The sequence below is a fragment of the Nocardioides koreensis genome, assembly GCF_039531775.1.
Classification (GTDB): domain Bacteria; phylum Actinomycetota; class Actinomycetes; order Propionibacteriales; family Nocardioidaceae; genus Nocardioides; species Nocardioides koreensis.
Genome location: NZ_BAAAQR010000001.1, coordinates 617,474 through 671,961 on the forward strand (window position 1 = coordinate 617,474; position 54,488 = coordinate 671,961).

Sequence of the window (54,488 nt, forward strand, 5' to 3'; positions counted from 1 at the left end):
TTGCCCTCGTCTTCGACTACACCAACGGATTCCACGACGCGGCCAACGCCATCGCCACGTCGGTCTCGACCCGGGCGCTGACCCCGCGCATCGCGCTGCTGCTGGCCGCGGTGATGAACTTCGTCGGCGCCTTCCTCGGCCAGGAGGTCGCCAACACGGTGGGCAGCGTCATCTCGCCCCCGTCTGGGACCCAGGGCCTGATCGTGGTGATGGGCGGGCTGCTGGGCGCGATCGCCTGGAACCTGATCACCTGGTACTTCGGGCTCCCGTCGTCCTCCTCGCACGCGCTCATCGGCGGCCTGGTCGGCGCGGCGATCGCCTCCGGGAGCACCGTCGAGTGGTCGACCGTGCTCGACAAGGTCGTCATCCCGATGATCGTCTCGCCGATCTTCGCCTTCGTCGTCGCGTTCCTGCTGATGCTGGCGATCATGTGGATCTTCCACCGCCGCAACCCGCACAGGGTCAACCGCGGCTTCCGGTTCATGCAGACCATCTCGGCGGCCGGCATGGCGCTGGGCCACGGGCTCCAGGACGCCCAGAAGACGATGGGCGTGATCTTCCTGGCCCTGCTCACCGGCGGGTACGTCGGCGCCAACGACGGGCTGCCGCCGTGGGTCATCGTCACCTCCGCCGCGGCGATCTCGCTGGGCACCTGGTCCGGCGGCTGGCGGATCATGCGCACCCTCGGGCGCCGGATCATCCACCTCGACCCGGCCCGCGGCTTCGCCGCCGAGTCGGTCGCGGCCACCACGCTGTACCTCACCGCGTTCGTCTACGAGGCGCCGATCTCCACCACGCACACCATCACCTCCGCGGTCATGGGCGTGGGCGCCACCAAGCGCTTCTCGGCCGTCCGCTGGGGCGTGGCCCGCTCGATCGTGACCGCCTGGGTGCTCACCTTCCCGATGGCCGGTCTCGCCGCCGCCGCCTGCTACGAGCTGCTGCACCTGGTCGTGCCGGTCTGAGGGTCTGAAGACTTTTGATAGTCCGTCACGTTCTGGCTGTCATTTGCCTGTTGGAGACAGCCAGAACGTGACGGACTATCGCCCTGCGGGGCTCATCCCGCTCGGTTCCTGAGCAGGCGCAACCGCTGCGCCTCCGTGAGCTCGCGACGAGCCAGCACGGTGGTGGTGTCCACCCACCAAGGAGGCGGGGTCAGCGTCCACCTCTTCCGGGACGCGGGGATGGCGCTCGCCCGGTCGAACGTCGCCAGCAGCCGTGCCACCAACCCGGCGGGGTCGGCCTGGTCTCCGGCCAACATCGTCACGTACTCCAGCCCGTGGTTGCGGAACTTCTCCTCGCGCCGGAGGTCCCGGGCTCGCTGGGCCCCGAGCAGGTGGAGGGCCCCGTCGTACTCACCCGCCACGCCGGCCTGCGGGTCGAAGAGGTCGGGGGTCCCGATGTGGCGACCGCTCTCGTCGAAGATCGGGACGTTGCAGAGCGGGCGGCGCAGGCCGGCGTCCAGCTCCCACACCAGCCGCAGCAGCGTCTCGCGTGGCGACCAGCTGTTCTCGTCCGCAAGGCCGGCCGCTCGGCGGCACCGCGGGATCCCGGTCCAGGCCGCGTGGGCGAGCGCGTAGGCCCAGAGCTCGTCGATCGAGACCAGGTCGGAAAACGTCGCCATGTCCAATGCGACCACTGCAAGCCGGTCGCTAGCGGCGTACCTCATCTCGTAGCAGACGCTGCGTACCGCTGTGGTGATGCGCAGACCGTCCAGCTCGCACAGGTCCTTCGGGTTGAGCCCCTCCTCGCAGATGCGTACGCCGGGACGCTCGCGGATGTTGCCGCCGGCGGCCAGCGTCACCGGCAGCAGCGTGCGTCCGCCGTCCGTCAGGCCGTCGAACCAGTGCCCGCCGGACCATCGGAGCGCTCCCCAGCCGGTCACCCCGCCGTACGACGGCAGCAGCGCCGCGGCCTCCACGATCCGCTGCTCGGGCAGGAGCGGATCGACGTGGGCGGGGACAAAGAGCCCTTGGGACGACGTGCGCCAGCCCGAGCCCCGGGCCTGGGCGCGCGAAGGGCCTGACTTTCCCTGGGGGTCGACTCGGACCGGGGCCACGAGCCCCGGGCGACCCGGGTGGAACGGACTTGGCTGGTAAGGCGCACTGGACACCGCACGAGCGTGCAGGCCCGCCGGATCCGGCGTGCTCGTCTCTCCACAGGCCGGCCGTCAGGCGGGATACTCCGGCACGTTGTGGTCGGTAAGTGGCCCGAAAGTCAGCCAGAACGTGACGGACTATCCCGCCTGGATCCCAGCCTCAGCCGAACCGACCCGAGATGTACGCCTCGGTCGACTCGTTGTCGGGGTTGGTGAACATCTTCTTGGTGGGGTTGAACTCCACCAGGTGGCCGGGCTCGCCGGTGGCCTTGAGGTTGAAGAAGCCGGTGTCGTCGGAGACGCGGGCGGCCTGCTGCATGTTGTGGGTGACGATCACGATCGTGTAGTCGGACTTCAGCTCGTGGATGAGGTCCTCGATCGCGGAGGTCGAGATCGGGTCGAGCGCCGAGCAGGGCTCGTCCATCAGCAGCACCTGCGGCTCGACCGCGATCGCGCGGGCGATGCAGAGCCGCTGCTGCTGGCCGCCGGAGAGGCCCATGCCGGGCTTGCCGAGGCGGTCCTTGACCTCGTTCCACAGGTTCGCGGCGCGCAGCGACTTCTCGACGACGTCGTCGGCCTCGGCCTTCTTCAGCTTCTTGGCGTTCAGCCGGTTGCCCGCGAGCACGTTGTCGTAGATCGACATCGTGGGGAACGGATTCGGGCGCTGGAAGACCATGCCGATCTGGCGGCGTACGGCGACCGGGTCGATCGAGGGGTCGTAGAGCGACTGCCCGTCGACCATGATCTTGCCCTCGACCCGCGCCCCCGGGATCACCTCGTGCATCCGGTTCAGCGAGCGCAGCATGGTCGACTTGCCGCAGCCCGACGGACCGATGAACGCGGTCACCGAGCGCGCCTTGATCGTCATGTTGACACCCTCGACGGCGAGGAAGTCGCCGTAGTAGATGTTCAGGTCGGAGACGTCGATGCTCTTGGCCATGTGAGTTTCCTTGTTGTCTGAAGGTTTGAGCCCGGGGTCGCCGGGTCAGCCCTTCTTGGGAGCGAAGAACTTGCCGATGACCCGCGCGAGCAGGTTCAGCACCATCACGATCACGATCAGCACCAGCGCCGCACCCCAGGCCCGGGCGATGCCCGGTGCCTCGGTGGCGCCGGGCGGGGTGATGCCCGGCTGGGTGAACGAGTAGTAGATGTAGACCGGCAGCGTGCTCATCCGCTCGTTGAAGAGGTTGGCGTTCACCGAGTCGGTCTTGCCGGCGATCACCAGCAGCGGCGCGGTCTCGCCGATCACACGTGCGATGGCCAGGGTCACACCGGTGATGATGCCCCCCATCGCGGTCGGAAGCACCACCCTGGTGATGGTGCGCCACTTCGGCACGCCCAGGGCGTACGACGCCTCGCGCAGGTCGCCGGGCACCAGCCGCAGCATCTCCTCGGCCGAGCGCACCACGATCGGGATCATCAGCAGCGACAGCGCGACCGAGCCACCGAAGCCCATCCGGACCTCGGGCCCGAAGAGCAGCACGAACAGCGACAGCGCGAAGAGGCCGGCCACGATCGAGGGGATGCCGGTCATCACGTCCACCAGGAAGGTGATCCACCGGCCCAGGACCGTGCCCTTGCCGTACTCGACCAGGTAGATCGCGGCGAAGATCCCCACCGGGATCGAGATCGCCGCCGCGGCCGCCGTCACCAGCAAGGTGCCTATCAGCGCGTGGTAGATGCCGCCGCCCTCACCGACGACGTTGCGCATCGAGTAGGTGAGGAACTCCATGTTGATCACCGACGCGCCCTTCGACACGACGGTCCAGATCAACCAGAGCAGCGGGATCACCGCGATGCCGAACGCCGCCCAGATCAGCGTCGTCATCAGCCGGTCGAGCGCGGCCCGGTTGTTCTCCACGGCCATCGACCAGCCCGGCAGCGCGACCAGGAACAGGACCAGCGCCAGCGCCAGCCAGCCCACGACGCTCCAGCCGAGCAGCATCGCCGGGAGACCGGCGGCGGCCACGGCGAGCACCGCCACCAGGACCGGCGCCCAGCGGGGCAGGCGGGGGTGCGAGAGCCGCATCGACGCGGCCAGGTCGGGGGCGACCTCGGACGTCGTCATCGCGCCATCCTCCGTTCGTTGCGGCCCACGACCCACCGGGCGGCGAAGTTGACCGCGAAGGTCACCGCGAAGAGCACCAGGCCGGTGGCGATGAGCACGTGCAGCTTGGCGGGCGTGGCCTCCGCGAAGCTCGAGGCGATGTTGGACGCCACGGTCGCGGGGTTGGTGTTGGAGATCAGGTTCAGGGTGTAGACCGGCGAGGCGGACAGCACCATCGCGACCGCCATCGTCTCGCCGAGCGCGCGGCCGAGCCCGAGCATCACGGCCGAGACCATGCCGGACTTCGCGTACGGGAAGACCGACAGCCGGACCATCTCCCAGCGGGTCGCCCCGAGCGCCAGCGCCGCCTCCTGGTCCAGCCGCGGAGTCTGCGCGAACACCTCCCGCGAGATCGCGGTGATGATCGGCAGGATCATGATCGCCAGCACGATGCCGGCGGTGAAGATCGTGCGACCGGTCACCGAGGGCGGGCCGGCGAAGAACGGCAGGAACGACAGGTGCCCGTAGAGCCAGTCGTGGACCGGGACCAGGTACGTCGCCAGCGAGCGGGCGCCCCACAGGCCGAAGACCACCGAGGGGACCGCGGCGAGCAGGTCGATCACGTAGGCGACCGGCACGGCCAGCTTGCGCGGCGCGTAGTGCGAGATGAACAGCGCGATGCCGAACGCGAACGGCACCGCCAGCAGAAGCGCCAGGACCGCGGCGAGGATCGTGCCGTAGATCAGCGGCCCGACGTACGACAGGAAGTCGTGGTTCGGCGCGTAGGTGGCCTCCGTCTGGCTGAGCCCGGGCACTCCCTCGATGGTGAGGAAGATGAACACGCCCGCGAGCGCCGCCAGGATCGCCAGGCCGGCGCCCTTGGCCGTGCCGGCGAACAGGCGGTCGCCGCGGCTCCGGGGTGGCTTCGCCGGCGCCTTCTCCGGGGAGGAGGTGATGACGGACACGGTGCTCCTAGGTGCTTCTGGGGGACTCAGCAGAACGCCAGTGTGCGGCGGACCGGAAATCCGGTCCGCCGCACCCCGACGAGCGATGATTCAGTGATTATTACTTGGCCGAGATCTGGTCGACGACCTTGGCCGCCTCCTGCTGGAGGCTGGACTCCAGCGGCGCCGAGCCGGCCTGGTCCGCGGCGGCCTGCTGGCCGTCCTCGGACACGATGTAGGACAGGTAGCCCTTGACCATGTCGGCGTCGTTGGCGTCGTCGTAGGTCGGGCAGGCGATGAGGTACGACGTGAGCGAGATCGGGTAGGTCCCCGACTCGGTCGTGGTGCGGTCCACCTCGATGGCCATGTCGTTGTCGCCACGACCCTCGACCCGCGGCGAGGCCGCCAGCGCCTTGGCGGCACCCTCGGCGGTCGGCGCGTTGTAGTCCGACCCGACCTTGATCGAGGCGACGCCGAGGTCACCGACCTGGCTTTCATCGGCGTAGCCGATGGTGCCGTCGCCGGCCTTCACCGCGGCGACCAGGCCCGAGGTGCCGTCGCCGGCCTCGCCACCCTTGATCGGCCACACGCCGTCGGCCTCGTACTTCCACGAGCCCTCGGAGGCCTGGGAGAGGTAGTCGGTGAAGTTCTCGGTCGTGCCCGAGTCGTCCGAGCGGTGCACGGGCGTGATCGTGGTGGACGGAAGGTCGGCGTCCGGGTTGTCGGCCGCGATCTTCGGGTCGTTCCACTTGGTGATCTTGCCGGAGAAGATGTCGCCGATGACCGGGGCGGACAGCTGCAGGTTGTCCACGCCCTCGAGGTTGTAGACGACCGCGATCGGGCTCACGTAGGCCGGGACCTCGATCACGTCGCCCCCGCAACGCTCCTTGGCCTTGTCCAGCTCGCCGCCGTCCTCGCTCAGCGCGGCGTCGGAGCCGGCGAACATGTAGGCGCCCGAGATGAAGTTCTCGCGCCCGGTGCCGGACCCGACCGGGTCGTAGTTGACGGTGACGCCGCTGTTGTCGGTCTGGAAGCCGGCGCGCCACGCGCCCTGCGCGGCCTCCTGCGCCGACGAGCCGCCGCCGTTGAGCGTGCCGCTCAGGCCGCCGCCGCTGTCGCCGGAGGCCTCGTTACCCGCGGCGCAACCGGTGAGGGCCAGGGTCAGGACCGCGATACCGGGCAGGGCCGCCCGGCGGATGGAAGTGCGATTCACTTCGTACTCCTGAAGTCTGTTGATGTGTCTCTCTCGGGGATGACATCAAGGAACGTAGGGAGCGCAGGTGTCCGGCTGCGGCGGCGTCGGTGAACGAGGGGTGAACTCGAATCGCCCACTCGTCGACACCGGGACGCAGGTGAGACGGCCATCACGTGAACAGGCCCCGGGGGCCTTGACTCAGCGCACCTGGTGGGCCTCGGTGGCCACGACCTTCCCCTTGCGCAGGTGCACCACGAACAGGCCCGCCGGCTCGAGCTGCGGGTCCTCGAGGCCGAGCGCGTCGAAGACCGACGGCAGCACCGGCCGGTGGCTGCACAGCACCGCGCCCTCGTCGTCGTGGACCAGCCCGTCGACCACCCGCAGCACCGACTCCGCGGTGGCGTCCTCCTCGCTCAGCCCGTCCTCGAGCTCGAGCTTCCAGCCGGTGGTGTCGACGTACGGGCGCACGGTCTCGGCGCACCGGGTGCTGCTCGAGCTGACCACGCGGGTCACGTCGTACGCCGCCAGCAGCGGGACGAGCGCCTCCGCCTGGGCCTGGCCGGCCCGCACCAGGGGCCGCAGCCGGTCGTCGTGCGCCCAAGCCTTGCGCGAGCGGGCGTTGCCGTGCCGCAGCACCACCAGCGCCCGGGTCTTGCGGCGCACCGCCAGCGCCTCGCGCAGCGTGTCCCCGTCGTGGGGGTAGGTGAGCCGCTCGAAGGCCTCGTCGCGGTCGACCCAGGCCACCTCGTCGATCTCGTCGTTGACGGCGTAGCCGCTCACGTCGTCGTCGCCGACGACCCGGCCGGTCCAGTAGAAGACCGTCTTCATCCGGCCGCCGCCGTTGGCGTACCGCTGGGAGGCCAGCGGCGGGCCGAGCCGCACGTGCAGCCCGGTCTCCTCGGCCACCTCGCGGACCGCGGCCGCGGTCGGGTGCTCGCCGGGGTCGAGCTTGCCCTTGGGGAACGACCAGTCGTCGTACCGCGGGCGGTGGACGAGCAGGACCTTGCGCCCCGGACGGAAGACCACGACACCGGCAGCGAGGACGTCCTTCGGGGCCATGCCGCTAGTCTCACACCACCCCGCCCCCAGACAGGAGTTCCCGTGCGCAAGCGCCTCACGATCGTGGTCGTCGTGGTGCTCGTGGTGGGGGTCGTGGCGGGCGCGCTGCTCTGGTGGCGCGAGCACGAGCGGACCGACCTCGAGCGCGCGGCGTCGATGGCGCCGGAGGGCGCCGAGCGGCTCTCCTGGACCGACTGGGCGGCCGTACGCCGCGAGGTCGGCGCCGACCTGTCGGCGGACTCCTCGGACGCCGAGCTGGGCCGGTTCCTGGACAAGGGCTACTCGGCCGACCTGACCTCGACCTCGGCGCTCGTGCAGTCGGCGCCGGTACTGCAGGCGAAGTACGGCTTCTCCCCCGCCACGGCCGACTGGGAGCTGTTCAGCCAGTCCTCGCAGGGCGCGGTGGTGATGATCCACCTCCCCGAGGACACCGACTTCGACGACCTGGCGAACGGGTTGGAGGACCTCGGCTACGCGCGGCCCTCCTCCTCGACCGGTGTCTGGCGGGGCGGCGACGACCTGCTGAACGCGATCGGGGCGGACCTGACGCCCGAGCTGCAGTACGTCGCCCTCGACGAGGACGACGGGCTGGTGCTCACCAGCGACAACGCGGACTACCTCGAGGAGGCGGCCTCGGGCCTGGACGACGGCGACGGCGCCTCCGACGAGCTCGACGAGGTGATCGACGGCAGCGGGGCGCCGCTGTCCGCGTCGGTCTACGCCGGCGACTACACCTGCTCGGCGCTGGCGATGAGCCAGGCCGACCGGGCCGACCAGGCCACCGCCGACCAGCTGCTCGCCGACGCCGGCGAGGTGAACCCGATCAGCAGCTTCGCGATGTCCGTCCAGCCCGACCGGCACGTGCAGGTCGTGATGGCCTTCGAGACCGACGACCAGGCCCGGACGAACGCCGACACCCGCAACACCCTGGCCCGCGGGCCCGCCCCGGGGCAGGGCGGCGACTTCGGCGACCGGTTCGCGGTCAAGTCGGTCACCGCAGACGGCAAGCTGGTGACGATGGACCTGGTGCCGCGCCGGGGCGAGTACGTGCTCTCCGACCTCAGCACCGGCCCCGTCCTCTTCGCCACCTGCTGACGCGCGTTGGCGGGATAGTCCGTCACGTTTTGGTTGTGGATGACGCGTTGTCCACAACCAAAACGTGACGGACTATCCCGGCGAAGCCCCTACCGGAAGCGGCGCAGGCGGAGGCTGTTGGAGACCACGAAGACCGAGGAGAACGCCATGGCGGCGCCGGCGAGCATCGGGTTCAGCAGGCCGGCGGCGGCCAGGGGCAGGGCGGCGACGTTGTAGGCGAACGCCCAGAACAGGTTGCCCTTGATCGTGGCGAGGGTACGCCGGGCCAGCCGCACCGCGTCGGCGGCGACCCGCAGGTCGCCCCGGACCAGGGTCAGGTCGCTGGCCTCGATCGCGACGTCGGTGCCGGTACCCATCGCCAGGCCGAGGTCGGCCTGCGCCAGCGCGGCAGCGTCGTTCACGCCGTCGCCGACCATCGCCACCACCCGGCCCTGGTCCTGCAGCCGCTTGACCACGTCGACCTTGTCGGCGGGCAGCACGTCGGCAATCACCTCGTCGATGCCCACCTCGGCCGCGACCGCCCGGGCCGCGCGCTCGTTGTCGCCGGTCAGCAGCACCGGCGAGAGCCCGAGGTCCCGCAGCCGCCGGACCGCCTCCGCGGAGGTCGGCTTCACGGTGTCCGAGACGACCACGATCCCGCGCGCCCGGCCGTCCCAGCCGACCGCGACGGGGGTGCGGCCGGCGGCCTGGGCCGCCTCGACGGCGGCCTCCAGCTCCGGCGGCAGGTGCTGCGACCACTCGGCCAGCAGCCGGGGCCGCCCGACCAGCGCCGCGTGGCCCTCGACGATGCCCTGCACGCCGAGCCCCTCGACGTTCGCGAAGTCCTCGGCCTCGGGCAGCTCGCCGGCCCCGTCGACCACGGCCCGGGCCACCGGGTGCTCCGACCCGGTCTCCAGCGCGGCCGCGAGCCGGCGTACCTCCGCGGCGGACTCCCCGGCCGCGGGCACCACGTCGACCAGGGCCATCCGGCCGGTGGTGACCGTGCCGGTCTTGTCCAGGACGACGGTGTCGACACGGCGGGTCGACTCCAGCACCTCGGGCCCCCGGATCAGGATGCCGAGCTGGGCGCCGCGCCCGGTGCCGACCATCAGCGCGGTCGGCGTGGCCAGACCCAGCGCGCAGGGGCAGGCGATGATCAGCACCGACACCGCCGCGGTGAACGCCGCCGAGGCGCCGACCCCCGCGCCGAGCCAGAAGCCGAGGGTCCCGGCGGCCAGCGCGATGACCACCGGCACGAAGAACCCCGAGATCCGGTCGGCGAGGCGCTGCACCTCCGCCTTGCCGTTCTGGGCCTCCTCGACCAGCCGGGCCATCTGCGCCAGCTGGGTGTCGCCGCCGACCCGGGTGGCGCGTACGACGAGCCGCCCGCCGGCGTTGACGGTCGCCCCCGCGACCTCGTCGCCGGGGCCCACCTCGACCGGCACCGGCTCGCCGGTGAGCATCGAGGCGTCGACCGCGGAGGTGCCGCGCTCGACAACCCCGTCGGTCGCGACCTTCTCCCCGGGACGGACCACGAAGAGCATCCCCACCGCCAGCTGCTCGGCGGGCACCAGCCGCTCGCGGCCGTCCTCGAGCAGGGTGACCTCCTTGGCCCCCATCTCGAGCAGCGCGGCGAGGGCGGCCCCGGCGCGCCGCTTGGAGCGCTTCTCGAACCAGCGCCCGGCGAGCAGGAACGTCGTCACGCCGGTGGCAGCCTCGAGGTAGATGTTGTCCAGGCCGTCGGTCCGCTCGACGGTCAGCTCGAAGGCGTGGGTCATGCCGGGCGTGCCCGCCGAGCCCCAGAACAGCGCGACCAGCGACCAGCCGAACGCCGCCAGCACGCCCATCGACACCAGCGTGTCCATGGTCGAGGTGCCGTGCCGCAGGTTGGTCCAGGCGGCGCGGTGGAAGGGCCAGGCCCCCCAGACCACCACCGGGGCCGCCAGCGTGAGCGACGCCCACTGCCAGTACTCGAACTGGAGCGCCGGCACCATCGCGAGCAGCACGACCGGGACGGTCAGCACCGCGGAGAGCAGCAGCCGCTGCCGCAGCGAGTCGAGCTCCACGTCCGCCTCGTCCCGCGGCTCCCCCGCGTCCGGCCCGCGCTCGGGCAGCCTCGCGTGGTAGCCGGCCGCCTCCACGGTGGCCAGCAGGTCCTCGGGCGCCACCGTCTCGGGGTAGCTGACCCTGGCCTTCTCGGTGGCGTAGTTGACGGTGGCGATGACCCCGTCCAGCTTGTTGAGCTTGCGCTCGATCCGGTTGGCGCAGGAGGCGCAGGTCATGCCGGTGATGGCGAGCTCGACGTCAGTGGCCATGGCCGGCCTCCTCTCCTGCGGATCCCGCGGATCCCGCGGATCCCGCGGATCCCGCGGATCCCGCGGATCCCGCGGATCCGTCGCTGACGTGGACGGTGAACGGGGCGGTGTGGACGGCGCCGCCGTGGCGGAAGTCCAGGAACAGCCGGTAGCTGCCGGTGCCGGGCACCTCAGCGTGGAACACCACGTCCGGACCGGCGGGCACCTCGCCGGACTCCCCGTCGGGATGGACGTGCAGGTAGCCGAGGTCACCGGCCCGCAGCGCCACCAGGTGCCCGTAGGCGCCGAGGTAGGGCTGCAGGTCGGTCACCGGACGGCCGCCGCGCGTCACGGTGAGCACCAGCCGGGCCTCGGTGCCTGCGGCGAGGTCGCCGGCGAGGGTGACGGTGTAGCCGTCAACCGTCGCGGTGCGGCGCTCGGGCCCCAGGCCCTGCGGCGCGAAGTCGCCGGCGACGGACAGGTCCTGGCCCAGGGTCAGCGGCTCGCCACCGGTCGGCGTGAAGTCCGCGATCACCCGCCACACGCCGGGGCTCAGCCGCACGTCGGTCGTCCACTCGCCGGTGGCCGGGTCGAGCCTGGGGTGCACGTGCTGGAAGCCGGTGAGGTCGCGGCGTACGACGACCAGGTGCAGGCGCTTGTCGTGCACCACGTCGTACGACGTCACCGGCTCGCCGTCCGGGCCGGTCACGGTCAGGCCGAGCCGCTGCCGGCCCGGCGACAGGGTGGGCTCGGCCAGGGTGAGGGAGTAGCCGCCCTCCTCGGCCTGCAGCGCCCCGGCCGGGTGTGCCGCGCCCGTGTCGGCCATCGCGTCGCCGGCCATGTCGTGGCCCGGCTCCGCGGTGGCGACGTCGAGGGGACCGACCAGCCGGCCGACCCCGAGGGCCAGCCCGAACACCGCCAGCAGGCCGGCCACGAAGCCGGCCACCCGCAGCGGTGTGCCGGGGGCTTTCATGTCAGGGCGTACCCCGCCTCTTCCACCGCGATCCGGACGGAGGCGGGGTCGAGCGGGGCGGTGCTGGTGACGGTGACGGCACCGGTCTCGAGGACCACGTCGACGTGCTCCACGCCGTCGAGCTCGGTGATCTCCTCCGAGACGGAGGCGACGCAGTGCCCGCAGGTCATGCCGGCGACGGTCCAGGTGCTGGTGGTGCTCACGGGGATCTCCTCACGTCCGGGGTGTCAGGAGCGGACCAGTCGCGCGATCGCGTCGACGGCCTCGCTGACCTTCTCGCGGGCCTCGTCGTCGCCCGCGCGCGCCGCATCGACGACGCAGTGGTTCATGTGCTCCTCCAACAGGCCGATCGAGACCGCGTGGAGCGCCTTCGTCATCGCCGAGATCTGGGTGAGGATGTCGATGCAGTACTTCTCCTCCTCGACCATCCGCTGGATGCCGCGCGCCTGACCCTCGATGCGGCGCAGCCGCTTGAGGTAGTCGTCCTTGCGGTGGATGTAGCCGTGCTGCTCTGCCATGCCCGGAACCTTACCCCCCTAGGGTATTCCGGACAAGTGCCGAGAGCAGCCTCTTCGGCGAGCGGTCAGCTGGCCTGGCGAGGCTCCTGGTCGACGCCGAGGATCTCGTCGATCTGGTCGGAGGAGAGGTGGTCGTCGGACTCACTGGCGGCGATGATCAGGCTGGTGGTCAGCTCCACCTCGCCGAGCAGGTCGGCGTCCTCGAGGGTGACGTCGAACTGGTCGTGCACTGGTGACTCCCTCGGTCGGCGTGGTCGGACAGTCGGCCCCCTCGCTCAAGCGTGCCCGAGGGGACGGCCAATCAAACCCGGGGTGGAAAATCTGATCTGTTTGGGGGATCCCGATGGCTCGGACGGGCTCCGGAGACGGCACGAGGCCCCACCCGATCGGGTGAGGCCTCGCAGAAGACGTGTCGGACAGGTGCTGCCCAGTCTTCGGGCGCGATCAGATCGCGCGGACGTTCTCCGCCTGGGGGCCCTTGGGACCCTGGGTGACGTCGAACTCAACCTTCTGGTTCTCGTCGAGGGACTTGTAGCCCTGCGACTGGATCGCCGAGTAGTGCACGAAGACGTCGTCGCCGCCGTCCTCCTGCGCAATGAAGCCGAAACCCTTCTCGGCGTTGAACCACTTCACGGTGCCCTGAGCCATTTGCTCGTTACTCCTTCATCGGGGCGAGAATCGTCACTTCGACGATCCACATCAGATGCGGTGACACGTCGCTCCGACTTACGTGAGTGGCACACACGAAGAAGAAACGCCGTTGGATCACAAACTCCGCGGGCGTCAGACCTGCTGGAACTTGCACCTGTTGCGTGGTCGACACTACCAAGCCCGGGGCCCGGATCCAGTTTCCGGACCACGATTTTCCGCGGTACGCCGTGAAGGTTGCGCGTCGGACGCGTGTCGAGCCGGAAAACCGGCGGTTCCTGTGGTCAGCCGAGCAGGCCCTGCATCCGCTCGATCTGGTCCTGCTGGGAGCGCTCGATCGCCTTCGCCAGCCGCGTAGCGGCGGGGAAATGGCCGTCCGCCAGCTCGGTCCTCGCCATCTCGACGGCACCCCGGTGGTGCTCGATCATCATCTCCAGCCACCTCCGCTGGAAGTCGGCCCCGGAGGCGGCGTCCAGGTGGTCCAGCTCGTCGGCGGACATCATCCCCGGCATGTCCTCGGTGCCCTCCATGCCCTGCATGTGGTGACCGTCGGCCTCGGCGTTGGCGTGGTCGAGCGAGGTCGCGGGCACATCGACGTCCCACGCGGTGAGCCAGTCGGTCATCTGCTCCACCTCGGGGACCTGGGCGGTCCGGATCTCGTCGGCCAGCAGCGCCACCTCGGGGTCGAGGTGACGACCCCGGGTCATCTCGACCATCTGCACCGCCTGGGCGTGGTGCGGGATCATGTCGGTCGCGAAGGTCACGTCCGCCGCGTCGTACACGTCGCCGTTCGCCGCCGTGCTCGTGACGGCGGCCGGCTCGGAGTCCGAGTCACCGCCGCACCCCGCCAGGCCGGTCGTCAGGGCGGCCGCGGCCAGCAGCGCCGCCACCCGGGTCGTCGTCGCAGTCCTCATGGGCACGACCGTACGGGCGCCTCGTTCAGGCATTCCCCCGGCGCAGGTCGATCACCGCGTCGCGCAGCGCGATGGCGATGTCGTCGAGCCGGGCGATGGCCGCCATCACCTGCCGGTCGGCAGCGTCGTTCCCGGTGCCCGCGGCGCTGGCCAGGATGTAGCTGACCTTCATCACCTCGTCGAGCATGAGCCGCTGGAGCGCCTGCGCGACCTGGTGCACGTCGCGGCCGCGGCCGGGCCGGCCCGGGTCGCCGGCCTCCTCCGGCTCGGGGTCGATCGCCAGCATGACGACGGGGACCGCCCGCAGGGCCGGGTCGCGGCGTACGGCGATCAGCGCGTCGAGGGGGTCGGCCCCGGGGTCGCCGGCCACCAGGATCACGGCCGGCCGCAGCTCGCGCGCCGCGGCCAGGCCGGCCTCGAGGTCCTTCGCGGGGACCACGTCGCCCAGGTCGCCCAGCAGGTCGAGCACGGCCTCCTGGTGACCCGGCGCGAAACCGATCGCCACCGCGGTCCTCGCGCCCGCGGGCCCCGGACCGGCTCGATCTCCCTCAGGCGGCACGACGTGAACCCACTGCCTGGGCCGGGCCCGGGACGACGGGCGGAGCGTGCTCTGCACGGGAAGTACGCATGACGGACACTCCTCTAGTCGCCCTGCGCCGGCTCGACCGGCACCAGGTTCTCGGTCTTGGTCTGGAAGGGCCTCTCGCCGGGGCAGGCGATCAGGGCCACGTCGATGCCCTCGCCCACCCAGGAGCGGAAGCGGCACGCAGTCATGTTGTAGACGACCCGGTCCCCCGGCCGGAGCTGCGCGAGCGGCTGGGTCATCAGGGCCCACTGCTGCGGCCCGCCGCCCGTCGGCGCCGCGGATGACGGTGGCGCCGGCTTCGGCTCGTGGCCCGCCCTCGGGCTCGGGGTGCTGGTGTGGGCGACGTTCGTCGCCCGGGTCCCGGAGCCGCCCGACCCGTCCCCCACGATGGCCACGACGAGACCGCTCACGAGCGCGCCGAGCAGGAACGCGGCCACCAGGAGCAGCCGCGGGTCGACGCGCGACCCCGCGCCACGCCGGTGCTCAGGCGCGCTCATCGGAGTCCCTCACCGGACCGGGTCCAGCACACATGGCGGCCTCCCTTCCGGCCACGTGCCTCCCATGGTCCTACACCAGCGGGCGGTCGCGGGCAATCCACCCGGATCCGCGTGGAACACCTCACAACTTCCCGGATCGCCGTACAGGGCGGTTGGTACGCCGTACATTGCGGCGCCGGCCCGCCCGCTGCCCCGGGGCGGCCCCTCCCCCACAGAAGGAACACCTCCATGACCGACACCGCCCTGGCGACCCCGGCCGAAGCGCGGTCCGCCGTCGCGGCCGCCCGCGTCCGCGACGCACGCAAGGCCTACGGCACCGGCGACGCCACCGTGACGGCGCTCGACGGGGTGTCCGTCGACTTCCTGAGCGGTGAGTTCACCGCGATCATGGGGCCGTCCGGCTCCGGCAAGTCCACGCTGATGCACTGCGTCGCTGGTCTGGACACCCTGACCTCCGGCCACGCGTTCGTCGGCGACACCGACCTGGCGACGCTCTCGGACAGGCAGCGGACGCTGCTGCGCCGCGACCGGCTCGGGTTCATCTTCCAGTCCTTCAACCTGCTCCCGACGCTGACGGCGAAGGAGAACATCTGCCTGCCCGCCGACCTCGCGGGCCGCACGCTGGACCCGGCGTGGTTCGACACGGTGATCTCGACGCTCGAGCTCGGCGACCGGCTCGGGCACCGGCCCTCCCAGCTCTCCGGCGGCCAGCAGCAGCGGGTCGCCGTGGCCCGCGCACTGGTCTCGCGGCCCGAGGTCGTCTTCGGCGACGAGCCGACCGGTGCCCTGGACTCCCGGACCAGCACCGAGCTGCTGCGCTTCCTGCGCGCCGCCGTCGACGACCTCGGCCAGACGGTCGTGATGGTCACCCACGACCCGGTCGCGGCGTCGTACGCCGACCGCGTGGTGTTCCTCGCCGACGGCGCCGTCGTCGACGAGCTGGCCCGGCCGACCCGCGACACGGTGCTGGAGACCATGAAGCGGCTCGGTGACTGAGCGATGGTCAAGCACTCGCTGCGGTCCCTGCTCGCCCACAAGCTCCGGCTGCTGCTGACCGTCACCGCGGTGACCGTCGGCGTCGCGTTCGTGTCCGGCACGTTCGTGCTCTCGGACACCATGGGCAAGGCGTTCGACGAGCTGTACGCGGGCCTGACCAAGGGCACCGACGTCACGGTGCGCGCCGAGGCGGCGTACACCGACATCAGCACCCAGGGCCAGCAGCGCCCGCTCGAGGAGTCGCTGGTCGGCCAGGTCCGCCAGATGCCCGGCGTGGCGGTCGCCGAGGGCGGCGTCACCGGGTTCGCGCTGATCCTCGACGCGCACGGCGACCCGATCCAGCCCGGTGGCGCGCCCACCCTCGGCTCGAGCGTGGCCCAGGACCGGCGGCTGGCCGGCGACTTCTCGTTCCGCGACGGGCGGGCCCCGGCCGGCCCCGACGAGGTCGCGCTCGACGCGGCGTCGGCCCGCAAGGCCGGCTACCGGGTCGGCGACACGGCGCGGATCGTCTTCCAGAACGGGACCGGGTCGTTCACGGTCGTGGGCCTGGTCGGCTTCGGCGAGACCGACAGCCTGGCCGGGGCGACGCTCGCCGCCTTCGACCTGCGGACCGCGCAGCAGCGCCTGGACAAGGTCGGAGAGGTCGACCAGATCGATGTCGTCGGGGACTCCTCGGTGACCCCCACCGAGCTCCGCGACGCGATCGCCCAGCGGCTGCCCGCGGGCGTCGAGGCGCTGACCGGGGCCGAGGTCGCCGACCAGGGCTCGGCGGCGATCCGCGACGGGCTCGGCATCTTCACCAACATCCTGCTGGTCTTCGCGGCCGTCTCCCTGCTGGTCGGCTCGTTCGTCATCTGGAACACCTTCAACGTCCTGGTCGCCCAGCGCCGGCGGGAGACGGCGCTGCTCCGCGCGGTCGGGGCCACCCGTCGCCAGGTGCTCGGCGGGATCGTCCTCGAGGCGCTGCTCGTCGGGGTCGTCTCGTCCGCGCTCGGCCTGCTCGCGGGGGTCGGCCTCGCGGTCGGGATCCGCGAGCTGCTGGCCGCGGTCGGCATCGAGGTGCCCACCACGTCCGCCGCCGTCGAGCCGCGCACCGTCGTGGCCGGGGTGCTGGTCGGCGTCGTGGTGACCGTGGTTGCTGCGGTGGCCCCGGCGTACGGCGCCACCCGCGTCGCGCCGGTGGAGGCCCTGCGCGAGGCCACGCCGACCTCGCAGAGCCTGGGCCGGGTCCGCCGGCTCGGGGGCTGGGCGCTGCTCGGGCTCGGCCTGGCCGGGCTGGTCGGCTGCGCGGTCGTGGGACGCGCCCCGGTCCTCACCGGCGTGAGCACGCTGGTCGCCTTCGCCGGCCTGGTGATGGCCGGTCCGCTGCTCGCCCGGGCGGTGGCGAGCGTCGCCAACCGGGGGCGGCGTGGCAACGGCTGGCGGCTCGCGGCGCGCAACGTGCGCCGCTCCCCGCAGCGGGCCGCGGCCACCGCGCTGGCGCTGACCATCGGCCTGACCGTGGTCTGCGCCGTGGCCGTGACCGCCTCCTCGACCAAGGCGTCGGTGGCCGACCTGGTCCGCGGCGGCAACCGCGCCGACCTGATCATCAAGCCGCTCGCGCAGTCGGGCGGCGCCAGCCCGGCCGTCGCCGACATCCTGCGCGAGCGGGACGACGTGGCGACCGTGGTGGAGATGCGCTACACCGGCGCCCGGGTCGACGGCGGCTCCACGGCCCTGGCCGGTGTCTCGACCGGCGGCGTCGCCGACGTCGCCGACCTCGGCGTCGCGTCCGGCAGCCTCGACGACTTCACCGGCGGCACCATGCTGCTCGGGACCAGGGCGGCCGACCGGCTCGGCCTCGCCCCCGGCGACGAGGTCACGGTGACCTTCCCGGAGACCGGGGACGTCACGCTGAGGGTGGCCGCGACGTTCGAGCGGGACGCGCTGATCGGCTCCCAGTACGTCGTCGCGCTGTCCGACTACGCCGCCAACGTCACCTCGCAGCTCGACACCGCGATCATGGTCCGCGACGCCGCGGGCGCCGACACCGCCGAGGTCCGCTCGGCGGTCACGGCGGCGCTGACGGACTACCCCAACCTCGACATCCAGGACGGCGACGACCTGATCCGCGACACCCAGGCCGACGTGGACCAGATGCTCGGCCTGGTCACCGCGCTGCTCGCGCTCGCGGTGGTCGTCGCGGTGCTCGGCATCGTCAACACCCTGGCCCTGTCGGTGGTCGAGCGGACCCGCGAGCTCGGCCTGATGCGGGCCGTCGGGGCGACCCGCCGCCAGGTGCGCAGCGTCGTACGCCGGGAGTCGGTGCTGATCTCGCTCCTCGGCGCGCTCACCGGGGTCGGGCTCGGCACGGTCGCCGGTGTGGCGCTGAGCCGGGCGATGGTCGACGAGGGCATCAGCCGGGTCAGCGTGCCGGTGCCGACGCTGCTGGTCTACGTGCTCGTGGCCGCGCTGGTCGGGGTGCTCGCCGCGATCGGGCCCGCCCGCCGCGCCAGCAGGGTCGACGTGCTGCGCGCGATCACGGTCGAGTAGCCGGGTTTCCACGAGCGCGGTTGGCCACGCCGCGTTCGCGGGCTCGCGCCATCATGGGGCGGGTGACCACCACCGAGCTCCCGGCCTCCGTCCTCGACGCGCTCCGCGCGCTGCCCGACGACCTCGTGATCAGCGACCCCGACCTGGTCGCCGGCTACGTCCGGGACCAGTCCCGGTTCACCGAGGCCGGCGCGCCGCTCGCGGTCCTCGCGCCGCGGCGTACCGAGGAGGTGGCGGCGTGCCTGGCCGCCTGTCACGAGGCCGGCGTACCGGTGGTGACCCGCGGCGCGGGCAGCGGCCTGAGCGGCGGCGCGAACGCGGTCGGGGGCGGCGTCGTGCTCTCGCTGCACCGGATGGACCGGATCCTCGAGGTCGACCCGGTCGAGCGGCTGGCGGTGGTGCAGCCCGGCGTCGTCACCGGCGAGCTGCGTGCGGCGGCGGCCGAGCAGGGGCTGCTCTACCCGCCGGACCCCGGGTCGGTGGGCTTCTGCTCGATCGGCGGGAACGTGGCGACCAACGCCGGGGGCATGTGCTGCGTGAAGTACGGCGTGACCCGCGACTTCGTCGAGGCGCTCGAGGTGGTGCTCGCGGACGGCCGGGTGATGCGCACGGGCACCCGGACCGTGAAGGGGGTGGCGGGCTACGACCTGACCGGGCTCTTCGTCGGCTCGGAGGGCACGCTCGGCGTGGTCACCGAGGTGACCGTGCGCCTGGTGCCCGCGGCCCGGCCGCCGATGACGCTGGTGGCCTCCTTCGACGAGCTCGCCGCGGCCGGCGCCGCCGTCGCGGGCGTCGTCGCCTCCGGTCTCGCCCCGTCGGCGGTCGAGATCCTGGACCGCACCACCCTGCGCGCGGTCGACGCGACCGCCCGGATGGGGCTGGGCGAGGCGGCCGCGATGCTGCTGGTGCAGGCCGACTCCGAGGACGCCGACGGGCTGCTCGCTGAGGTGGAGAGCATCTGCCTGGCGGCGGGCGCCGCCGACGTCGGGCGCAGCGACGACCCCGAGGAGTCCGCGATGCTCATGGAGGCCCGGCGGCTGGCGCTCCCCGCGCTGGAGGGCCTGGGCGACTGGCTGCTCGACGACGTGTGCGTGCCGCGGGCCCGGGTGGTCGACCTGATCACCGCCGTCGAGGCGGTGGCGGCCGAGACGGGCCTCACCATCGGCGTGTTCGGGCACGCCGGCGACGGCAACCTGCACCCGACGGTGATCTTCGACCAGCACGACGGGGCCTCGCGGGCCGCCGCGCTGGGTGCCTTCGACCGGATCACCGAGGCGACCCTCGCCCTCGGCGGCACCATCACCGGCGAGCACGGCGTGGGCCGGCTCAAGGCCGGCTGGCTGACCCGGGAGCTCGACCCCGTCAACGCCGAGGTCCAGCGCGCGCTCCGGCGCACCCTCGACCCGCGCGGCATCCTGAACCCCGGCGTGGTGCTCTGAGCCCGGCGGGCCCGGTCCCGGGGCTGGCCGGCCCCACCACGCTGGCCCTGGGTGCCGGCCCCAGCGAGGCGGCGGCGCACACCTGCGGCGGGCGCGCCGCGACCATCGTCGGCAACTCGCACACCAACGAGATCGACGGCACCCGCGGGTCCGACGTCATCGTCGGGCTGGGCGGCAACGACGACATCGAGGGCCACGGCGGCGACGACGTCATCTGCGGCAACCGGGGCAACGACGAGCTCGAGGGCGACGCCGGGAACGACCGCCTGTACGGAGGCCTCGGCTTCGACGAGGCCGAGGGCGGACGGGGTGCCGACCACTGCGTCGCGGAGGAGAAGGAGAGCTGCTGACCGCAGCCACCACCCCACGGGCTGCTCCGAGCCGGCAAACCGCTGGAGGATCGGCCCGGGTCGGGTCATCATGACTGGCATGCCTGCTCCGAGCGCTGCCGATCTCTGATCACGCGGCTCCCCGCCTGACCGCGCCCCTCGTCGCGGCGACGGGCGACCCCGCGCGCAGTCCTTCGGAGCCCGTCTCGATGACCAGCACGTCGGCGTGGGTCGAGATCGCGTGTGACGAGTCCGGGTTCTCCGGGTCCAACCTCCTCGACCCCGCGTCGCCCGTGATCACCCACGCCAGCGTCGACGTCGCCCTCGCGGAGGCCGCCGAGGTGGTGGCCGTGCTGCGCTCGCGTCATCTCCACCGGTCCGAGTACAAGTCCAACCAGCTGCTGCGATCCGCGCAGCGGCCCGCGCTCGAGTGGTTTCTCACCGCGCTGTGCGGGCGCGCGCACGTCCACGTCATCGACAAGACCGGGTACGTCGCCGCGCGGGTGCTCGAGCTGTTCACCGAGGAGCCGTCGTACGCCGCGGGCACCAGCCTGGGCCGGGACCACTCCGACGCCGTGCTCGCGCTCCGGCGGCACACCGACTTCCTCGCGGCGTTCGTGGACCTGACCCGGACGAAGCGGGTGCGGCGGATCGATCTCGACGCGGTCGACCGGTTCCTCGCGACGCTGCCGGCCGGCCTGCTCGCGCTGGAGGACGTGACCCGGGCGCGGGTCGAGGAGGTGATGGTGCGGCTGATCGAGGAGGATCCCGCGTTCCCGCCGCCGCTGGAGCCGCTGGTGCCGGCACTCGCCGAGACGCTGCTGTTCTGGAGCGCCGGCGAGCGGTCGGTCGCCGTGGTGCACGACGAGCAGAGCGCGCTGACCCAGAGCCGGGTGGCGCGGCTGGGGACGTTCCTGGCCGACGCCGTGGCCCCCGCGCCGCCGCCGTTGCGCTCGTTCCTGCAGGTCGACTCCCGGGAGGACCCGCGGGTGCAGGTGGCGGACCTGCTGGCCGGGATCGCCCGCCGGCGGACTCCGGAGCTGGAGGAGCTGCTGGCGCCGTACCTCCTCAGTCAGGCCAGCTCGCCCCAGACCCGCAGCCGCGCCATCCCGCCGTCGGGGTAGACGTCGAGCCGCACGTGGGTGACCGGACGGTCCTCGGGGACCAGGAAGCGGTGCCGGGTGTCGGGCTGCGCGCGCTCCCGCGGCACCAGGTCGAACCAGTCGGCCGCGGCGAGGTCCTCCTCGGACTCGGAGGCCGACCCGCAGCCGGCCAGCCGGACCCAGCCCGGCGCGTTGCCGAGGAAGTACGACGTGTCCAGCTCGACGTGGCGGACCACGCCGGGGCCGGCGAGCCGGAACAGCGCCCAGTCGTTGCCGCCGTCGCGCCGCCGCGCGTTCTCCCAGCCCTCCCCCATGTGCCGCGCCCGCCCGGGCAGGATCAGCCGCCCGGCCGACCCGTAGAACGCGTCGGAGCAGCCGACCAGCGCCCCGCCGTTCTCGAGCGCGGCGAGGTCGACGGTGCCGGTGAGGAAGCGCCGGTCCGGGACGGGCGTCCCGTGCACCCGGAACCGCGCGACGCCCCCGTCGGGGTGGATGGTCAGCCGCACGTGCGTCCAGGCGCGGCGGTCGGACACGGCGTACTCGTTGACGGCGTCGCCGCGCGCCGGGGACCTCGCGACCAGCGGCTCCCAGGCGAAGGAATCGAGCTCCGCGGCGGACGGGTACCCGGTCACGACCGCGCCCTCGACCGAGACGTGCGGCGGGAAGTTGCCGGTGAAGTACGACGTGTCGACGACGACGCCGTGGACCACGCCCGGCACGCCGAGCCGCACGATCGCCCAGTCGCTGCCGGGCTCGCGGCGCCGGCGGGTCTCCCAGCCGTCGTACTCCTTGCCCTTGTGGCCGAAGGTCGGCACGGGCGCCGGCGGCTCCGGCCGGATCAGGTTCTCTCGGGCCGCGAAGAACTCGTCGTTGGCCGCGCAGACGCTGCCGGCCAGGTCGCGGGAGGCGAGGTCGGGCAGGTGGGTGAAGCCGGTCATGGGCGCTCCTTCTCGAGCAGGCGGCCGAGCGGCTCCGGGGTGACGGCGCCGTCGGCGACGATCCGGTCGCCGCGCAGCCACACGTCGCGGACCACCCCGGACAACCGGCGGCCGGCGTACGGCGTGACGGGGTTGCGGTGGTGCAGCCGCTGCGGGTCCACGACGAAGGAAGCCTCGGGCGCGAACGCCACCAGGTCGGCGTCGCAGCCCGGCTCGATCGCGCCCTTGCCGGCCAGCCCGGCCAGGGCCGCGGGGCCCGCCGCCATCCACCCGACGACGCGCTCGAGCCCGATCCCGCGCTCGCGGGCGGCGGTCCACACCAGCGGCAGCCCGAGCTGGAGCGACGCGACGCCGCCCCAGGCCTGGCCGAAGTCACCGGTGTCCAGCCGCTTGAGGTCGACCGTCGAGGGCGAGTGGTCGGAGACCACGCAGTCGATGACGCCGTCGACGAGCGCCTGCCACAGGGCGTCCCGGTTGGCGGCGTCGCGGATCGGCGGGCAGCACTTGAACTCGGTGTGCCCGTCGGGGACCTCCTCGGCGCTCACGGTCAGGTAGTGCGGGCAGGTCTCGACACTCACCCGCACCCCGTCGGCCCGGGCCTGCGCCAGCAGCGGCAGGGCGCTGGCGCTGGCGAGGTGCAGGACGTGCACCCGGGCGCCGTGCGTGCGCGCAAGGTCCAGGAGGCCCGAGATCGCGACGTCCTCGGCCTGGTGCGGCCGCGAGCCCACGAACGCGGCGTACGACGGGCCGCCGCCGGCGGGCGCGTCGGCGAGCACGCCGGGGTCCTCGGCGTGCACGACCATCAGTCCGTCGAAGGAGGCAACCTCGGCGAGCGCCCGGTCGAGCTGGTCGTGGTCGAGCGGCGGGAACTCCGGCACCCCGCTGTCGACCAGGAAGCACTTGAACCCGAAGACGCCCTCCTCCGCGAGGGCGCGCAGCCGGCCCAGGCTGGACGGGACGGCGCCACCCCAGAAGCCGACGTCCACGTGGCACTGCCCGTCGGCGGCCCGGCGCTTGACCGCCAGCGCGTCGGGGTCGACGGTCGGCGGGATCGAGTTGAGCGGCATGTCGAGCAACGTGGTCACGCCCCCGGCCGCGGCCGCCCGGGTCGCGGTCGCGAAGCCCTCCCACTCGGTGCGGCCGGGCTCGTTGACGTGCACGTGGGTGTCGACCAGACCGGGCAGCAGCACGGCGTCGTCGGCGAGGCGCACCCGCTCGGCGGCATCGACGTGGGTCCCGGCGGGCTCGACCGCGGCGACCCGCCCGTCGGCCACGACCACGACCGCGTCGGTGAACCGGCCCTCACGCAGCACCGAGCCGCTGATCGCCAGGTCGGCCACCACCTCAGCCCACCCGCCGCAGCGCGAGGTCGTCCAGGGTCGAGGCGGGCGCCCCGGTCAGCCGCTCCACCTCGTCGGCGGTGACGGCCCCGCAGTGCACGCCGCGGCGCAGGAAGCCGGCCAGCGCCCGGGCCGTCGCCGGCTCGTCCAGGACCGCGCCCGCGGCCCCGCCGAGGTAGTCGCGCAGCCGGCCGGCGGCCGTCTCCAGGCCGGACCGGTAGAAGAGGAACGTCGCCAGGAACCGGGTGGGCAGCTGGGCCGGGTGCAGGTCCCAGCCCTGGTAGAGCCCGCGCGCCAGCGACCGCTGCACGAGCCGGAAGTGCAGCGCCCAGGCCCGCCGCACCTGCTCGGCCGACCCGACGGGCAGCACGTTCGTCGACCCGTCGCTGACCGGGACGCCGGTGCCGGCGGCCGCGAGCAGTATGACGTGCTTGGCGTGGTCGGCGACCGGGTGGTCCATCGCCTGGTGGCCGGCGGCGATGCCGAGCGCGGCGGTGTAGTCGTAGGTGCCGAAGTGCAGCCCGTCGCACCGGCCGCCCGCGGCGTGCACCAGCCGGGCGACCGTCGCGGTGCCGTCGGGACCGAGCACCACCTGCGGGGTCTCGACCTGGACCTCGAACCGGAGCCGGCCGGGGTCGAGGCCGTACGCCGCCTCCAGCCGGTCGCAGGCCGCGCCCATCGCGCGCACCTGCTCCACGGAGGTGACCTTCGGCAGCGTGAGCCGGAAGCCGTCGGGCAGCGGGCCCGCGTCGAGCGCGGCCCCGAGCACCAGGTCCAGGGTGCGCAGCCCGCGGGCCCGGGTGGGCGCCTCGAAGGACTTGAAGCGGACCCCCCAGTACGGCGGCGGGTCGGCCGCCACCGCCGTCACCGCGGCGACCGCGTCGGCGTCCTCCTCGGCGTCGGTGTGGCCGCGGTAGCCGTCCTCGAGGTCGATCCGCAGGTCCTCGACCGGCTCCCGCTCCAGCTTGGCCAGCAGCAGCGACCAGACCGCCGCGATCTCCTCGGGGTCGGCCCCGGTGGCCAGCGCGAGCGCCTCGGGCGAGGGGGCGTGCGCGTCGAGGGCGGCGCGCGCGGCGGCGCCGTACCCGTTCACGAGGCCGGGGCCGATCCGGTCCGCGGGCAGGTAGACGGTGTGCACCGGCTGCCGCTCGCCGGTGTCCCCGGGGTAGTCCCGGGCGAGCGCCGCGTCCGCGGGCGCCATGATCCGCTCCACCTCGGCGAGGTCTTCGGCGCTCAGCCGGGTCGGTCGGTCGGTCATCGGGTGCCGGTCACGTCCTCGGGCCGGATCGGCACCCGCCGCAGGTCGAGGCCGGTGGCGGCGCGGACCGCCGCCGCGACCGCGGGGCCGGAGGAGATGGTGGGCGCCTCGCCGACGCCGCGCAGGCCGTACGGCGCGTGCGGGTCGGCGTACTCGAGCACCTCGATCGGCATCGGCGGGGTGTCGAGGATGGTCGGTATCAGGTAGTCGGTGAACGACGGGTTGGTGATCCGGCCCTCGACGATCTGGATCTCCTCCATCAGCGCCAGCCCCATCCCCTGGGTGCTGCCGCCCTGGATCTGGCCGACCACGGCGGACGGGTTCAGGGCCCTGCCGACGTCCTGGGTGCAGGCGAGCTCGACGACCTTGACCAGGCCGAGCTCCACGTCGACGTCGACGACCGCTCGGTGCGCCGCGAAGGCGTACTGGACGTGCGCGTCGCCCTGGCCGGTCTCCGGGTCGATGGGGTACGTCGGCCGGTGCCGCCACTCGACGGTGTCCTCGACGACGTCGGTGCCGAGCAGGTCGACGAGCGTGATCGCCGCGCCGGTCCTGTCCGAGACCGCGCCGTCCTCGAGCCGGAGCCCGGCCTCGTCGGTGCCGAGCCGCTCGGCGGCCCGGGCGAGCACCATCCGGCGCACGCTCTCGCAGGCGGCCTTGACCGCGCCGCCGGTGACGTAGGTCTGCCGCGACGCCGAGCTCGACCCGGCCGACCCGACCTGGGTGTCCTTGGGGGCCACGACCACCGACTCGACGCCGAGCTCGGTGCGGCAGATCTGCTGCTCGATGGTGACCAGCCCCTGGCCGACCTCGGCGGCCGCGGTGTGCACGGTGACGACCGGCTCGTGGCCGACGATCCCCAGCCGCACCCGGGCGGTCGAGTAGTCGTCGAAGCCCTCGGAGAAGGCGACGTTCTTGTACGCCACGGCGTACCCCACGCCGCGGCGTACGCCCTCGCCGTGGGTGGTGTTCGCGACGCCGCCGGGGAGCCGGCGCAGGTCGACCTGTCCTCGTTGGTCGAGCCTGTCGAGACCAGGCAGCGGCATCGCGCGCAGCCGCTCGACCAGCTCGGCCACCGGCGCGGCGCTGTCGATCACCTGCCCGGTGGGAGCCCGCGAGCCCTCGGAGAAGCCGTTGCGGACCCGGATCTCGACGGGGTCGACGCCGACGGCTGCGGCGAGCTTGTCCATGACCGCCTCGACCGCGAACGCGGTCTGCACCGACCCGAAGCCGCGCATCGCGCCGCAGGGCGGGTTGTTGGTGTAGGCGCCGTAGCAGTCCATGGCGATGTTCGGGATCTCGTAGGGGCCGAGCCCCATCGTGCCGGCGTTCCCGACGACCGCGGGGGTGCTGGAGGCGTAGGCGCCGCCGTCGAGGTGGACGGTGGCCCGGGCGTAGACGAGCTTGCCGTCGCGGTCGGCGCCGTACTCGTAGTGCATGGAGGCGGGGTGCCGGTGCACGTGGCCGAAGAACGACTCCTCGCGGTTGTAGACCATCTTCACCGGCTTGCCGGTGTGCAGCGCGAGCAAGCAGCCGTGCACGTGCATCGAGAGGTCCTCGCGGCCGCCGAACGCGCCGCCGACGCCGGCCAGCTGGAGCCGCACCCGGTCCGGGCCGAGGCCGAGCGCCGCGCAGACCTGCCGCTGGTCGACGTGCAGCCACTGGGTGGCGACGTAGAGGTCGACGCCGCCGGTGCCGTCGGGGACCGCCAGCCCGGACTCGGGCCCGAGGAAGGCCTGGTCCTGCATCCCGACCTCGTAGTCGCCGGAGACCACGATCTCGGCGGTGGGGTGCGGGTTGCCGGTGCGAACCTTCACGTGCCGCACCAGGTTGCCGCCCGGGTGCAGCCGCGGGGCGTCGGGGAGCAGCGCGGTGCGCGCGTCGGTGACCGGCTCGAGCACGTCGTACTCGACGACGATCTTCTGCGCGGCCCGGTGGGCGGTCTCGGGATGGTCCGCGGCGACCAGCGCGACCGGCTCGCCCTGGTAGCGGACGGTGTCGATCGCCAGCACCGGCTGGTCCTGGTGCTCGAGGCCGAAGAACTTCGAGCCGGGCACGTCGTCGTGGGTGAGCACCGCGAAGACCCCGGCCGTGCGGAGCGCCTCGGTGAGGTCGACGCGCACGATCCGGGCGTAGGGGTGCGGGCTGCGCAGCGTGACGCCCCACAGCATGTCGTCCATCCACAGGTCACTGCCGTAGGCGAACTCCCCGGTGACCTTGAGGATCCCGTCCGGGCGCAGCGGGGACTCCCCCACCCCGCCTGGCGCGCCGACCCGGGTCCGCTCCGTGGTCGAGCCGGTCATGCCCTCACCGCCTTCGCCAGCAGGGTCTCGGAGGCGGTGCGTACGTCGGCCGCGAGCCGCTCCTCGTCCACGTCGACCATCGCGTCGTGCCGCACCACCGGCCGGCCCTGGACCAGCAGCAGCTCCAGCGGCGGCGGGCTGCCGAGCACCAGCGCGGCGACCGGGTCGGCGATGCCGGCATGGGCGGCGGTGTCCACCCGCCACAGCGCGAGGTCGCCCTGCTTGCCCGGCTCCAGCGAGCCGATCCGGTCCTCCCAGCCCAGCACCTTCGCGCCACCGATGGTCGCGAGCTCGAGCCCGTCGCGGACGGTCAGCGCGGTCGGCCCGCCGACGGCGCGCGCGAAGAGCACCGAGTGTCGCAGTTCCTCGACCAGGGACGCGGCCTCGTTGGAGGCGGCGCCGTCGACGCCGAGCCCGACCGGTACGCCGGCCGCGTGCAGGTCGCGGGTCCGGCAGACCCCGGCACCGAGGCGGGCGTTGGAGGACGGGCAGTGCGCGACGCCGGTCCCGGTGGCGGCCAGGGTCGCGACCGCGTCGTCGTCGAGGTGCACCCCGTGGGCGAACCAGACGTCGGGGCCGACCCAGCCGAGGGACTCGACGTACTCGACCGGGCGGCAGCCGAACCGCTCGCGGCAGAACTCGTCCTCGTCGGTGGTCTCGGCGAGGTGGGTGTGCAGCCGGACGCCCCGGTCCCGGGCGAGCACGGCCGCCTGCTTGAGCAGGTCGCCGGTGACCGAGAACGGCGAGCAGGGCGCGACGCCGACGCGCAGCATCGAGTCCGGGGACGGGTCGTGGTGCCGGTCGATCGCGTCGGCGGTCGCGGCCAGGATCGTGTCGATCTCCTCCACCACGTGGTCCGGCGGCAGCCCGCCCTGCGAGCGGCCGAGGTCCATCGAGCCGCGCGTGGGCAGGAACCGCAGCCCGACCGCGCGCGCCGCCTCGATCTCGGCCCCGAGCAGGTCGCCGCCGTCGGCGGGGAAGACGTAGTGGTGGTCCGTCGTCGTGGTGCAGCCGGTGCGTGCCAGCTGGACCAGGGCGCCGGTGGCGCCGACGCGGACGGTCTCCTCGTCGAGCCCGGCCCAGACCGGGTAGAGGGTGGTCAGCCACTCGAAGAGCGTGTGGTCGACGGCCGAGCCGCGGGTCAGCCACTGGTAGAGGTGGTGGTGGGTGTTGACCAGCCCGGGCGTCGCCAGGCAGCCGGTGCCGTCGACGTACGTCGTGTCGGCCAGGTCGCGGGGCGCGCGGCCCTCGCCGACCGCGGTGATCCGGGCGCCGTCGACGATGACGTGCCCCACCGCGTGCTCGGTCCGCGCGGCGTCCATCGTGACCACCGCGCACCCGTCGACGACGACCCTCATCGCAGCCGCTCCGCGGCCAGCCGCACGGCGTCGATGATCTTCTCGTAGCCGGTGCAGCGGCAGAGGTTCCCGGCGAGGGCCTCGCGGATCTCGGAGTCGTCGGGGTCCGGGTCGCGCGCGAGCAGGTCGTGTGTGGCGACGAGCAGGCCGGGCGTGCAGAAGCCGCACTGGACCGCGCCGGCCTCGACGAACGCCTGCTGCACCGGGTGCAGCTCGCCCTCGCTGCCGTGCTGGTTGAGCCCCTCGACCGTGTCCACCCGGCGCCCGTCGGCCTGGCCGGCCGCGACCAGGCAGGCGCAGCAGGTGACGTCGTCGAGGTAGACCGTGCACGACCCGCACTCGCCCTGCTCGCAGGCGTTCTTGGAGCCGGAGAGCCCCATCCGCTCGCGCAGGACGTAGAGCAGGCTCTCGCCCTCCCACACGTCGTCGGCCTCGCGGCGCTCGCCGTTGACCGTGATCGTGACCCGCATCAGTCCTCCGCTCGCTGGTGGTCGGCCCACGTCCAGGCCAGGCAGCGGCGGGCCATCACGCCCAGGGCGTGACGGCGGTACGCCGCGGTGCCGCGCACGTCGTCGATCGGCGAGGCCGCGGCCGCCACCAGCCGCCCGAACTCCGCGGCCGCGGCGTCGGCGACGTCGGTGCGCGAGTCCCAGTCGAGCTCGGCCGCCAGGAACGCCTCGGCCTGCCGGGCCCGCAGCGGCGTGGGACCGGCGGAGCCGATGCCGGTGCCGACCGCCTGCCGCTCCGGGTGCAGGGCCAGCCCGAACGCCGCCACCGCGATCACCATCGCGTTGCGGGTCCCGATCTTGCTGAACTGCTGCGGCCCGGTCGCGGCCGGGATCCACACCGCGGTGACCAGCTCGTCGGGGCGGCCGGCGTGCCTCTTCGGCCCGGTGTAGAACTCCGCCGCGGGGACCCGGCGTACCCCCGAGACGGAGGCGAGCTCCACCTCGGCGCCGGCCGCGAGCAGCACGGGGTGCGCGTCTCCCGCGGGCGAGGCGGCACCCAGGTTGCCGCCGACCGTGCCCCGGTTCCGGATCTGCGGGGACCCGACCGTGCGCGAGGCCAGCGCCAGGCCGGGCAGCGCGGGGGCGAGCTCGTCGATCACGCGGGCGTAGGTGACGCCGGCGCCGAGCCGGACGTGGCCGTCGACGCGGTCCCAGGTGGCCAGCTCGGGGACCCGGGTGAGGTCGAGCAGGGCGGGCGGCCGGTGCCGGTCGAAGTTCAGCTCCACCATCACGTCGGTGCCGCCGGTGATCGGGACCGCGCCGGGGTGCTCCGCCCGCGCGGCCAGCGCGTCGGGGAGCGAGGTCGGGGACAGGAACTCCATCAGGCCTTCCGCTCGACGGTGACCTCGATCAGCCCGTAGGGCCGGTCGGTCACGTGGAAGACCTCGCCGTCGTTGGCCAGCCCGAAGGGCGCCAGGTCGACCGCGATGTGGTGGATGTTGGGAGCGACCAGCTCGATCGAGGCGATCTCCGGCACGGCCTCGAGGACCGCACGGCCCATCTCCCACAGCGACTGCTGCAGGGCCAGCGAGTGCACGCCGGTGAACCGGTCGAGCAGGGTCCGCCGGGCCGCGTCGTACGTCGCGCCCCAGTCGTGGTCCTCGCCCGCGGTGTAGGTCCACTGCACGGTGAGCGACGTGGCGAGCACGCGGTCGTGGGTGGGCGCGAGCGTCGTGTAGTCGTCGACGAGGAAGTCGGCGAACTCCGAGCCGGTCGACTTCAGCACCACCAGGTCCCGGATGCCGCCGACGACCGTCGTGCCCTCCGGCGACACCGTGACCCGAGCGGTGCGCACGTCGGGCCCGCGCCTGCTGAAGCCGTGGTCGTTGTCGGCGATCCGCTCCCAGGCGTGCTCCTCGATCCGCACGTCCGCGCCGGTCACCGGCCCGACGTCGTCGACGAAGTGCCGGGCCAGCGCGAGGCCGAAGTCCTCGATCTCGCCGACGCCCACCAACTTGGCGAACGCGAAGACGGTGTTCTTCTGGGTGTCGGTCGGCAGCACGTGCGCCTGATCGCCGCGCACGTGCGCGGCGGCGAAGTCGCCGGTCAGCGACGTGGAGACGTTGAGGTCGCGGATGACGTGGCGGTCGGTGTCGCGCACGATCCGGAACACGCGCGTCTCCGCCTTGCCGTAGCGGTTGGTCCCCAGCACGATCCCCACGTCAGCTCCCCCGGTACGTCGTGTAGCCGTGCGGGCTCAGCAGCAGCGGCACGTGCAGATGGGTGTCGTCCACGACGACGAAGGCGATGACCACCTCCGGGAAGAAGTCGCTCCGCGCCGCGGTGTCGAAGCGCAGCCGGTAGGTCCCCGGGTCGAGCCGGTCCGGGCCGAGGCCGGCGATGCGGCCGTCGGCGTCCGTCGTACCGCTCGCGAGGACCGCGTCGCCGCACTCCAGCCTCACGGCGACGCCCGCGGCCGGTCGACCGGCCGTCGTGTCGAGGACGTGCGTGGTCACCTGGCTCATGCGACCACCTGCCCGAGGCGCAGCAGGGCGATCTCGCGCAGCGCCGTGACGGTCTCCGCGCGCTCGGCGGCGTCGTCGTTGCCGAGCCGGCGCTGCAGCTCGGCGAGGATCTCGTCGCCGCTGCGGCCGGCCGCGCGGATCAGGAAGACGCGCCCGAACCTCGCCTCGTACGCCGCGTTCGCCGCGCGCAGCCGCTCCTGGTGCCCGGCCCCCACCCCCGACTGCTCGGCGCGCGAGTGCCGCGCCTCGGCGTCGTCGGCGTCGTCGGCGTCGCGCCGCTCGCCGATCCGCGACTCCCCGATCCTGGGATGGCGGGACAGCGCCGCCGCGAGCTCGTCGTCGGTCAGCTCGAGGGCCGAGTCGTGCGCCTGCTTGCGCAGTGCGTCGACGTCGGCGTACGGCCGCCCGACCACCACCTCGTCCGCCCACCGGGGCACGCCGAGGCAGCCGGCGACGAGGCTCCGTGCCTCCCCCGCCGGCAGAGCGTTGAACTCTGTGACCTGCACCACAGCCACGCTATCCACTCGCGAGTGGACTCATCGGCATTTCGGCTCAGGAACACCGGTCAACGCCGAGTCGGCGCAGTTTCACCTGCCCGCCCGGCCGAGTCGGCGCAGTTTCACGTCCGACCGGCGTGCGTGCCGGCGCGGGGGGCACGGTGCGGCTATGTTTCGCTCCCGATCTACCCGAAGGCGCGTCCTTGATGACTGACCGTTCACCCGCATCCCTCGGGCGGGTCCTTCCAGCGGCTGCGGCTGCACTCGCCCTGGCCGCGACGCTGACCGCCTGCGGCGACGACTCCTCGACGCCGCAGGTCACGCCCCAGCAGCGGGCCGCGAACGCGGCCGTGAGGGCGGACCTGAAGAACCTGGCGACCTTCGAGGAGGTCTTCTACGTCGACCATCAGGCCTACACCACCGACGTCGCCGCGCTGGCGCGTGTGGGTTCGATCCGGGTGTCCGAGGGCGCAGCGTTCGAGGTGGCCGTGGACGACGCCGGTCAGCGGTACTGCATCCGCGGGGCGGCCGGTGGGTCGAGCTCGGGAGCGTCCACGTTCACGTACTCCTCCGACGGTGGGGGGCTGACCGAGCCCGGCCCGACGCAGGGCTGGTGTGCGGAGGCGGCGGCGGAGGACTTCGCGCCGATCGGCGGCTCTGGCGTGAAGACCTACCCTCCGGAGGGCCGCGCCGGCGCCTGACCTACTGACCCGCGACCGCTCGCCCTCGTGAGGCCCAGGGTGCGTCGGACGGGCAGCACGTCGGACGCACAACCTGAGCCACACGCGGTGGTGGGTCAGGAGGTCGGGACGACCACCGCGAGCTGGCGAGCAGCTACCGCAGGCTCGACCGCCCCTGACGGAAGACAGGGTCGGGTGCGCTCACTCCGTGCGCAGCTGCTCGAGCGAGACCGCGTCCATCACCCACGGGCGCAGCATCCGGGTCGTGACCCAGACGGCGCCGACCACGACGAGAGCGACCGCCGTGGTCGCGAGGAGGATGTAGCCGGTCATCACGGCGTCGAGACCGTCCGCCAGTCCGTACCCGAACCCGCCGAACAGGGTGCCGGCGAGGGCCAGCGGGACGGTCGCGATGAGGCACTCGGTCCGCTGGCTGCTGACGAGCGCCGACGCCGGGACGCCGTTGGCGACCAGGGCGGCCATCTCGCGGCGGCGTTCGAGCACCGTCTCCGCCGAGTGCACGGCCAGGGACGTCGCGATCACCAGGGTCGCAGCGACGGCGCAGGCAGCAGCCACGTACGCCGGGACGAGGTACTCACCCGGGTCCCAGTTCCCCCGCAGGATGCTGCGGGTGAACGCGGCCACCACCCCGATCGTGAGAGCCACCGCACCGATCGCGGCCGCGGCGCGGCCGGCAGGGCGCGCGTCAGCGGTCAAGCGTCGCGCCGCCAGCAGCGTCGGGACCGTCCTGGCGAGCCTGGCCACGACGCCGGCGACCCGGTACGCCGTCCACGGCGCGAGCCCGGCGACGCCGACGGCCAGCAACACGATGTCGCCGAACAGGGGCAGCTCACTGTCCAGGCTCCCGTTCAGCTGCTTCCCGAACAGGAACAGGACGGCGACGATCACCAGCGCACCCCATGGCCGCGGCGGGCGCCGTACTCCCCTCGACGCGGCCAGGAGCGCGGTCATCTGCGAACCGGACCGCCGGCCGGCCCACGTCCCGTACCCGCAGACCGCCGCGATGACCGCCAGCGCCCAGGGGCCGGGCCCGACGGCGGTGGGCACCAGCGCCCCGATGCCCTTGTCGGCGAGCTGGTGGCCGAGCAGCTGCCGCAGCAGCCACCACACCGGAACCCCGAGGACCGCGCCGACCGCGGCAGGTGCGCCGACCTCGACCGTCGCCCAGCGCCGCAGGTCGCGGCGGGTGGCACCGGCGACCGCGAGGGCGGCGTAGCGGCGGTGCCGACTGGTGGACCCGAGCCGGACCGCCTGGTCGAGGAGAAGCAGCAGCGGCAGCTGCATGAGGATGATCGCGACGATGACGCCGCCACGGGTGCCGGGCTCCGCGATCGGCTGGAACAGGTGCTCCTGGCCGATTCCGTAGCCGTACCCGGGTGTGTCTCCGAGCCGGACGATCGACACCCCGACGAGCAGCAGCCCGCACACCAGTGACGTGGTCGCCGCAACGAGCACCGCGCGACCGCGGCCCGCAGCGGCAACGACCATCCGCAGCAGGGGCCGGATCTGGCCCGGGCGGACGCCTCCGGAGTGCGGGCCGACGACGGGCCCGACGGTTGGCCCGGTCATGGCCGGCCGGACTCGGGCCGACCGGCGGTCGCGGGCACGTCCACGGTCCCGTCCCGGAGCACGACCTCCCGCTCCGCGGCGGCGGCGACCCTGTTGTCATGGGTGACCAGGACGAGCGCAGCGCCCGTCTCGCGGGTGGCGGAGAGCAGCACCTGCAGGGCGAGGTCGCCGGTGACGGTGTCCAGGGCGCCGGTCGGTTCGTCGGCGAACACCACCCGCGGTGAGGTGACCAGGGCCCGGGCGATCGCGACCCGCTGGGCCTGGCCGCCGGACATCGCGGCCGGGCGGGCGTCGGCGACGTCGGCGACCTCGAGGCGATCGAGCCACTCCATCGCCGCGGCCTGGGCGGAGGCGCGCCTGCGGCGCTCGAGCAGCAGCGGGATCGCGACGTTCTCGGCGGCCGTCAGCTCCGGCACGAGCTGGCCGAACTGGAGCACCAGGCCGAAGTGCCGGCGCCGCAACCGGCTCCGGTCGTCTGTGGGCAGCTGGTCGAGCCGCTGCCCGTCGTAGACGATCGTGCCGGTGTCCGGGACGGTCACCCCGGCAAGGCAGTGCAGCAGCGTCGACTTGCCGCTGCCCGAGCGGCCGGTCACGGCAACCACCTCGCCGGCGTACAGGTCCAGCGAGGCGGCGCGCAGCGCCGGGGTGGCTCCGAACGTCTTGTGCACGGCGCGGGCGGACAGCAGCGGCGCGATCGGGTCTGATGCGGCGCCGGTTCCCGGCTCGGGCTGGGGGCCGTTCATCGGTCTCCTCCTGTTCGTTCGGCCACCTGTCGGCCGCCGGTTCCGGTCGTCTCCCGAGCCACCCGGTCGCGGGTCTCCTCGAGCCACCTGAGGTCGGCGTCGAGGTGGGCAAGGGCGTGGTCGATCGCCAGGCGGGCACCCAGCTCGGGGGCCTCCGCCCGGTCCAGGGTCAGCCGACGCATGGCCGCGAGGTGCGCAGCCCGCTGGTGCACCAGGAAGCCGTCGGCGTCGGCGCCGAGGTGGAGCGAGGTGATGGTCTTGCGCACCAGCTCCTCAGCCGGATACGGCCCCGGCGACTCCACCGCGTCGAGCCAGGCCAGGAGCTCGGCGCGCCCCTTGTCCGTGATGGCGTACACGGCCCGATCGGGTCCGGCGCCCCGGGTGGTCTCGGCCAGCTCGACGAGCGCGTCGCGCTCGAGTCGGGCCAGGGTGGCGTACACCTGCCCGTACGCGAGCCGGCGGGCGGAGGGGAACCGGTCGTCGTGGGCGCGCTTGAGGTCGTACCCGTGCGCGGGCCTCTCGGCGAGGACCCCGAGCAGCACCATCCCCAGCGACATGGGGAGAGTATGCACTCGATGTAGTCATGAAGTGAATAGTGGTCTGGTCGTGTCGGCGCCCCGACCGGTCGGGCAGCGGTACGGTGGGAGGAACCCAACTGGTGGATGTGACTGCTTCGCAGCGGCGGTGCCTTCCCGGAAAGCGTGCGGCGGTGGAAGTCGAGCGGAGCCCTGCCGCACCCGGTCGTCCCGGGTGGTGCGACTCGCCGTGACCACCTCCGACGAGCCGCGCGACGTCTGGTGGCTGATCGCGGACGAGCCCGTCAGCGAGGACGACCAGCCCCACCTCGGCGGATGGATGCAGCGCCTGTGCCGCGCCGCCGTGCGCGAGCTCGACGCGACCGGTGTCGGGATCAGTATCGTCGCCCCACGAGGCACCACCACCGTGCTGGCGGCCTCCGGCTCGGTGAGCGAGGCCGTCGAACAGCTCCAGTTCACTCTCGGCGAGGGCCCCTGCCTGGACGCCCTGGCGCTGGGTCGACCGGTCCTGACCCCCGACCTGGCGCATGCCGCGCGGACCCGGTGGCCGGGGTACGCGCCGGCGGTCCAGGAGCACGGCGTACGCGCGGTGTTCTCGTTCCCGCTGCAGCTGGGCGCCGCCCGGCTCGGCGCCATGGATGTGTACCGGGACCGGGCCGGATCCATGTCCAGCCCCGCCCTCGGTCAGGCGGCGGCGTTCGCCGAGGCCGCCATGGCCAGGCTGCTCGACGCCCAGGAGCAGTCGGACCTCGAGAACCCGGCCTTCGGCGGAGCACTGGACGGCCAGTTCGAGCTGTACCAGGCCCAGGGCATGGTGCAGGCACAGCTCGGGGTCAGCCTGCACGAGGCGATGGCCAGGCTGCGCGCCTACGCCTACGCTCATGAACGCCCGCTGGGCGAGGTGGCCGCGGACGTCGTTGCTCGTAGACTCGTACTGGAGCCGGACCGTTGAGCGGGGTCGGTTCCCTGAACCACCTGGAAGGGTCAGTCCCATGATCGCAGCCGACCGGCTGGCGCAGGTGTTCGTCGAGGTCGCCGACAGCCTCACCGACGACTTCGACCTCATCGAGTTCCTGCAGATGCTCACCGCGCGCAGCTCGGACCTGCTGGAGATCCGGGCCGCGGGGCTGCTCTTCGCCGACCGGCGGGGCCGGCTGCAGCTGATGGCTGCCTCCGACGAGCGCACCCAGATGCTCGAGCTGTTCCAGCTCCAGGCGCGCGAAGGGCCGTGCCTGGACTGCTACACGGAGGGACGGGCCATCGTCGGCGCCGACCTCATGCAGTCCGCCGACCGGTGGCCCCGGTTCGCCCCGCGCGCGGTCGAGAGCGGGTTCCGCGCCGTGCACGCGTTCCCGCTGCGCCTGCGCCAGGAGGTGATCGGAGCGATGAACCTGTTCGGCACCGATGTGGGCGCCCTCGACCCGGCAGATGCCCGGGTGGTCCAGGCACTCGCCGACGTCGCCACCATCGCGCTGCTCCAGGAACGAACCATCCGGCGTGGCGAGGTCCTCACCGAGCAGCTGCAGGGTGCGCTCAACAGCCGCATCGCCATCGAGCAGGCCAAGGGGGCGATCGCCCAGATCCACGGCTGCACCATCGATGAGGCCTTCGAGCGGCTGCGTCGCTTCGCTCGTGACACGGGCCGGCCGCTGAGCGAGGTCGCGCACGACGTCACCACCGACCCGGCTCGCGTCGCCGGACTCGTCGCGCCGACCGAGGAGACCCTCTGACACGTCGGGGCGGGCCGCTCCCCCGTCCGGCTCGGGCCACGAAGAATCCGGTCTGCGACTCAATGCGGCGCGTCCGGGAGCCGATACCCATGGAGTGATCACCACTTCTCGGTTCCGTCGCGCCGGCTCCCGCCTCGTGGCCGGCACGGCTGTCGGCCTGCTGTACGCCACCGCCAGCCTGCCCGCAGCCCCCGCACCGCACTCGCCGCAGGTCGCTCCGACCTTGTCGGCGGCGACCACGGCTGGTCTGGCGGTGTCGCCGACCAACTACGTGGGCGGTCAAAAGCTCACCTGGACCGGGAACGTCGGACATCGGGGAGAACGGCGACTGGTCCTGCAGTTCAACATGGGCAGCGCCACCGGAGGTCACTGGACCACGGTCGACGGCTTCCATGACCGCACCCGGGCGGACGGCAGCTTCTCCTTCACCTATCCCGCCCCCAGCATGTTCAACATCCGGTACCGGGCGAAGGCCGGGAAGTACCTGTCCACGGCCCGGGTGTTCAACGCCAAGACCCAGGACCTCACCATCCGGGTCACCGGGCAACCGGAGATCAACACCAACGAACCGGGCCGGGTGGACGCTGGCCAGCTGTTCGGGATCACCGTCGACACCACCCCGGACAACATCTTTCGCAGCCCCGAGTCGCAGGGCCTCCCCGTGTTCGGCGGGCGCACCCTCGCCCTCCAGAAGCGCATCGATGCAGACACGTGGCGGACCGTCGACACCACCACCGTCGGGGACAACGGCCGCGGATTCTTCCTCGGCCTCACCGAGGCTGCGGGCGTCACGGTCTACCGGGTCCGCGCGGGGGACTACTTCGCGGGAGGCAACCAGGTCGGCTGGACCCAGTCGTTCCCGCTGTACGTGCTGGTCGGGCGGGACGCCCAGGACTGGTACGCAAGTCGATTCGGTTCCACGCCGCCCGGGTCGGTGCCGGTGGGCAAGCCGTCCGGCGGCGGTGCACAGCCGCCGACCGCCAGCAAGCACTACAAGTGGTTCCCCTCCTTCTTCGACTTCGCCTGGGAGTACGGACAGTCCCTCACCAGCCCTCCGTCCCGGGGCACCCGGATCCGGGGCAGCTGGGAGGACTCCTCGACCGGCAGCGGACGCGTGTTCAAGTACAACGGCGGGCTGGCGCTGGACAGCAAGCGGTACGCCGGGGCCGGCCCCGGGGACTTCGGCACCACCCGCGCCACGCTGCACGGCAACTCGATGACGCACGGTCGGTGGGAGACCAGTGTCCGGATCCGCAACGCGTACGAACGTGGCGGACACGCCTACCAGACCCTCGTCGAGCTGATCCCGGCCAGGACTTCCGACTACGACTGCGGACGCCACAACGTCACCGTCGCGAGCATCTCCCCCTTCTCCCGTCGCGTCGCGTTCGGGGTCCGCTCCTCGCAGAACTGGTGGGGCGGAACGGCGACGGCTGCCTACACCCCGCTGCTCAAGGCGTACAACGTCGCCGTCGAGGTGGCCAAGGGCCACATCACGTGGTTCCTCAACGGTTCGCCCATCGGCTCGGTCACCAAGACCGCAGCCCTCCCCGCCGTACCCATGACCCTCCGGCTGTCGCTGGTCGGCCAGCCGGACGCAGAGATGGACCAGACCAACGTGATCTCCGACTGGCAGCGCGGCTTCCCCATCACCACCGGACAGCAGATCGTGAGCCAGAAGAAGCTGTCCCGCCGTGATGCGGTGGCCACCAGCTGCAGCGCGGCTTGACCAGGACCCAGCGAGATCCCCGCAGGACCAGGCACCAGCCGGGCTGCCCGGCCGCATGACCGGGCGGCCGCTCTGGTCCAGGCGGCCATGGCGGCTCACCTTCGTGGGGAAGCACCGTGGTCAGTAACCGCGAGGCCGCGACGCGGTGTACAGCCAGTCTCGGAACATCCCGTCCAGCGGCTTGCCCGAGATGCGCTCGCTCAGCCGGATGAAACCGGCCGTCGCGACGACCCCGTGCCGGTGCTCCCTCGCCCAGGCCCGCAGGATGGCGAAGAAGTCCCGGGACCCGACCCGCTGGCGCAGCACCTGCAGCGTCATCGCTCCGCGCAGGTAGCCGGGCCCGAACAGGTCGGCCGGGTCCGAGAACGCGGCCGGGGCCGGCTGCCAGAAGCTCGAGTGCGGCCCGTGCCGGCGGTAGAGCTGACGGAACATCTTGCCTGTGGACGGGCCGCCGTGGGCGGCCGCCCAGAGCCACTCGGCGTAGGTGGCGAAGCCCTCGTTCAGCCAGATGTCGACCCAGTCGCGGGGTGTCACGGAGTCGCCGTACCACTGGTGCGCCAGCTCGTGGACGAGGGTGCTGGTGTCGACGCTGCCCGGGAACACCGGGCGGTCCTGCGTCTCGAGCGCGTAACCGACCGAGAGCCGATGCGCGACCAGCCCGGCACTGCTCATCGGGTAGGGGCCGAAGCGGCGCTCCTCCCACCGCACGATCCTCGGCAGAAGGTGACGCGCGCGTCGCTGCGGCGGGAGCTGCCGGTCGACGAACGACCAGACCGGCAGCCGACGACCGGTGACCGTGCGCATGGTCGACCGGTAGACCCGGTAGTCGCCGATCGAGATCATCGCGAGGTAGCTGGCCATCGGCACGGCCTGCCGCCAGGTCCACGTGGTGCGGTCGCCGTCGCGCGAACGGTCCACGAGCCGGCCGTTCGCTGCGACCTCGCGTCCGGCCGGCGCCGTGATGACGAAGGTGTAGCGCGCCTTGTCGCGCGGGGTGTTGTTGTTGGGGAACCAGGTCATCGATCCCACCGGCTCGTTGACGGTGGTGGCCCCGTCGTCGGTGACGATCCAGCCCTCCGACGACTTGTCGGGGTCGGTGTGATCGTGCGGCGTGCCTCGGTAGCGGATCGTTGCGCTGAAGGCGCCCTGCACCGGTCGGGCCGGGCTGATCACGAGCTCGTGACCGTGACGGCGGAACGACGCGTCGCGACCGTCGACGCGCACGCGCTGGACCCGGAGGCCCTCGAGGTCGAGGGAGAACGACGACAGCGGTCGCGGGGCGCGAGCGCGCACCCGGGTCGAGGCCGAGATCGAGCCGTCGGGGTGGTAGTGCAGCACGACCCGGTACCGCTGCGCGTCGTACCCACCGTTGCCTGCGTAGGGGAACAAGGAGTCGCCCGACCGGGTGGACCCGGGGCGGGGGTCGCCCGGCGCCGCGCCAGCGGGCACGGCTGCCGTGCCGACGACGGCGAGCGTGGTCAGCGCGACGGCAACGGTGGTGGCGCGACCCCGCCGGCGGGGCGGCTGTGCGTGTGCCGGTGACATCAGCCTGTCCCGCTGTCCGTGAGCGGCGGCGCGCTAGGTACCGAGAACCCCGTCATGCTCGCGACGGTATGAACGACCGCGGGGCCGGACAACCCCCAATTCGATGACTGTGCGCGACCAGGCCCGTGACCGTCCGGCTTCGCGGAGGAGGCTCAGGAGTCGGCCGGAGGTGCGCCCGCGGGCGGGGTCGAGCCGGCGGGTCCGTCGCATGGTCAGGTCGCCGGCCACAGGTCCAGCAGCCACACCTCCGGACCGGGTACCGGGCCCGCCGCGGCCGGGTCCCGATGGTCGTAGCCGGCTTCGTCCTCGGCGATCAGCTGCTCGTCCAGCGCGGTCGCCGCCACACGGTGCGCCACCGCGGCCCGTAGCCGCCAGGTCCCCGACGGCACCGCCACGTCACCGACCGGGGTGGCGCCGTAGTCGTCGGCGTACGCCAACAACGGGCCCACGCCGCTGACCACCCATTTGACCTCCTCGGCCGGCGGGTCCCCGGGCAGCGGCCCGGCCGCCAGCGCGTCGGAGGGGCCGGCCGGAGCGGTGTCGTGGATCCGCACGGTAAGCGTGGTGAGCATCTCGGTGCCGGCGCACCACAACGCCAGCTGGTTCTCCTGGACCACCACAACGGGGCCGGTGCGCGGATGGTTCAGCGTGGCCCGGTGCCCGGCCGGGGCGAGCACGACCTGGTGGCCGGTCACCGGCACCTGGCCGGTGCCGTGCGCCACCACCGCCATACCGAACTCCTTCCCACTGGACGTGACTTGGTCAACCAGCTGCTGCTCTACCGACACCGCCCATCGTGGAGCACCTGACCAGACGTCACGGTCGCTTGACGCCGGCTGTGCTCCCCGGACCCTTCAACGTCGCACTGGAGGCTATGGTTCTCGTGGCTCAGGTTGGGGAGAACTACAGGCATGTTCTCCTGAGGGTTCTCCCGACCAATCCCCTGATCCCCCGGGCCCCTAGCTCAATTGGCAGAGCAGAGGACTTTTAATCCTTTGGTTGTGGGTTCGAGTCCCACGGGGCCTACCGAGTCCGGCGGGCCACCGGACGGCGGTGATCCCCAGTCATCAGCTGGCTGCGATCGACCGCCATGTCCGTGCGAAATGGCCAGCGATCCCGCCCTCACCTACCGCCTTCCCAGCGGCGCCGCATGCCCAATGCAGGCCTAGAACGGGTTGCCGGCCACGCCTAGCGTGTTTGGCTGGTTGGCCCTCGGGTACGGCCACGACAGGGAGGACAGTCCATCCACGCGCCCTTACGGGCGTTTCAGGGATTGAGGGAGCATGTCTGCAACAACCAAGATCGCCGTGGGCGTGGCCAGCGGCTACCTGCTGGGCAGGACCAAGAAGCTGCGGCTCGCCATCACCGTCGGAAGCCTGCTGGCAGGCCAGCGCCTGAGCACGAACCCGCAAGCGCTGCTGGCACAGGGAGCCAAGCTCGCCGAGAAGAACCCGGAGCTCAAGAAGCTCCAGGACCAGGTGTCCGGCAAGCTGCTGGAGGCGGCCAAGGCCGCCGCCCTGACGACCGCCACCTCGCGCCTCGAGGCAGTCACCAAGCAGCTCACCGCGGGCCCCAGCGAGGAGCCCGAGGACGAGTACGAGGAAGAGGGCGAGGAAGAGCCCGAGGACGAGTACGAAGAGTACGAGGACGAAGAGCAGGAGCCCGAGGAGCCGGAAGCCGAGGAGGAGTCGGAGGAGCCCGAGGACGAGGCCGACGAGGAACCGGAGGAAGAGCCCGAGGAGGAGCCCGAGCCGGAGCGTCGTCCCCGCAAGCGGGCCTCGTCCGCCGGGAAGACCGCGAAGCGCTCGGCCTCGAAGACGGCTGAGTCCGGACGGTCGGCCGCCAAGAAGGCGCCGGCGAAGAAGGCGGCCAAGAAGGCACCGGCCAAGAAGACTTCGGCTGCCAAGAAGGCTCCCGCCAAGAAGACCGCGGCGGCCAAGAAGACCGCCGCGAAGAAGGCCCCCGCCAAGAAGTCGACCTCGAGTCGCACAGCCAAGAAGTCCAGCTCGCGTTCGCGCAGCGGGTCCGGGAGGTAAGGCGCCATGGCGAACACCAGCACCGAGGGGATGGACAAGCTCAAGCTCGTCTCGTCCGACCTCATGAAGGCCGTCGGCGACAAGGCCATGAAGACCGCCTCCGACCGGGTCGGCGGAATCACCGACCGGCTGGAGGGCATCGCCGACGGCGGCCCCATCAAGAAGGCCGCAGTCAAGGGCGCCGAGGCCAAGATGCAGGGCGACTCGCCCGTCGGGGGTGCCGTGAAGGGCCTCGCCTCCGGAATCAAGGACAAGGTGACCGGAGGCGGCGGCAAGGGCGACAAGTCCCCCAAGGCCACCAAGGCGACGAACATCATCGAGTCCATCGACGTCGGCGTACCGGTCCGGGTCGCCTACAACCAGTGGACCGAGTTCGGGGGCTTCCCGAGCTTCATGAAGAAGGTCGAGAAGGTCGAGGCCCAGGACGACAACAAGCTCGCCTGGAAGGCGCAGATCGTCTGGTCCCACCGGACCTGGGAGGCGTCGATCCTCGAGCAGATCCCCGACGAGCGGATCGTGTGGAAGTCCAAGGGCGAGAAGGGCCACGTCGACGGCGCGGTCACCTTCCACGAGCTCGGCCCGAACCTGACCCGCATCCTGATCGTGCTCGAGTACTACCCACAGGGCCTCTTCGAGAGGACCGGCAACATCTGGCGCGCCCAGGGCCGTCGCGTCCGTGCGGAGTTCAAGCACTTCCGCCGGCACGTCATGACCCGCACCATCCTCGAGCCCGACGAGGTCGAGGGCTGGCGCGGCACCATCGAGGACGGTGAGGTCGTGCAGACCCACGAGGAGGCCCTCGAGGAAGAGCAGCAGCAGGAGCAGGAGGAGTCCGAGCAGTCCGAGGGAGCCGAGGACGAGGGCACCGAGGACTACGAGGACGAGTACGAGGAGGGCGAGGAGGAAGCCGCCCCCGAGGACGAGTACGAAGAAGAGGGCGAGGAAGAGCCCGAGGCCGAGTACGAGGAAGAGCCGGCCGAGGACGAGGGCGAGTACGAAGAGGAAGCCGGCCCCGAGGACGAGTACGAGGAAGAGGGCGAAGAGGAGCCCGAGGCCGAGTACGAGGAGGAGCCGGCGGAGGAGGAGCCCGTTGACGAGGACGTGGACGAGGAGGCCGAGCCCGAGGAGGATGAGGAAGAGCCCGAGCAGCCCAAACGCCGCCGACGCCGTGCCAGCTGACCCGAAGACCCCCCGAAAGAGAGAGTCCTGATGACCGTTCAGCAGTCCTCACAGCGCCGCGGAGGCGGCTACCTCCAGCGCCCCGCACCCAGCGGCCTGGCCGACGTCATCGAGATCATCCTCGACAAGGGCATCGTCATCGACGCCTACGTCCGGGTGTCCCTCGTCGGCATCGAGCTGCTCACCATCGACGCCCGCATCGTGATCGCGAGCGTGGACACCTACCTCCGGTTCGCCGAGGCGACCAACCGGCTCGACCTGATCGAGCACGGAGGTGGCAAGCCCCTCGACGAGTTCATCGGCAACATGCAGGAGAGCGGTGCCGCCAAGAAGGTCGGCGGAGCCGTCAAGGGCGCGAAGAAGGCCATCACCAGCGGCGACGACGACGAAGAGCGCCGGCCGGCCCGCAAGTCGAGCTCGCGCCGCAGGTCGGAGGCCTGATGGCTCCCACCACGACCGAAGCCGACCTCGTCGTGGACACCGACCGCGGCTACTTCGTCTACGGCGTGGTGGCCCAGGCACCGGGACGCGTGCCCGAGGGACTGACCGGGGTCGGCGGGGCCCCGGTCCGGTCCGTCGGGCACGGCCCGGTGGCCGCCGTCGTCGGCGAGATCGACCTCCAACGCACCACCGGGCGTCGCGCGGACCTGGTCGCGTACAGCGAGGTGCTCGACGAGCTGGCGTCGACCGGCGCCGTCGCGCCGGTGCAGTTCGGCTCGGTGCTGCTGGACGAGCAGAGCATCATCGAGGAGCTGCTCGCCCCCAACGAGCAGCACTTCGCCGGGCTGCTCGACCAGCTGGCCGGACGCGCGCAGTTCAACCTGCGCGCCAGCTTCCACGAGCACGTCGTGCTGGGCGAGGTCGTCACCGCCGACCCCGAGATCCGCCGGCTGCACGAGCTCACCCGGGACCTGCCCGAGGAGGCGGCGTACGCCGACCGGGTGCGGCTCGGCGAGCTTGTCGCCCGCGCGCTCGAGGACAAGCGCGTCCTCGAGGTGGAGGCGCTGCTCGACAGCATCCTGCCGCTCACCGCGGCGTACTCCCTGCGCTCCGGCGCCGGCATCGAGCACCTGCTCGACGTGGCCCTGCTCGTCGACGACGAGCGGCGCTCGGAGTTCGAGGACCACCTCGAGGGGCTGGCGGAGGCGGTCCACGAGCGCATCGGGCTCCGCCTGGTGGGCCCCGTCGCACCCTACGACTTCGTCGGGGGCGACACATGGGGCTGATCAGCGGCATCCTCGGCCTGCCCCTGGCCCCGCTGCGGGGTACGGTGGCGGTCGCCGAGCAGGTGCTGCGGCAGGCAGAAGAGACGTTCTACGACCCTGCGACCATCCGAGCCGAGCTCGAGGAAGTCGACCGACGACGCCAGTCCGGGGAGCTGACCGACGACGAGGCCACGGCCTGGGAGGACGAGCTCGTCGAACGGTTGATGGAGGGGCAACGCCGCCTCCGTGAGGAGTGATCATGGCTGACACCGAGAGCAGCACCGAGAGCCAGAGCGCCGCGGCGGAGTCCGCGGACGGGGGCAGCGCGAAGAAGGCGCCGGCCCGCAAGCGCACCACCAGGAAGAGCCCCGCCCGCAAGAGCGCGCCGCGCAAGGCGAGCGCCCGCACCGAGCCCGCGCGACCGAAGAAGATGAGCGGCACCCGGGTCGCCGGCGAGGCCGCCCGCCAGCTGCTGGAGCTGACCGGCAAGCAGGCCGAGGGCGTGATCGGCCTCGAGCGCACCGAGGACGGCTGGAAGGTCGAGATCGAGGTGCTCGAGCTCTCGCGCATCCCGAACACCACCGACGTGCTGGCCAGCTACGAGGTCACCGTCGACAGCGACGGTGAGCTCGAGGGGTACAAGCGGCTGCACCGCTACGTGCGCGGCACGCCCGGGGAGGACTGAGATGTCCCAGTCCCACGACGCCACGCCCAGCGCGCGGCCGTACTACTCCCCGCCCAGTGCCTCGCCGCGCCCGCAGCCGGCCAACCTGGCCGACATCCTCGAGCGGGTCCTCGACAAGGGCATCATCATCGCCGGCGACATCAAGGTGAACCTGCTCGACATCGAGCTGCTCACCATCAAGATCCGGCTGCTGATCGTGTCGGTCGACAAGGCCAAGGAGATGGGCATCGACTGGTGGCGCAACGACCCGATGCTCAACGGCCAGGAGCGGACCCTCGCGGACGAGAACCGGGAGCTGCGCGAACGCATCGAGGCCCTCGAGTCGAAGGAGTCAGGTGACTGAGACCGGCCGCTACCTGTACGCCATCGCGCGCGGCCTCGACCCGCAGGTCCTCGCCGACGTGCCGGCACTGGCGGGCGGGCAGCTCGAGGTCGTCGAGCACCGCGGCCTGGCGGCGGTGGTCAGCGACGTCGACCTCGAGGAGTACGGCGAGGAGGGGCTGCGGCGCAACCTGGAGAACCTCCCGTGGCTGGAGGAGGTCGCGCGCGGCCATGACGCGGTGGTCCAGGCGACGGCCACCCGGGCCCCGACGGCCCCGCTGCGGCTCGCCACGATCTGCCTCGACGACGACGGGGTGCGTGAGCGCCTCGACGCGTGGCACGACGCCCTCGAGGAGGTGCTGGACCGCGTGGAGGGCCGGATGGAGTGGAGCGTGAAGGTCTTCGCTCGCCCCCGACCCGTCCCCGCGGCGGCCGACTCCCCGCCCGCGGCGGTCAGCGGCGCGGCGTACCTCCAGCGGAAGAAGGCCGAGACGCAGGCCCGACAGGCCGAGGAGAGCAGTGCGGTGGCCGTCGCGGACGAGGTGCACGCCAGCCTCGCCGCGCGGTCGGTCGCCGGCCGGAGGCTGGCACCCCAGGACCCGAGACTGACCGGCCGCGCGGAGCAGATGCTGCACAACGGCGCCTACCTCGTCGAGGCCGAGGAGGGGGACGCCTTCGCCACGCTGGTCGACGAGCTCGCGACCGCCCACCCCGACGTGGTCGTCGAGTGCCGCGGCCCGTGGCCGCCGTACTCCTTCGCGACGCTGGAGCAGCCGTGACCGGCACCGTCGCGGAGACCGGGCGGGCAACCCCCGAGCGGGACCCCGGGCGGCAGATCGCGCTCGTCGACCTGCTCGACCGCCTGCTCGGCACCGGCGTGGTGCTGGCCGGCGACGTCGTCATCTCGCTGGCGGGCGTGGACCTGGTGCAGGTCCGGCTGCACGCGCTGATCACCTCGATCCGGGCCGAGATGGTGGAGCCCCGATGAGCGAGGCGCCGCGGCTGTTCCCGCAACGGCTCGAGACCGACGCGGAGTCGGTCGAGCGCGACCTGTTCAAGCTGGTCCTGACGATCATCGAGCTGGTCCGCCAGCTGATGGAGAAGCAGGCGCTGCGCCGGGTCGACGAGGGCGACCTCACCGACGCGCAGATCGAGGGGCTCGGCACCGGCCTGATGCACCTCGAGCAGGCGATGGAGGACCTCAAGGCGAGGTACGACCTCACCACCGAGGACCTCAACATCGACCTCGGCCCCCTGGGTCCGCTGCTCTCCGAGTGACGCCCACCGGGCGATCCGGGGCACTCTGAGGACCGTGACCGGGCGATCCGGGGCACTCCCGACCCCGGAACTCGGTGGCGCCGCGGGCCTGCGGCTTGGTCGAATGAGCCATGACCGAGCTGGTGACCCCGGACCTGCGCTGGTACGACTCCTGGGCCGCGACCCTCGCGGAGTTCGGTGCGGACTACCCGCACGGCTCCGGGTGCCCGCCCGAGGGCCTGCCCCGGGACCGGGCCGGTTGTGCGGCGTTCGTCGCCGACCTGCTCAGGTACGGCGACGCCGCGGCCGACCTCCCCGAGGGCCGGGTGCACTGCGACTACTTCTGGATCGCCGACGGCCCGGAGATGATCGGCTTCCTGGCCCTGCGCCATCGTCTGAACGACTACCTGCTGCGGGAGGGTGGGCACATCGGGTACTCCGTACGCCCGTCCCGCCGCCGGGAGGGTCACGCCCTGCGCGCGCTCGAGCTCGCCCTGCCGCGCGCGGCCGACCTCGGGATCGACGCGGTCCTGCTCACCTGCGACGAGGACAACCTCGGCTCCCGGCTGGTCATCGAGAAGGCCGGCGGGGTCCTGGAGGACATCCGGGTCGGCAAGCGCAGGTACTGGATCACCACTCGTCACTGAGTGCCCTCGATCGCCGTCAGGCGACCGACGGCGGCCAGCGATGCCTGCGCCACTCGTCCCATGTCGCGAATCCGGCCGGTGGGTCATCAATGGGCTCGCTGCCATCGATCTCCCCTGGCGTCGGGACGTCGATGTCGGCAGCCCACTCGGCGAGCTCCTCGTCCGACATGGGCCACGTCGTGTGTGGCGCCTCGGCTTGGCGCTGATCGAGTCGTTTCCGCTGCTCGGCCGGGGTGAGCTCGAAGTAGCGCATCTCCACTGTCGCGCCGAGGTCTGCTGCTGCCTGCCGTAGAGCGGAGCGCTCGTCTCGACCCCAGAGGCCGTAGTCGATCACGACGTTGTTGCCGAGCTCGAGAGCGCGAAGCCCGATCTGGATGAGCCGTCCTTCGATCACGTCCTGGGCCGATGGCGGATTCTCATGCCCGTAGAGGGCCTTCACCCATTCGTCCTTCGTCAGACGAAGTGCACTCTGCTCGATCTCCAGGCGCCGCGCAGCAGTGGTCTTCCCCGTACTCGGGAGGCCCACGGTCAGGAAGAGTGTTGGTTGCCTCATGGTCCCCCTGTCGAGCGGCAGCCTCATCATTGCTGACATCCGCTCAACCCGCTGATGGTGTGCTCCTGCCGGATCCGGCAACCCGGGATCAGGACGACGGGGTGGTCCCAGGACGGCGAGAGCAGCGACGACATCGGGCTCGTCCGGCGCGAGGAACACGACACACTTGGGGTAACCGCTCTCGCCTTCAACACCCGCGAGGCGCAGGGTGGTGTGAGACGTGGCCGCCATGCGGTGGACGGCCTCCCGGAACCCGACTGTCGGCAACCCGATGTCGTCGACATGGCCGGCTCTACGGCGGTAGATCGCCACGAGCTCGGAGGTCGGTACCCGATCATCGTTCGCGAAGTAGGCGTGATCACGTGCGTCCGGTTCGTCCAGCGCGGCCAGGCAGGTCGACACTGCCTCTCCTTGCGCCTCCGTCAGCGCTCGCCTGAGGTCATCCGGGGTCACCACCGCATCATCGCGCAGGCGCACTCACGCGCGGCGTCGGCACGTTCTTGATGGGGCTCGGGGCTGGCCACCCGACAGCGAATGCCCGGCAGTGCCCGCTCACGGGCCTGAGAGTGCCCCGGATCGCCCGGTCCGCGGGGGTTGTGGAACTGGTTCTAGTATTCCGGGATGTCGCGCTACGTGCAGGAGGACGTCTCCAGCGAAGAGATCGAGCGCCAACGAGCCCTCTACGGCCCGCTCGCCCAGAGCGTCCGTGAGCTCGCGGACGCGGTGATCCGCACCGAGGTCGACGACGCGGAGATCGCCGCGGCCCGGGCCGGGATCGAGGCGATCACCGAGCGGCTGCGGGAGCGCCAGATCGCCGGCTCGTACGGCGTCCGGTTCAACGCCGCCGGCGAGGGCCGGGCATGGGGCAACGCCGTCGTCGGGACCCGCAACCCGGTCGCGCCGCCGCTGAAGGTCCACCACGACAGCTCGGGCCGCGCGTGGGCGGAGTTCCACCTCGGGGCGGCCTACGAGGGGCCGCCCGGGCTGGTCCACGGGGGCGTGTCGGCGCTGATCCTGGACCAGATGCTGGGCGAGGCGGCCGGCGCGGGCGGCAAGCCTGGGATGACCGGGACGCTCACCCTGCGCTACCGCCGCGGCACCCCGCTCGGGGAGCTGCGCGCGGAGGCGCACATCGACCGGGTCGAGGGCGTCAAGACGTACGCCGTCGGCCACGTCGCGGACGCGGAGGGCGTCACCGTGGAGGCCGAGGGGGTGTTCATCCTGCCGAAGTGGGCGTGCCGAGCCCTCGAGAAGCAGGCCCGGGAGCAGCAGGACGAGCCGCCCCCGACCCGCTTCGAGTGACCGCGGCTAGGCCGTCTTCACGCCGCGCTCGCCGGCGTCGGTGAGGCGTGCCTCCTCGGCGGCCTGTGCCTCGAGCTCCGCCCGGCGAGTGGTCTCCAGCAGCTGGCGGGCGGCGTCGTACGCCCCCGGCTCGGAGACCAAGTCGGTCGCGCCGCGCTTGAGCCGTGCCAGCGCGCTGCGCGCGAAGATCTGCTGCTCGGTGGTGGTGCGCTCGGAGCGTCCGCGGCCCAGGAACGAGACGAACCAGTGCAGCACGGCCGTGACCCGGTTCTTGAAGCCGGTGATGTAGACGAGGTGCACCGCCAGCCACATCAGCCACGCGACCACGCCGGTGAGTCGCAGCTTGCCGACCATCGCCACCGCGCGGAACCGGCTGATGATCGCCATCGAGCCCTTGTCGAAGTACTTGAACGGGCCCTGCGACGGCTTGCCCTTGAGCCGGCCGTCGATCTCCTTGGCGGCGTACTTCGCACCCTGGATCGCCACCTGCGCCACGCCGGGGAGGTGGTCGAGGTTGATCATGTCGCCGACCACGAACACCTCGGGGTGGCCGGGCAGCGTCAGGTCGGGGTTGACCGCGATCCGTCCGGCCCGGTCCAGCGGCGCGCCGGTCTGCTCCGAGAGGGTCTTGCCCAGCGGGCTGGCCTGCACGCCCGCGGCCCAGATCTTGGTGACGGTGTCGATCCGCTCGACCCGGCCGTCCTTGTACTTCATCTCGATGCCGCGCTCGTCGACGTCGGTGACCATCGCGCCGAGCAGCACCTCGACCCCGAGCTTCTCGAGCTCGGCCTTGGTCTTCTCGCCGAGCTTCTGGCCGAACGGCGGCAGCACCTGCGGGGCGGCGTCGACGAGGACGACGCGCGCGTGCTTGGTGTTGATGGCGCGGAAGTCGCGCTTGAGGGTGCGGTGGGCCAGCTCGGCGATCTGCCCGGCCATCTCCACGCCGGTCGGGCCGGCGCCCACCACGACAAAGGTCAGCAGGTGGTCGACGTTGTCGCCGCGCACGGCGCCCAGCTCGGCCATCTCGAAGGCCCCGAAGATCCGGCCGCGCAGCTCGAGCGCGTCGTCGATGCTCTTCATGCCCGGGGCGAACTCGGCGAACTGGTCGTTGCCGAAGTAGGACTGGCCGGCGCCGGCCGCCACGATCAGCGAGTCGTAGGTCGACATCGTCTCGCGGCCCAGCACCTGCGAGGTGATCGTGCGCGCCTCGAGGTCGATGCCGGTGACCTCGCCGAGCAGGACCTGGGCGTTGTGCTGCCCGCTGAGCACCTCACGGGTCGGCGGCGCGATCTCGCCCTCGGAGAGGATGCCGGTGGCGACCTGGTAGAGCAGCGGCTGGAAGAGGTGGTGGGTGGTCTTGGCGACCATGGTCACGTCGACGTCGGTCCGGCGCAGCGCCTTGGTCCCGAACAGTCCCCCGAACCCGGAGCCGATCACCACCACCTGGTGGCGCTTGCCGGTCCCCTGCTCCGTCTCCGTGCCTGCCATGCCGATCCTTTCCCGCGCCGATGGGTCTCGCCGTACCCGACGGGCCCGCGTGCCCACCCATTCTCCCGCCGTACGCCAGCCGTTGACCAATCGGCCCCCGCGTCTTGTTGTGTGATCCGCGGAACGGTCTCGAAACTTCCACCGGCCCACGTTTCGTGCGCGGCCGTCCCGGGTAAAAGTTCGGAGAATGCCCTGAATATCACCACGTTCATCCGGAGAGAGGCCTCGTGCCGCTGAACAGGCCAGCTCTGTCGCTGGGTCCTGGGCCCCGTGGCGTGCAGAACGCGCGCCGCTGGGTGGTCGACACCTGCACCGACATCGCTCGCCCCGACCTCGTCGAGTGCGCCGAGCTGGGGGTCTCCGAGCTGGTCACCAACGCGCTGCTCCACGCCGAGCCGCCGATCCTGGTGCGCGTCCGGGGCACCCGCGAGCACCCCCGCGTCGAGGTGCGGGACGCGTCCGTGGAGCCACCCCACCTGCCGGACACCCACCCCAGCGACGAGGACGAGCTGCTGCTCACCTTCGGGCGCGGCCTCGGCATCGTGGCCCGGTGCGCCGACGCCTGGGGCGCCGAGGTCGAGGACGACGGCAAGGTGGTCTGGTTCGCCCCGGCCGCCGGGGTCCGCGACGAGCTCGTCGACGGCCTGATCACCGGCGTCACCGACCCCTCGTCCCGCGAGCCGGAGGACGACGACGTGGCGGTCAGGGTGGTCGGGGTGCCGCTGCGCAGCTACCAGGCGTTCCAGCGCCACTACCGCGAGCTGCGGCGCGAGGTGCGCCTGCTCTCCCTGGCCCACGAGGCCGACTACCCGCTCGCCAAGAACCTCTCCGACGTCTTCGGCTCCCTCGAGCGCGAGCTGCGCCAGGGCATGGGCGTCAACCAGATCGACGAGGCGCTGCGCAGCGGTCGGGAGATCGCGGACCTCGACCTGTCGGTCACTGCGGAAACCGCGACCAGGATCGGGCGGTTCCTCGAGCTGCTCGACCTCGCCGACGCGTTCTGCCGCGAGGAGCGGCTGCTGTCGCTCGCGCGCACCCCGGAGCAGCAGCAGTTCCAGCGCTGGTTCCTCGGGGAGTTCGTCCGGCAGGGCGCCGGCGACGCCCCGATGGCGTGGCGCGACTCGGCCGAGGCCACCTCGCGCACCGGCGTCTCCTGAAGCCCGCGGCCGTCCCCGGCCGGCCAGCTGGACCGACGGGCTACGCGTAGCCGAGGTCGTGGAGCCGGGCGTCGTCGATGCCGAAGTGGTGGGCGATCTCGTGGACGACGGTGATCCTGACCTCCTCGACCAGCTCCTCCTCGGTCTCGCACATGTCGAGCAGCGGCCCCCGGAAGACGAGGATCCGGTCCGGCAGCTCGACCGGCGGGGTCCCCCAGCGCTCGGTCAGCGCGACCCCGTCGTAGAGCCCCAGCAGGTCGGCGGGCTCACCCTCCGGCGGCTCGTCCTCGACGAGCACGACGACGTTCTGCACCAGGGCCGCGAGCTCGTCGGGGATCTCGTCGAGCGCCTGGTCGACCAGGGCGTCGAAGCGGTCGGCGTCCATCTCGATCGGCACACGACCATTGTGATGGTCTCGACAAGCTCGACCACCGAAAGACAAGCTGACCACCGAAGGGACGGGCTGACCACCGAAGGACGGGCTGTGACCACCGAGGGATTAGCTCGACCACCGAAGGACGGGCTCGACCACTGATCGGCCGGAAATGCAGAACGCTCCGGATCAGCTGATCCGGAGCGTTCTCCCTGCGACCCCGACGGGACTCGAACCCGCGGCCTCCGCCGTGACAGGGCGGCGCGCTAACCAACTGCGCTACGGGGCCAGGTGCCTCACTGGTGAAGGCGGTGGAACTCTAACCCATCGATGCGACTGCTTCCCAATCGGGAGGTCCCGCACCCTCAGGTTCGCACCCCCAACGGGATTCGAACCCGTGCTACCGCCGTGAAAGGGCGACGTCCTAGGCCGCTAGACGATGGGGGCAGGACTGCCCGGACAGCATAGGGGCGGTGTTCTCGGCGCTCCAAACGGTGACGGGTGGGGCCCCGCACGCGCGAGACCCCACCCGGCTCCACCCCGGCCCCCACCGAGGTCAGCGGTCACTGCTCCACGTAGAGGTCCTTGTAGTTGGGCGCACCCATCTGACCGTCACCGGACGGGTTCCCGATCCGGGACCCGAAGGTGAACAGCTGGTTCTGGAACGCGGTCGGGATGAACGGGAAGTACTTGGTCTGCGCCTCCTCGTCCACCGCCCCCCAGGCGTCGGCCTGCTCGTCGAGCGGCAGGTCGGTGACCTTCGCCATCATGTCGTCGATCGACTTCTCGGAGAACTGGGCGGTGTTGTACGCCGCACCCGACTTCAGCAGCGGCGGCAGCATGGTCAGGCCCGACGGCCAGTCCGAGCACCAGCTCACGCCACGCAGGTTCAGGGTCTTGTTGACCTTGCTGTCCGGGTCCAGCCAGATGTTGTACGTCGAGTCCTGGACCGGGATGCCCTTGACCGTGAAGCCGGCCTCTTCCATGCCCTTGATCAGCACCTTCTCCCCGGCGACGGCCAGCGGGTCGGGCTCGTAGTAGACCATCGTCAGCTGGAGCTCGCCCGGCTCGTAGCCGGCCTCCTTGAGCAGCTCCTTCGACTTCTCCGGGTTGTAGGTGAACTGCTCACCGTCGACGAAGTAGTCGTGCTTGCCCGCCATGCCCGGGGGCATCATGGAGTTCGCCGGCACCCGCGTCACGCCGGGCACCTCGCCGGTGGCCAGCCACATGTCCTGGTAGGGGTAGGCGTAGGCGATCGCCTTGCGGACGTTGATGTCGGTGATCTTGGTGTAGTCCGGCGCCAGGAAGCTGGTGCACTGCGAGGACTGCTGGACCAGGCGGTCACCGAGCTCGGTGTTCGCACGGTCGTAGTTGTTCGAGCCCAGCGCGTTGGACAGGGCGGTCTGCGACTCGGTGTTGTCGCTGAGCATGATCTGGTCGACCTTGGCCTGGTCCTGGTTGAACCTGAAGACCCACTTGTCGACGTACTGGTGCCGGGCCGGGTCCGAGCCCGCGTCCCACTGGTCGTTCCGGACCAGGACGAGCTCCTCCTGCGGGCGGAAGGACTCCACCTTGTACGGGCCGTTGGACATGATGTGCTTGCCGTAGTCCGGTGGGGTGCTGGCCTTGCCCAGCGGCACCGGCCCCATCGCCTCGAACGCCCCCCAGTAGTCCATGTCCGGGAACGGCTTGGCCATCTTGATGATGACGTCCTGGCCGTCCACCCTCACGCCGTCCCACTTCTTGCCCTTGTCGGTGTAGGGCCCCCGGTACTCACCTGCACCGGAGAGGTAGGTCTGCGAGTACTCCGTGCCCGGCCCGGACGGGAAGGTGTCGGAGTCCATCGAGCGCTGGATGCCCCAGGCGATCTCCTCCGGGGTGACCGGCGAGCCGTCCTCCCACGTCGCGTCGTCCCGGATGGTGAACGTCCACTCGGTGAAGTCATCGTTCGGATGGCCCAGGTCGGTGGCGAGGTCGGGAACCAGCACCATCTCCCCCGTCTTCGGGTCGCGGGCGTACTGCGTCAGCGAACGGCTCGTCAGCGCCTGCTGGATCGAGTTGCCCGTGACCGACCAGCCGTCGGTCGGGTCCATCGAGTCGGGACCCGGGTCGCCGGGCAGGTACACCGTGACGGTGCCGCCCGACTTCGCGCCCTCGACCTCGGCGGCCGGACCCGCACGGCCCGGATCCTTCGTGACGCCGCCCTGGTCCCGGAAGGCCTTGTCGGTTGCGCTGCCCGCTTCCTCGCCACTGCCTCCGCCGCAAGCGGCGAGGGTGACCATCGCGACGCCGGCGACCAGCGCCAGCGGCTTGACCTGT

Annotated in this window: 58 protein-coding genes and 3 tRNA genes (2 of these 61 running past the window's edge); 25 read left to right on the forward strand and 36 right to left on the reverse strand. The window is 72.2% G+C overall.

Translation table 11 applies throughout. From position 1 onward, the window contains the following. On the forward strand, window positions 1–965 hold the 3' portion of the coding sequence (locus ABD268_RS03010) for an inorganic phosphate transporter (RefSeq protein WP_344147350.1). The gene continues 34 nt to the left of window position 1, outside the view; 965 of the gene's 999 nt are visible here — the last part of the coding sequence; the start codon falls outside the window, past its left edge; the stop codon is at window positions 963–965. 92 nt (window positions 966–1,057) lie between these two features. On the opposite strand, the gene ABD268_RS03015 is transcribed toward ABD268_RS03010, so the two are convergent. From ABD268_RS03015 to ABD268_RS03040, 6 genes are all read right to left on the reverse strand, one after another. After that, window positions 1,058–1,921, reverse strand: coding sequence for a hypothetical protein (locus tag ABD268_RS03015; RefSeq protein WP_344147353.1), 864 nt, complete (start codon window positions 1,919–1,921; stop codon window positions 1,058–1,060). A gap of 337 nt (window positions 1,922–2,258) precedes the next feature. Continuing rightward, window positions 2,259–3,038, reverse strand: a complete 780-nt coding sequence (gene pstB / locus ABD268_RS03020; RefSeq protein WP_344147356.1) for a phosphate ABC transporter ATP-binding protein PstB — start codon at window positions 3,036–3,038, stop codon at window positions 2,259–2,261. A gap of 45 nt (window positions 3,039–3,083) precedes the next feature. Next, on the reverse strand, window positions 3,084–4,166 hold the full coding sequence (pstA, locus tag ABD268_RS03025) for a phosphate ABC transporter permease PstA (RefSeq protein WP_344147359.1): 1,083 nt from the start codon (window positions 4,164–4,166) through the stop codon (window positions 3,084–3,086). Beyond that, window positions 4,163–5,110, reverse strand: coding sequence for a phosphate ABC transporter permease subunit PstC (pstC, locus tag ABD268_RS03030; RefSeq protein WP_344147362.1), 948 nt, complete (start codon window positions 5,108–5,110; stop codon window positions 4,163–4,165). The genes pstA and pstC overlap by 4 nt, the downstream gene beginning before the upstream one ends. A gap of 100 nt (window positions 5,111–5,210) precedes the next feature. Then, window positions 5,211–6,302 carry a phosphate ABC transporter substrate-binding protein PstS gene (gene pstS / locus ABD268_RS03035; RefSeq protein ID WP_344147365.1) on the reverse strand — a complete coding sequence of 364 codons (1,092 nt, stop codon included), beginning with the start codon at window positions 6,300–6,302 and terminating at the stop codon, window positions 5,211–5,213. Window positions 6,303–6,482: 180 nt separating this feature from the next. Further along, window positions 6,483–7,343 (reverse strand): NUDIX hydrolase, encoded by an 861-nt coding sequence (locus tag ABD268_RS03040; protein ID WP_344147368.1) that lies wholly within the window; start codon window positions 7,341–7,343, stop codon window positions 6,483–6,485. Window positions 7,344–7,385: 42 nt separating this feature from the next. Here ABD268_RS03040 and ABD268_RS03045 point away from each other — a divergent pair, with 42 nt between their 5' ends. After that, window positions 7,386–8,438, forward strand: coding sequence for a hypothetical protein (locus ABD268_RS03045; protein WP_344147371.1), 1,053 nt, complete (start codon window positions 7,386–7,388; stop codon window positions 8,436–8,438). Window positions 8,439–8,527: 89 nt separating this feature from the next. Here the strand turns inward: ABD268_RS03045 and ABD268_RS03050 are convergent, their stop codons facing one another. From ABD268_RS03050 to ABD268_RS03090, 9 genes are all read right to left on the reverse strand, one after another. After that, on the reverse strand, window positions 8,528–10,732 hold the full coding sequence (locus ABD268_RS03050) for a heavy metal translocating P-type ATPase (protein WP_344147374.1): 2,205 nt from the start codon (window positions 10,730–10,732) through the stop codon (window positions 8,528–8,530). Then, window positions 10,722–11,684, reverse strand: coding sequence for a hypothetical protein (locus tag ABD268_RS03055; RefSeq protein ID WP_344147377.1), 963 nt, complete (start codon window positions 11,682–11,684; stop codon window positions 10,722–10,724). The genes ABD268_RS03050 and ABD268_RS03055 overlap by 11 nt, the downstream gene beginning before the upstream one ends. Then, the gene (locus tag ABD268_RS03060) at window positions 11,681–11,887 is read right to left on the reverse strand and encodes a heavy-metal-associated domain-containing protein (RefSeq protein ID WP_425573662.1); all 207 of its coding nucleotides are present in this window, start codon (window positions 11,885–11,887) and stop codon (window positions 11,681–11,683) included. Before ABD268_RS03060 ends, ABD268_RS03055 begins: the two co-directional genes overlap by 4 nt. A gap of 24 nt (window positions 11,888–11,911) precedes the next feature. Then, complete coding sequence (locus ABD268_RS03065) at window positions 11,912–12,202, reverse strand: metal-sensitive transcriptional regulator (RefSeq protein ID WP_344147380.1); 291 nt, start codon at window positions 12,200–12,202, stop codon at window positions 11,912–11,914. Window positions 12,203–12,267: 65 nt separating this feature from the next. Then, the gene (locus ABD268_RS03070) at window positions 12,268–12,432 is read right to left on the reverse strand and encodes a hypothetical protein (protein ID WP_344147383.1); all 165 of its coding nucleotides are present in this window, start codon (window positions 12,430–12,432) and stop codon (window positions 12,268–12,270) included. A gap of 214 nt (window positions 12,433–12,646) precedes the next feature. Next, window positions 12,647–12,850 (reverse strand): transcription antiterminator/RNA stability regulator CspE, encoded by a 204-nt coding sequence (gene cspE, locus ABD268_RS03075; RefSeq protein WP_028636594.1) that lies wholly within the window; start codon window positions 12,848–12,850, stop codon window positions 12,647–12,649. A gap of 284 nt (window positions 12,851–13,134) precedes the next feature. Beyond that, entirely contained in the window at window positions 13,135–13,764 is a 630-nt protein-coding gene (locus tag ABD268_RS03080) for a DUF305 domain-containing protein (protein ID WP_344147388.1), read from the reverse strand. 25 nt (window positions 13,765–13,789) lie between these two features. Continuing rightward, complete coding sequence (locus ABD268_RS03085) at window positions 13,790–14,269, reverse strand: response regulator (RefSeq protein WP_344147391.1); 480 nt, start codon at window positions 14,267–14,269, stop codon at window positions 13,790–13,792. A gap of 137 nt (window positions 14,270–14,406) precedes the next feature. After that, a complete protein-coding gene (locus ABD268_RS03090; RefSeq protein ID WP_344147394.1) occupies window positions 14,407–14,847 on the reverse strand; it encodes a hypothetical protein in 441 nt (146 codons plus the stop codon). A 228-nt stretch (window positions 14,848–15,075) separates the two neighbouring features. On the opposite strand from ABD268_RS03090, the gene ABD268_RS03095 reads away from it, so the two are divergent. The 5 genes from ABD268_RS03095 to ABD268_RS03110 all read left to right on the forward strand — a co-directional run bounded on the left by ABD268_RS03095 (window position 15,076) and on the right by ABD268_RS03110 (window position 21,267). Beyond that, window positions 15,076–15,843: an ABC transporter ATP-binding protein gene (locus tag ABD268_RS03095; protein WP_344147397.1), complete on the forward strand. Its 768-nt coding sequence runs from the start codon at window positions 15,076–15,078 to the stop codon at window positions 15,841–15,843. 3 nt (window positions 15,844–15,846) lie between these two features. Next, entirely contained in the window at window positions 15,847–18,375 is a 2,529-nt protein-coding gene (locus ABD268_RS03100; protein ID WP_344147400.1) for an ABC transporter permease, read from the forward strand. Window positions 18,376–18,437: 62 nt separating this feature from the next. Continuing rightward, window positions 18,438–19,814 carry an FAD-binding oxidoreductase gene (locus ABD268_RS03105; RefSeq protein WP_344147403.1) on the forward strand — a complete coding sequence of 459 codons (1,377 nt, stop codon included), beginning with the start codon at window positions 18,438–18,440 and terminating at the stop codon, window positions 19,812–19,814. A 104-nt stretch (window positions 19,815–19,918) separates the two neighbouring features. Beyond that, window positions 19,919–20,164, forward strand: a complete 246-nt coding sequence (locus tag ABD268_RS22795; RefSeq protein WP_425573673.1) for a calcium-binding protein — start codon at window positions 19,919–19,921, stop codon at window positions 20,162–20,164. 188 nt (window positions 20,165–20,352) lie between these two features. After that, window positions 20,353–21,267 (forward strand): DUF3800 domain-containing protein, encoded by a 915-nt coding sequence (locus ABD268_RS03110; protein WP_344147406.1) that lies wholly within the window; start codon window positions 20,353–20,355, stop codon window positions 21,265–21,267. On the opposite strand, the gene alc is transcribed toward ABD268_RS03110, so the two are convergent. From alc to uraD, 10 genes are read right to left on the reverse strand one after another with little or no spacing between them, the layout of a single operon-like run. After that, window positions 21,216–22,184 carry an allantoicase gene (alc, locus tag ABD268_RS03115; protein WP_344147409.1) on the reverse strand — a complete coding sequence of 323 codons (969 nt, stop codon included), beginning with the start codon at window positions 22,182–22,184 and terminating at the stop codon, window positions 21,216–21,218. The genes ABD268_RS03110 and alc overlap by 52 nt on opposite strands. Continuing rightward, the gene (gene allB, locus ABD268_RS03120; protein ID WP_344147412.1) at window positions 22,181–23,524 is read right to left on the reverse strand and encodes an allantoinase AllB; all 1,344 of its coding nucleotides are present in this window, start codon (window positions 23,522–23,524) and stop codon (window positions 22,181–22,183) included. The genes alc and allB overlap by 4 nt, the downstream gene beginning before the upstream one ends. Window positions 23,525–23,528: 4 nt before the next feature. After that, a complete protein-coding gene (locus ABD268_RS03125) occupies window positions 23,529–24,782 on the reverse strand; it encodes a DUF6986 family protein (RefSeq protein WP_344147415.1) in 1,254 nt (417 codons plus the stop codon). After that, entirely contained in the window at window positions 24,779–27,085 is a 2,307-nt protein-coding gene (gene pucD, locus ABD268_RS03130) for a xanthine dehydrogenase subunit D (protein WP_344147418.1), read from the reverse strand. The genes ABD268_RS03125 and pucD overlap by 4 nt, the downstream gene beginning before the upstream one ends. Continuing rightward, window positions 27,082–28,443: an 8-oxoguanine deaminase gene (locus ABD268_RS03135; RefSeq protein WP_344147421.1), complete on the reverse strand. Its 1,362-nt coding sequence runs from the start codon at window positions 28,441–28,443 to the stop codon at window positions 27,082–27,084. The genes pucD and ABD268_RS03135 overlap by 4 nt, the downstream gene beginning before the upstream one ends. Continuing rightward, on the reverse strand, window positions 28,440–28,913 hold the full coding sequence (locus ABD268_RS03140) for a (2Fe-2S)-binding protein (protein WP_344147424.1): 474 nt from the start codon (window positions 28,911–28,913) through the stop codon (window positions 28,440–28,442). The genes ABD268_RS03135 and ABD268_RS03140 overlap by 4 nt, the downstream gene beginning before the upstream one ends. Beyond that, a complete protein-coding gene (locus ABD268_RS03145; protein WP_344147427.1) occupies window positions 28,913–29,773 on the reverse strand; it encodes an FAD binding domain-containing protein in 861 nt (286 codons plus the stop codon). The genes ABD268_RS03140 and ABD268_RS03145 overlap by 1 nt, the downstream gene beginning before the upstream one ends. Then, window positions 29,773–30,612: a factor-independent urate hydroxylase gene (gene pucL, locus ABD268_RS03150; protein ID WP_344147430.1), complete on the reverse strand. Its 840-nt coding sequence runs from the start codon at window positions 30,610–30,612 to the stop codon at window positions 29,773–29,775. The genes ABD268_RS03145 and pucL overlap by 1 nt, the downstream gene beginning before the upstream one ends. 1 nt (window position 30,613) lies before the next feature. Continuing rightward, the gene (gene uraH, locus ABD268_RS03155; protein WP_344147433.1) at window positions 30,614–30,916 is read right to left on the reverse strand and encodes a hydroxyisourate hydrolase; all 303 of its coding nucleotides are present in this window, start codon (window positions 30,914–30,916) and stop codon (window positions 30,614–30,616) included. Continuing rightward, complete coding sequence (gene uraD / locus ABD268_RS03160) at window positions 30,913–31,422, reverse strand: 2-oxo-4-hydroxy-4-carboxy-5-ureidoimidazoline decarboxylase (protein ID WP_344147436.1); 510 nt, start codon at window positions 31,420–31,422, stop codon at window positions 30,913–30,915. Before uraD ends, uraH begins: the two co-directional genes overlap by 4 nt. Before the next feature lie 197 nt (window positions 31,423–31,619). On the opposite strand from uraD, the gene ABD268_RS03165 reads away from it, so the two are divergent. Next, window positions 31,620–32,114 carry a hypothetical protein gene (locus ABD268_RS03165; RefSeq protein WP_344147439.1) on the forward strand — a complete coding sequence of 165 codons (495 nt, stop codon included), beginning with the start codon at window positions 31,620–31,622 and terminating at the stop codon, window positions 32,112–32,114. A gap of 180 nt (window positions 32,115–32,294) precedes the next feature. Here the strand turns inward: ABD268_RS03165 and ABD268_RS03170 are convergent, their stop codons facing one another. The 3 genes from ABD268_RS03170 to ABD268_RS03180 are packed head-to-tail and all read right to left on the reverse strand — an operon-like array spanning window position 32,295 to window position 34,983. Continuing rightward, window positions 32,295–33,683, reverse strand: a complete 1,389-nt coding sequence (locus ABD268_RS03170; RefSeq protein ID WP_344147442.1) for an ABC transporter permease family protein — start codon at window positions 33,681–33,683, stop codon at window positions 32,295–32,297. Then, window positions 33,680–34,426, reverse strand: a complete 747-nt coding sequence (locus ABD268_RS03175; protein WP_344147445.1) for an ABC transporter ATP-binding protein — start codon at window positions 34,424–34,426, stop codon at window positions 33,680–33,682. Before ABD268_RS03175 ends, ABD268_RS03170 begins: the two co-directional genes overlap by 4 nt. Continuing rightward, complete coding sequence (locus ABD268_RS03180; RefSeq protein ID WP_344147448.1) at window positions 34,423–34,983, reverse strand: PadR family transcriptional regulator; 561 nt, start codon at window positions 34,981–34,983, stop codon at window positions 34,423–34,425. The genes ABD268_RS03175 and ABD268_RS03180 overlap by 4 nt, the downstream gene beginning before the upstream one ends. 208 nt (window positions 34,984–35,191) lie before the next feature. Between ABD268_RS03180 and ABD268_RS03185 the strand changes: the two genes are divergently transcribed. The 3 genes from ABD268_RS03185 (at window position 35,192) to ABD268_RS03195 (ending at window position 38,421) form a co-directional block, all read left to right on the forward strand. Continuing rightward, window positions 35,192–35,914: a GAF and ANTAR domain-containing protein gene (locus ABD268_RS03185; protein ID WP_344147451.1), complete on the forward strand. Its 723-nt coding sequence runs from the start codon at window positions 35,192–35,194 to the stop codon at window positions 35,912–35,914. Window positions 35,915–35,954: 40 nt separating this feature from the next. Then, window positions 35,955–36,692: an ANTAR domain-containing protein gene (locus tag ABD268_RS03190; protein ID WP_344147454.1), complete on the forward strand. Its 738-nt coding sequence runs from the start codon at window positions 35,955–35,957 to the stop codon at window positions 36,690–36,692. 94 nt (window positions 36,693–36,786) lie between these two features. Beyond that, window positions 36,787–38,421, forward strand: coding sequence for a LamG domain-containing protein (locus ABD268_RS03195; protein WP_344147456.1), 1,635 nt, complete (start codon window positions 36,787–36,789; stop codon window positions 38,419–38,421). A gap of 120 nt (window positions 38,422–38,541) precedes the next feature. On the opposite strand, the gene ABD268_RS03200 is transcribed toward ABD268_RS03195, so the two are convergent. Both ABD268_RS03200 and ABD268_RS03205 read right to left on the reverse strand, forming a co-directional pair. Beyond that, window positions 38,542–39,966: a M1 family metallopeptidase gene (locus tag ABD268_RS03200; protein WP_344147458.1), complete on the reverse strand. Its 1,425-nt coding sequence runs from the start codon at window positions 39,964–39,966 to the stop codon at window positions 38,542–38,544. Between the two features lie 212 nt (window positions 39,967–40,178). After that, the gene (locus ABD268_RS03205) at window positions 40,179–40,697 is read right to left on the reverse strand and encodes a hypothetical protein (protein ID WP_344147460.1); all 519 of its coding nucleotides are present in this window, start codon (window positions 40,695–40,697) and stop codon (window positions 40,179–40,181) included. 222 nt (window positions 40,698–40,919) lie between these two features. Between ABD268_RS03205 and ABD268_RS03210 the strand changes: the two genes are divergently transcribed. From ABD268_RS03210 to ABD268_RS03265, 12 genes are all read left to right on the forward strand, one after another. Next, window positions 40,920–40,992, forward strand: a tRNA-Lys gene (locus ABD268_RS03210). A gap of 257 nt (window positions 40,993–41,249) precedes the next feature. Beyond that, window positions 41,250–42,002, forward strand: a complete 753-nt coding sequence (locus ABD268_RS03215) for a hypothetical protein (protein ID WP_344147463.1) — start codon at window positions 41,250–41,252, stop codon at window positions 42,000–42,002. Between the two features lie 6 nt (window positions 42,003–42,008). After that, a complete protein-coding gene (locus tag ABD268_RS03220; protein WP_344147466.1) occupies window positions 42,009–43,181 on the forward strand; it encodes an SRPBCC family protein in 1,173 nt (390 codons plus the stop codon). Window positions 43,182–43,211: 30 nt separating this feature from the next. Then, complete coding sequence (gene gvpJ, locus ABD268_RS22800) at window positions 43,212–43,622, forward strand: gas vesicle protein GvpJ (protein ID WP_425573664.1); 411 nt, start codon at window positions 43,212–43,214, stop codon at window positions 43,620–43,622. After that, window positions 43,622–44,407 (forward strand): GvpL/GvpF family gas vesicle protein, encoded by a 786-nt coding sequence (locus ABD268_RS03230; RefSeq protein WP_344147469.1) that lies wholly within the window; start codon window positions 43,622–43,624, stop codon window positions 44,405–44,407. The genes gvpJ and ABD268_RS03230 overlap by 1 nt, the downstream gene beginning before the upstream one ends. Then, window positions 44,398–44,643, forward strand: coding sequence for a gas vesicle protein GvpG (locus ABD268_RS03235; RefSeq protein WP_344147472.1), 246 nt, complete (start codon window positions 44,398–44,400; stop codon window positions 44,641–44,643). The genes ABD268_RS03230 and ABD268_RS03235 overlap by 10 nt, the downstream gene beginning before the upstream one ends. A gap of 2 nt (window positions 44,644–44,645) precedes the next feature. After that, a complete protein-coding gene (locus ABD268_RS03240) occupies window positions 44,646–45,071 on the forward strand; it encodes a gas vesicle protein GvpO (RefSeq protein ID WP_344147475.1) in 426 nt (141 codons plus the stop codon). 1 nt (window position 45,072) lies between these two features. Then, on the forward strand, window positions 45,073–45,414 hold the full coding sequence (locus ABD268_RS03245; protein ID WP_344147478.1) for a gas vesicle protein: 342 nt from the start codon (window positions 45,073–45,075) through the stop codon (window positions 45,412–45,414). Continuing rightward, window positions 45,407–46,171, forward strand: a complete 765-nt coding sequence (locus ABD268_RS03250) for a GvpL/GvpF family gas vesicle protein (protein WP_344147481.1) — start codon at window positions 45,407–45,409, stop codon at window positions 46,169–46,171. The genes ABD268_RS03245 and ABD268_RS03250 overlap by 8 nt, the downstream gene beginning before the upstream one ends. Beyond that, on the forward strand, window positions 46,168–46,380 hold the full coding sequence (locus tag ABD268_RS03255) for a gas vesicle protein (RefSeq protein WP_344147484.1): 213 nt from the start codon (window positions 46,168–46,170) through the stop codon (window positions 46,378–46,380). Before ABD268_RS03250 ends, ABD268_RS03255 begins: the two co-directional genes overlap by 4 nt. Further along, a complete protein-coding gene (locus ABD268_RS03260) occupies window positions 46,377–46,670 on the forward strand; it encodes a gas vesicle protein K (RefSeq protein ID WP_344147487.1) in 294 nt (97 codons plus the stop codon). The genes ABD268_RS03255 and ABD268_RS03260 overlap by 4 nt, the downstream gene beginning before the upstream one ends. Window positions 46,671–46,780: 110 nt before the next feature. After that, on the forward strand, window positions 46,781–47,296 hold the full coding sequence (locus ABD268_RS03265; RefSeq protein ID WP_344147490.1) for a GNAT family N-acetyltransferase: 516 nt from the start codon (window positions 46,781–46,783) through the stop codon (window positions 47,294–47,296). A gap of 16 nt (window positions 47,297–47,312) precedes the next feature. On the opposite strand, the gene ABD268_RS03270 is transcribed toward ABD268_RS03265, so the two are convergent. Then, window positions 47,313–48,302: a P-loop nucleotide/nucleoside kinase family protein gene (locus ABD268_RS03270; RefSeq protein WP_344147492.1), complete on the reverse strand. Its 990-nt coding sequence runs from the start codon at window positions 48,300–48,302 to the stop codon at window positions 47,313–47,315. A gap of 168 nt (window positions 48,303–48,470) precedes the next feature. Between ABD268_RS03270 and ABD268_RS03275 the strand changes: the two genes are divergently transcribed. Beyond that, window positions 48,471–49,151 carry a PaaI family thioesterase gene (locus ABD268_RS03275; protein ID WP_344147495.1) on the forward strand — a complete coding sequence of 227 codons (681 nt, stop codon included), beginning with the start codon at window positions 48,471–48,473 and terminating at the stop codon, window positions 49,149–49,151. A gap of 6 nt (window positions 49,152–49,157) precedes the next feature. Here ABD268_RS03275 and ABD268_RS03280 read toward each other — a convergent pair whose 3' ends face one another. Further along, a complete protein-coding gene (locus ABD268_RS03280) occupies window positions 49,158–50,639 on the reverse strand; it encodes an NAD(P)/FAD-dependent oxidoreductase (RefSeq protein WP_344147498.1) in 1,482 nt (493 codons plus the stop codon). A 275-nt stretch (window positions 50,640–50,914) separates the two neighbouring features. Here ABD268_RS03280 and ABD268_RS03285 point away from each other — a divergent pair, with 275 nt between their 5' ends. Then, a complete protein-coding gene (locus ABD268_RS03285) occupies window positions 50,915–51,796 on the forward strand; it encodes an ATP-binding protein (RefSeq protein WP_344147501.1) in 882 nt (293 codons plus the stop codon). A 40-nt stretch (window positions 51,797–51,836) separates the two neighbouring features. Here the strand turns inward: ABD268_RS03285 and ABD268_RS03290 are convergent, their stop codons facing one another. The 4 genes from ABD268_RS03290 to ABD268_RS03305 form a co-directional block, all read right to left on the reverse strand. Further along, a complete protein-coding gene (locus ABD268_RS03290) occupies window positions 51,837–52,193 on the reverse strand; it encodes a metallopeptidase family protein (RefSeq protein WP_344147504.1) in 357 nt (118 codons plus the stop codon). Between the two features lie 191 nt (window positions 52,194–52,384). Beyond that, window positions 52,385–52,458: transfer RNA gene (locus ABD268_RS03295), tRNA-Asp, on the reverse strand. An 85-nt stretch (window positions 52,459–52,543) separates the two neighbouring features. Continuing rightward, window positions 52,544–52,616: transfer RNA gene (locus ABD268_RS03300), tRNA-Glu, on the reverse strand. A 116-nt stretch (window positions 52,617–52,732) separates the two neighbouring features. After that, on the reverse strand, window positions 52,733–54,488 hold the 3' portion of the coding sequence (locus ABD268_RS03305; protein WP_344147507.1) for an ABC transporter substrate-binding protein. Its footprint extends 5 nt past the window's final position; 1,756 of the gene's 1,761 nt are visible here — the last part of the coding sequence; the start codon falls outside the window, past its right edge; the stop codon is at window positions 52,733–52,735.

What these genes read in the sequence shown, in the direction of transcription:
- pstB (WP_344147356.1), bottom strand. Translation starts at nt 3,038, where the DNA reads ATGGCCAAGAGCATCGACGTCTCCGACCTGAACATCTACTACGGCGAC.
- pstA (WP_344147359.1), bottom strand. Translation starts at nt 4,166, where the DNA reads ATGACGACGTCCGAGGTCGCCCCCGACCTGGCCGCGTCGATGCGGCTC.
- ABD268_RS03040 (WP_344147368.1), bottom strand. Translation starts at nt 7,343, where the DNA reads ATGGCCCCGAAGGACGTCCTCGCTGCCGGTGTCGTGGTCTTCCGTCCG.
- ABD268_RS03050 (WP_344147374.1), bottom strand. Translation starts at nt 10,732, where the DNA reads ATGGCCACTGACGTCGAGCTCGCCATCACCGGCATGACCTGCGCCTCC.
- ABD268_RS03055 (WP_344147377.1), bottom strand. Translation starts at nt 11,684, where the DNA reads ATGAAAGCCCCCGGCACACCGCTGCGGGTGGCCGGCTTCGTGGCCGGC.
- ABD268_RS03065 (WP_344147380.1), bottom strand. Translation starts at nt 12,202, where the DNA reads ATGGCAGAGCAGCACGGCTACATCCACCGCAAGGACGACTACCTCAAG.
- cspE (WP_028636594.1), bottom strand. Translation starts at nt 12,850, where the DNA reads ATGGCTCAGGGCACCGTGAAGTGGTTCAACGCCGAGAAGGGTTTCGGC.
- ABD268_RS03080 (WP_344147388.1), bottom strand. Translation starts at nt 13,764, where the DNA reads ATGAGGACTGCGACGACGACCCGGGTGGCGGCGCTGCTGGCCGCGGCC.
- ABD268_RS03090 (WP_344147394.1), bottom strand. Translation starts at nt 14,847, where the DNA reads ATGAGCGCGCCTGAGCACCGGCGTGGCGCGGGGTCGCGCGTCGACCCG.
- ABD268_RS03095 (WP_344147397.1), top strand. Translation starts at nt 15,076, where the DNA reads ATGACCGACACCGCCCTGGCGACCCCGGCCGAAGCGCGGTCCGCCGTC.
- ABD268_RS03100 (WP_344147400.1), top strand. Translation starts at nt 15,847, where the DNA reads ATGGTCAAGCACTCGCTGCGGTCCCTGCTCGCCCACAAGCTCCGGCTG.
- ABD268_RS03110 (WP_344147406.1), top strand. Translation starts at nt 20,353, where the DNA reads ATGACCAGCACGTCGGCGTGGGTCGAGATCGCGTGTGACGAGTCCGGG.
- alc (WP_344147409.1), bottom strand. Translation starts at nt 22,184, where the DNA reads ATGACCGGCTTCACCCACCTGCCCGACCTCGCCTCCCGCGACCTGGCC.
- ABD268_RS03125 (WP_344147415.1), bottom strand. Translation starts at nt 24,782, where the DNA reads ATGACCGACCGACCGACCCGGCTGAGCGCCGAAGACCTCGCCGAGGTG.
- pucD (WP_344147418.1), bottom strand. Translation starts at nt 27,085, where the DNA reads ATGACCGGCTCGACCACGGAGCGGACCCGGGTCGGCGCGCCAGGCGGG.
- ABD268_RS03135 (WP_344147421.1), bottom strand. Translation starts at nt 28,443, where the DNA reads ATGAGGGTCGTCGTCGACGGGTGCGCGGTGGTCACGATGGACGCCGCG.
- ABD268_RS03140 (WP_344147424.1), bottom strand. Translation starts at nt 28,913, where the DNA reads ATGCGGGTCACGATCACGGTCAACGGCGAGCGCCGCGAGGCCGACGAC.
- ABD268_RS03145 (WP_344147427.1), bottom strand. Translation starts at nt 29,773, where the DNA reads ATGGAGTTCCTGTCCCCGACCTCGCTCCCCGACGCGCTGGCCGCGCGG.
- uraH (WP_344147433.1), bottom strand. Translation starts at nt 30,916, where the DNA reads ATGAGCCAGGTGACCACGCACGTCCTCGACACGACGGCCGGTCGACCG.
- ABD268_RS03165 (WP_344147439.1), top strand. Translation starts at nt 31,620, where the DNA reads ATGACTGACCGTTCACCCGCATCCCTCGGGCGGGTCCTTCCAGCGGCT.
- ABD268_RS03170 (WP_344147442.1), bottom strand. Translation starts at nt 33,683, where the DNA reads ATGACCGGGCCAACCGTCGGGCCCGTCGTCGGCCCGCACTCCGGAGGC.
- ABD268_RS03175 (WP_344147445.1), bottom strand. Translation starts at nt 34,426, where the DNA reads ATGAACGGCCCCCAGCCCGAGCCGGGAACCGGCGCCGCATCAGACCCG.
- ABD268_RS03180 (WP_344147448.1), bottom strand. Translation starts at nt 34,983, where the DNA reads ATGTCGCTGGGGATGGTGCTGCTCGGGGTCCTCGCCGAGAGGCCCGCG.
- ABD268_RS03190 (WP_344147454.1), top strand. Translation starts at nt 35,955, where the DNA reads ATGATCGCAGCCGACCGGCTGGCGCAGGTGTTCGTCGAGGTCGCCGAC.
- ABD268_RS03200 (WP_344147458.1), bottom strand. Translation starts at nt 39,966, where the DNA reads ATGTCACCGGCACACGCACAGCCGCCCCGCCGGCGGGGTCGCGCCACC.
- ABD268_RS03205 (WP_344147460.1), bottom strand. Translation starts at nt 40,697, where the DNA reads ATGGCGGTGGTGGCGCACGGCACCGGCCAGGTGCCGGTGACCGGCCAC.
- ABD268_RS03215 (WP_344147463.1), top strand. Translation starts at nt 41,250, where the DNA reads ATGTCTGCAACAACCAAGATCGCCGTGGGCGTGGCCAGCGGCTACCTG.
- ABD268_RS03220 (WP_344147466.1), top strand. Translation starts at nt 42,009, where the DNA reads ATGGCGAACACCAGCACCGAGGGGATGGACAAGCTCAAGCTCGTCTCG.
- gvpJ (WP_425573664.1), top strand. Translation starts at nt 43,212, where the DNA reads ATGACCGTTCAGCAGTCCTCACAGCGCCGCGGAGGCGGCTACCTCCAG.
- ABD268_RS03230 (WP_344147469.1), top strand. Translation starts at nt 43,622, where the DNA reads ATGGCTCCCACCACGACCGAAGCCGACCTCGTCGTGGACACCGACCGC.
- ABD268_RS03235 (WP_344147472.1), top strand. Translation starts at nt 44,398, where the DNA reads ATGGGGCTGATCAGCGGCATCCTCGGCCTGCCCCTGGCCCCGCTGCGG.
- ABD268_RS03240 (WP_344147475.1), top strand. Translation starts at nt 44,646, where the DNA reads ATGGCTGACACCGAGAGCAGCACCGAGAGCCAGAGCGCCGCGGCGGAG.
- ABD268_RS03245 (WP_344147478.1), top strand. Translation starts at nt 45,073, where the DNA reads ATGTCCCAGTCCCACGACGCCACGCCCAGCGCGCGGCCGTACTACTCC.
- ABD268_RS03260 (WP_344147487.1), top strand. Translation starts at nt 46,377, where the DNA reads ATGAGCGAGGCGCCGCGGCTGTTCCCGCAACGGCTCGAGACCGACGCG.
- ABD268_RS03265 (WP_344147490.1), top strand. Translation starts at nt 46,781, where the DNA reads ATGACCGAGCTGGTGACCCCGGACCTGCGCTGGTACGACTCCTGGGCC.
- ABD268_RS03275 (WP_344147495.1), top strand. Translation starts at nt 48,471, where the DNA reads ATGTCGCGCTACGTGCAGGAGGACGTCTCCAGCGAAGAGATCGAGCGC.
- ABD268_RS03280 (WP_344147498.1), bottom strand. Translation starts at nt 50,639, where the DNA reads ATGGCAGGCACGGAGACGGAGCAGGGGACCGGCAAGCGCCACCAGGTG.